Here is a 44464-nt window from a genome sequence, read left to right as displayed (position 1 = left end):
ACGACGGTCGTGGTCGCGACCGACGACGGCGAGTACGAGGCTGACTACGTCGTGCTCGCCACGGGCGCGAACCGCGACCTCGCCGAGGCGCTCGGCTGCGCGTTCGACGACGGAATCGTCGACGTGGACGTGACGATGGAGACGAGCGTCGAGGGCGCCTACGCCACGGGCGCGATGGTCCGCGCCGAGGAGTGGCAGGCCGTCATCTCCGCCGGCGACGGCGCGGCCGCCGCCCTCAACATCCTCTCGAACGAGAAGGGCGAACACTACCACGACTTCGACGTGCCCGCCGACGCCGAGTCCGTCTACGGCTCCCTCATCGACGAGGTCTAATCGGCGAACCCGGTCGGCCCGGCCGACTAGGTCTCCTCGCTACCTTCACTCCGTTTTTCTTCGACGGCACGACCACCGCGTAGCTGCGCGGCTACCGTCCCGTGACTCGTGAAAACGACCGCATCACGCCTCAGCTGAGTCGCTCGATGAACGAGTCGATGACTCGGATTTCGTCGTCGTTGATGGCGTGGCCCAGTCCCTCGTACAATCGACTCGTCGCGTCGGCCCCGAGCGTCGAGAAGACTCGGGCCGACGCCTCGACTCGGTCGGCTTCGACGCGGGTGTCGTCGCGGCCGCTCCCGAAGAAAACCGGCGTGCCGTCGAGGCAGGTGTCTGCGACATGACCGTTGTTGTCGCCGTCGTCACCGTCGCCGTCGTTGCCGCCATCACCGTCGGTCCGACTCGCGAGGTCGGGTCCGAGGAGGCCTCCCGAGAGGGCGACGAGACCGCCGTACCGGCGGGGGTTCCGAACCGCGAACTCGGCGGCGAGACACGCCCCCTGCGAGAACCCGAAGAAGACGACTCGTTCGGGCGGAATCCCGGCATCGGCGGCGATGTCGAGCGCGGCCGACACCCTTCCGAGCGCGGAGGAGAGCCACGGCTCGTTTCGCTCGGTGGGGCTGGTGGCCGGGGCCGGATACCACGAACTGCCGGCAGCCTGCGGCGCGAGGTACATCACGCCCCGGTGGAGGAACTCGTCGACGAGGGTGAGGACGTGCCGCGCCTTCGACCCGCGGCCGTGGAGCATGACGACCGCCGCGTCGGCGACCTGCGGGGGTGCTCCGGCCGTCGCAATCTCCTGGCCCTCGTGAGGGTCGGTCGCGGACCGGGGCGCTGTTGGGCGGGGGGACATCAGTTCGACCCGTCGGTTCCGTTGCCTTCGTCGGCTTCGACATCCGCGTCTCTTCCCTCATCTCCGCGGTTTCCCGGCAGGTCGAGCGGGCGCAGTTGGCTTTCTATCATCTCGCGGTCCTCCTCCAGCCACGGCGGGAGGTACAACGACTGGCCGAGCGCCTCCGGGTCGACGTCGAACGTGAGTCCGGGGCCGTCGGTCGCGAGTTCGAACAGGATACCGCCCGGTTCGCGGACGTACAGCGAGTGGAACACGTGTCTGTCTTTCACCCGCGACACGTCGTAGCCGCGCTCGCGGAACAGGTCGTGCCACTCGTACAACTGGGCCTCGTCCTCGACGCGGACCGCGACGTGGTGAATGCTCCCCGCACCCTCACGGCCGAACTCACCGTCTCTGTCGAGGAGGTCCACGACGGTCGCCCGGTCGCCCGGCACTCGGTAGCGGACGCGGTCGCTCTCCTGTGCGACGAGGTCGAACCCGAGCGTATCGAGCACGCTGGCTGTCACGAAGGGGTTCGTCGAGTGGAGCGTGACGCCGTGGATACCGTGAATCGCGCGCTCGGCGGGGACCGGACCGTCGGCCCACGGTTCGACCGACGACTCGCCGGTGACGAGTTCGAGGTCGGTGCCGTCGGGGTCGGAAAACCGGATGACCGTCTCGTCGAACCGCTCGAACGGGCCGTTGACTTCGACGCCGCGGCTGGCGAGGCGGTCGGCCCAGTAGTCGACGGCGTCCGGCGGAATCACCAGTGATGCGGTCCGAATCTGCGGCGTACCGGGGCGTCCGGGTTCCTCGGCGGGGTACGGGAAGAACGTCAGGGCCGTTCCGGGCGACCCGGTCTCGTCGCCGTAAAACAGGTGACGCGTGAACTTCTCGTTGAAGTTCACCGTCTGCTTGACGAGACGCAGGCCGAGCGTCGTCGCGTAGAAGTCGACGTTCGCCTGCGCGTCGCGGACGATTCCCGTGATGTGGTGGATTCCGGCGGTGTCTGTGAGCATCGAGTTGGGTGTGGTGTCTCGGTGGATGGGCGGGTAGGGGGTAGTGGGTGATGGTGGCGTGTTGGTGCGGCGGTGACGTTTCGGTGGGGACAATGCCGCGTCAGCGACCGATAGTTCCTGCCGGGTGACGGGCGCGTCGGGGTCTATCAGGAACGCGACCACAGTGGCGTCCTCCTCGGCGGTGAGCGTGACCCCGGCGTCGTCGACGAGCAGGCCGCTTTCGGTCTTCCCGAAGCGCGTCCCCGCGGCCTCGACCGCGCCGTCGAACACGTAGAAGTACGCGTCTCGCCCCTCGATGTCGGGGAGGTCTGCGCTCGACCCGGCGTCGAGGCGGAGGTCGAAGAGGTCCACTTCGTTGCGGACGAAAAGCGGCGCGTCGGAGCCCTCGGGGCCGAACAGGTGTCGCCACTCGCCCTCGACGGGGGCGTCGATGGGTTCGTGTTGGATGTTCGGCTCCAGCCCGAGGCTGTGAGGTCGGACGAACATCTGGAGCATCCGCAGCGGCGGGTCGTCCGCGCGGGTGAACTCCTCGTGCCAGAACGTCTCGCCCGCGTTCATCACCATCAGGTGGTCAGCGTCAGTGACGAGGTCGTTGCCGTCCTGGTCGCCGTGGCGCATCACGCCGGCGGGCACCCACGAGATGATTTCCTCGTCGCGGTGGGGGTGCATCGCGATGTGCGTGTCGGGGTCCATGAACGACTCGACGATGGTCGCGAGCGGGCCGTAGCCGTGGTCCGCGTGGTCCGGGAGGGCGCGTCCGGGGAAGTTGAAGTAGGTCCGGAACTTCCCCTGATTCTGGGAGACGTCGGTTCGCTCCGCCTTGTAGAGCTTCGTCTCGGAGCCGACTTTCATTACGTGCGCACCTACGCGTCGACTCTATATACCTTCTCGGCGACGTGACCGAAAGCAGGTGACGTCGGTGTCACCGGCGACGGGTCTCGGAACCACCGACGAGTGACGGTCGCGAGTGGCGGACGGCCACCGGCGTCGACAGTCTGGTTCCGGCTCGACCACCCGGTGGCAAACGTTTTGTTCCGACAGCCGACAGGATAGCTGAATGGAGACGAGTCGATGGACGCCGCGGCAAAGCTGGCTGTTCGTCGTACTGAGCGGCATCGTCGCGACGGGAGTGGTCTCCGTATTCGGCCCGGCCGACGCTGGCGTCCCCGCGTCGGTGGCCGTCGGGGGCGTGGTCAGTCTCATGTTCGCGGTCGGCTACGCGGTCTCCAACGAGCGGGTGAAACAGGTGCTCCTCGATTTGCTGTCACTTCTGCCCTGAGACCGCCCTCCTGAGCGGCCCTGAACGCCCCACGTCGTCACCACCCCTGTCGAAGCACGAAGGCGGCGTGCCCGAACACGGCCAGCAGGAAGGGAACCGAACCGGCGGGCCAGACGACGACCGTGCCGAGCGGAATCGCACCGAAAAAGAGCGCAGTCACGGCGAACCGAACCCACACCCAATCGGCCGATTTCGGCGTCGAATCCGCACGAATCGACACGTCGTGTCGTCGGAGCGTTTCGCGGAACCGGGATTCGACCCCGTCCGGAACGAGAAACATCGAGGGCTTGTTGACGACCGATTTCCCGTAGGACAGTCGGACTGCGGTCCGGTCCCTGAGGGTCACGAACCGAGCGGCTTCGACGTCCGCGAGCGACGTGGTCACGTCCTCGTCGCTCCGAAACAGCGAGGGGTCGCCCATGTGGTAGGTGCTTTCGAGCTCGCCGGCGTCCCCGTCGACCGTGACGCTCGTGCGGACGAACCGCTCCGAACTCTGGAGGACTGCCGTCAGTATCACCGCGCAGTACATACTGTACACGAACGGGCCGCTGTCACCGGCGAGCGCCCCGAAAATCAGTAACGCGAGGGGAGCAACGGCGAACACGCCCCACCACAACACGCGGCCGAAGTCGACGCCGTTGAACGCGATTCGCATCGGGAGACCCCGCAGTCCACTCACGTCCGCGGTCCACGCTATCTCGGGTTCGGTCTCGTTGGAATCGCTCACTCGTCATCGGATTGCGCGCGCTGGTTTAATTCTCGTGGTACTCTCCGGGTATCACTTCCGCGACCGTAGTTCGTCCGGCACTCTGCGCGGTTCCAATGATGTTTTACTGATGTATTTTGTATGATATTGTATTTTAGATGAGTTCTGAGAAACGTCGACTGACATCTCTACACACGCGAACAGGTTCTCATACTCCGTGGTATTTTAGGAAATAAGCCGTTTATCGGTTGAATATCGGCGGAGACCGTCTGGGCGGAACGCTCTCGACCGCGACGGAGAGTCTCTCGCTGTCATCGACGAGCGACACGGTTTTCGACAGACAACAGGCCCAGAAATTCAGTGAATAGGCGCTTCTATCCGAATTTCCCGTACCGGGCGCATATCCGAGTGGAGATAACTCCTCTCTAAAGATATTGCTTCATCGACACAATATTAATTTATCAGTTTATGTGCTTGTGCGTCGATGGTTCGACCGCAGTGACGACGCGGCGGTCTCCCGGCCGATTGCGGCACATTACAGATGTATCCATGTAATCTCACACATGTGTTCAGATCGATACTGGTGTTATCTCCGGTTTTGGTAGTAGACGTCCGGTCTCGGTTCCGAAAGTATCACTTCGCTCGTCGAACACACGGCGTGGTGGGCGCTCTGCGGGCCATTAACGCGGCCGGCCGAACACCGCGTTGAACCGAACAGGGACTATTTACGACCGATAAAGGGACGTCCGGGCGTGTCGAACCCCCGAAGTGTCGCCGCGCCGTCGAAACGCGGCCCCGAGGGGGAGCTGTTCGAAGCCGATTAGGGCTGGACCTGGTCGAGGGGGCGGATGAGAACTTCGTTGATATCGACGCGCGCGGGCTGGGTGACGACGAACGTGATCGTCCGCGCGATGTCCTCGGGCGCGAGCGCGTCCATCGTGCCGACGTAGTCTTTGACGTTCTTTTGGACCTCGTCGTCCGGGATGTGGTCGAGCAGTTCCGTGTCGACCGCGCCGGGTTCAATCGACGAGACGTGGATTCCGGCCTCGGCGACGTCGAGTCGGAGCGAGTCGCTGAACATCTTGACGCCCGCCTTCGCGGCGTTGTAGTGCGAACTGTTCGCCTGCAGGAACCGGCCGACGACCGACGAGAGGTTGACGATGTGGCCGCTTTCCTGTTCCATCATCGTCGGGACGACCGCGTGCGTGAGCGTGATGAGGCCGGTCAGGTTCACGTCGATGGTCGTCTGGAGCGTCTCGCGGTCCGCCTCGCCGATGTGCGCCAGCGGCATCAGACCGGCGTTGTTGACGAGGATGTCGATGCGACCGTACTCGTCGAGGGTCGCCTCGACGAGGTTGTCGATGTCGTCGTCGACCGTGACGTCTGTCGGGACGACGAGAGCGTCTCCGCCGTCGTCTTCGATGGTTGCGGCGAGCTCTTCGAGTTCGCCTTCGCGGCGGGCGGCGACGACGACGCTGGCACCGCGCGAGGCGAGGGATTTGGCGGTCGCGCTGCCGATACCCGACGAGGCGCCGGTGACGATTGCGACCTGCCCGTCCAGTTCCGAACCGAATTCTTCTGACATCACCTGTTAGTAGTCACCTTACTGGCTTCCCGGTTATGCTATCTGGAATGGGTGTTTAAGTAATCCCGTTCCCGAGCGCCTCGTCTCCCGGCGGTACCCGCGGTGGCGGTACGGTGACTCGGACCAGAAAACTCGGCTCCCGCGGTCGGTACGAACCGGGTTGCGGTCGCGTCTCGCAGAAAGGCTAAAACCGACCGCCTTGTGCCGTGCGGCGCTCGTCAGCGGAGCGTCACTGTTCGGCAGCGTCGAGATAGTCTCGGGTCCACAGGACGGCAGACACGCAGAGAAACGATAGCCCGTACACCGCGCTCACTGCGACCATCATCTGGAGCGGGTGCGTCCGCGGTAGTACCCCGGTCTCTCTGGGCGACCGGCTATCGAATCGTCCGGTCGAGGAACTGGCGGATTGCCTCCGGACCGGCGGGCGGTAGGTCCGCGAGAAGCGACTCCGGCGACTCGCCGGCCGCCGCGTGCGTCGCCTCGTACACGGACTGTGCGTGGGTTGGTTTCGCTTCGAGCAGGTCCATCGCCACGCGTTCGGACTCGATATCCTCGACGCTCTCCGCCCAAACGTGATTGAGGTCGTGTAGCTCGTATCTGACGGCGTTCACCCCGGCGTCGTCCAGCGCGTCGAAAAAGCGGCGACTCTGTTCGACGTCGACCACCTCGTCCTCGCGGCCGTGCATCAACAGCGTGGGCGGGGCCTCGTGCGTGACGTGAGTAACGGGACTGGCCTGTGCGTATCGCTCCGGCCGTTCGGACCGGGAACCGCCCATCAACAGCGGGATAATGCCTTCCACGTCGTCTTCGGGGAGCGCGAAGTCGGCGACGCCGTACCAGCTGACAACCGCCTGTACGGCCCCCGACTCCTCGGGGGCGACGGTCTTTTCGATTTCGTCGGCGAAGGCGTCGCCGAGGTCAGTGACGTCGTCGACGACGCCCGTGAGGAGCGCGAGGTGCCCCCCGGCCGACGACCCCCACGCGGCGACGCGCTCGGCGTCGTATCCGTACTCGTCGGCATGGGCCCGGAGCCACCGAATCCCGGCTTTCACGTCCGCGAAGTGGTCGGGGAAACTCCCTCTCGGCGTCGGATTTGCCGGGTCGTACATCCCTTCGAGGTTCGACCCGTCGGGGACCTCTTGGAGCCGGTAACTCACGCTGGCGATGGCGCAGTCCCACTCGGCGGCGTACCGCTCCGGTGTCGGGACGTTCGCGCGCGTCTCCGCTACCCACCCGCCGCCGTGGACGTAGACGACGAGCGGGGGGTCCTCGCGCTCCGGGACGTAGAGGTCGAGCTTCATCGCTCCCTCGGGGCGCTCCGCGTAGGTGACTCCCTCGTAGACGGTGACGTCGTTCATGTCTGTCACGAGTGAGGTCGAGCGGACTACAAAAAGGTGTGTACGCTCGATTCCCCTCGATCGAGGGTGGGGGTTGCCCCTTCAGGTCGCTGAGGACGAACCCGCGGACGTGGGACTGTTGCATCGAGACGAACGGCGCGACTGTCGGAATCAGCGCCAGATGCGCGGCGGCCATCATCGGCGCTCAGAGCGTGCTGACCTGTCTTTGTACCCCAGCGCGGCCGGGAAGTTGCCACTGTTTCGGAGTTCGGGTTCTGTTGCGTGTCTTATTTTCACACTGTTGAATTTGATTTGGCTCTAGTCTTGCGTTTTTGAATCTATAGCGGTGAGAAAGCTTGGAAAAATTTTCTGAGTGACATAAAATCGAAATCGATAGACTACTCCTATTTCACCACTGTTGTGCTTGAATAGAAGGAACGCGACACTGCCCTCCTCCGAAACTGTGGGTCTGCAGCCCCGCGAGATTTGATATAGCGAAGTACGATTTATCATTGAAAACCGATGATTGGCCGTTGTTTTACTAAACCTCATTGTCCAAGCGCGACAACGATGCACTAAATAAAGTCAGCTAATCAATATCTGTCGCCTACAAGCCGAAACCGAGACGCACAGAATCACCACGGGGCGAGTTCCGCTCTTTCCGCCGGTCGGTCCCCGATCAGATGCGCCAGTTCAGCGAGTACGAACTGTCGGTCATGGTCTCGTTCGTCTCGGTACCGTTCGTCATGGTCTCGTTCGTTCCGGTGCTGTTCGTCGTCTCGTTCGTGGAACTCGAAGCCGACCTCGTCTGTTCGGCCGGTGTGCCCGTACCGGCCGTGACGGTTCCGCTCGTCAGTTCACTCAGCGGGGCCTGAATGGCATAGCTCGGCGTCTCGACCTGAATCGTGCTCTGCGCGTCGACCTGCACGAACTTCAGTTCGAGCGTGTACGTGCCGTCGGATTCGATTTCGGTCGCTTCGACCTGATCGGTCTGCGGATGGAACGCCCATGCCGTCTCGCCGGCGTCGAGTCGGTTGGTCTCGCCTTCGATGGTCCGAACCGTGTAGTCCCGGTTCGTATCGGACCCCGCAAGCGGGTAGTTGCGGTCGAGCCACGACTGGAAGCCTTCGTCGATGGCGTACACGTTCTCGAAGCCGGTCGAGAGCAGCATCGCCGCTCGGAGCGACGACAGGTGGTGCGGACAGTGGCAGTAGGTCACCACGCGGTCCGCCTCGTTCCAGTCGCTCGTGGGGTCGAGCGCACGCCCGTCCGGTGCAGGGCTGAGAACGGACCCGAAGATGTGAGAGACCTCGTATCCGGTCTCGCTGCGGGCGTCGACGAACCGCGCCTCCCCGCGCGCGTACCAGTAGTACGCGTCTTCGATGGGAACGAGCGGGACCTCGACGGTCACGCCTTGAACCTCTCGGGTGAGCGTGTCGTAAGCGCTCGTGTCGATAGACCGCTCTTCCGGCACGGTGTCGAACTCCGGCGGGTAACCGTCCGAGGGCTTGGAGTCGGTCGGCAAGTCGTCGCCCTCGCGTGGCCCACGCATCTGGTTTTCCGGCGCGGCCGTGGTCGTCTGCGTCGTCTGCGTGGAGGCGGAGGTGGTCGTCCGGGTTGTGGTCGTCGTCTCGTCCGAAGACCCGCTCGAACAGCCCGCGAGTCCGGCAATCGTCGCTGCACCGGTCAACTGAAGGAACCGTCTGCGGCTCGACTGTCGTTCTGTCATCACCAGCCACTACTAATCATCAGATGTTTATTATATACAGAATAAGGATCGAGCGTCCTCGATATCTCTGGTGAGCAGTTCGGAGGCTGCGGACCTATCGGACCACTAAATCACCGCTCACGCGGTCTGTTTGAGAAACCGTTGCTCCCAGCGGCGGCGTTTTTCGACCGCGTCGCGGCCCTTGTCAGTCAGCGAGTACTCGTTGGTCCGTCCGTTCTTGCTCCCCTTGTTGACGAGGTCTTTGTCGACGAGCTCGTTCAGGTTCGTGTACACGCGACCCGTGAGCAGGTCACGCCCCTGTGTCTCTTCGAGTTCGGTCTTTATCGTCTGTCCAGACGAGTCGCTCATTCCTCGCACAACGAACAGTAAATCGCGTTGAATCGCGGTTAATTCGTGTACGCACATAGGAGATGCCACGAGCGCACCCTATATGAACTTCGGAGATAGTTGTGACCCTAAAGAGACCCTAGAACGGGTGAAACGGTCGTTTCCCGGATTACACCCATCACAGCGGACGTCGACCGTCCGAATAAACACATCATAAGCCGAACCCGGTTCGGCCTCCCGAATCGCGGTATCGCGCGGTTTCGGGCGACTGCGCCAGCACGCCGCGACTGCCGACCGCCGGACGCCGCGCGATGACGGCCCTCCTCGGCCGCGGCCAGCCGGGAGCCAACTCGCCGTCGAGCGGTTTCTTACTCATCCCATAGTAAGGAACCCCGCAGCCTACTTGCGGAGTATGTTTGGAACGAGCGGCGTTCGAGGCCCCGTCGGCGAAGGCGTTACGGCGGAACTGACGCTCAGTATCGGCCGTGCCCTCGGTAGCGAGGTCTCCGGGCGCGTCGTCGTCGGCCGCGACGCGCGCGAAAGCGGGGCGATGCTCGAACACGCATTCGTCGCCGGACTCATGGAGTGCGGAGCCGACGTAATCCGACTCGGAACCCAATCGACGCCGTCTATCGCGCGCGCCGTCGAGTGGTTCGACGCCGACGCCGGCGCCGTCATCACCGCGTCGCACAACCCGCCGACCGACAACGGCGTGAAGCTCTGGGCCGCGTCCGGCCGGGCGTTCGGTGCGGACCGGCGCGCCGCCATCGAGCGACGCATCGAAAACGAGGACTACCAGTTCGCCGCGTGGGACGGCGTGGGGTCCGAACACCACCGGAGCGTGGAGGACCGCCACCGCGACGCGCTCACATCGAGCGTCGACCTCGCGGACACCTGCTCCGTCGTCGTCGACATCGGAAACGGGACGGGACGGCTCACGGCGGACGCGCTCTCCGACCTCGGGTGTACGGTCTCGACGCTCAACGGCCAGCGCGACGGCCGGTTCCCCGCCCGTCCGAGCGAACCGACCGACGAGACGCTTCGGGGGCTCCAAGCCCACGTCGCCGCGACCGACGCGAGCCTCGGTATCGCCCACGACGGGGACGCGGACCGGATGATGGCCGTCGACGGCGACGGGAACTTCGTCGACGGCGACACGCTTCTCGCCCTGTTCGGGCGCGAGGCCGCGTCCGAGGGCGACCGAATCGCGGTTCCGGTGAACACGAGTCTCGCCGTCGACGACGCGGTTGCGACCGTCGGCGCGGACGCGGTTCGAACGCGCGTTGGAGACGTGTTCGTCGCCGAGAAGTGCGCCGAACCCGGCGTCGTCTTCGGCGGCGAGCCCTCCGGCGCGTGGATTTGGGCCGACGAGACGCCGTGTCCAGACGGCCCGCTCGCGGCGTGTAAGCTCGTGGAGTTCGTCTCGCGGCGCGGCCCGCTGGCAGACCTCGTAGACGGTGTCGACAGCTACCCGCTTCGCCGCGAGAGCGTCGAGACGACCGACAAAACGGGCGTCCTCGACCGCGTCGAGAGCGCTGTCCGCGAGGAGTACGACGACGTCGACATCGACGACCGCGACGGCCTTCGCGTCGAGACCGACGAAGGGTGGTTCCTCATCCGGGCGAGCGGAACGCAACCGCTCGTTCGGGTCACCGCCGAGGCGCGAACCGAAACGGCGACCGACCGACTGTTCGACGAGGCGCTGACCCTCGTCGAGTCCTGCGCCGACACCGTCCCCGCTTGAATCGGGGGTTCGGCCCTTGTAGGGGCTGGGCTCCGCGCAGCCGTTCGAAAAGAAACAACTTTGACAGTTCTGGGAGAAGGAGAGCCGTGCCCTCCCCAACCACGACGCGGCGACGACTCCTCGCGACCGGCGGAACACTGCTCACAGCGGCGCTTGGCGGTTGTTCACAGGCCCTCTCGGATTCGGAGACCGGCTCGCGGCAACTCGTCTTTTCGTTGTTCCCGTTCGATGGCTCGCTTCGAGAGCGGTACGTCGTGGACCTGGCCGAGACGCGACCTCCGTGGGACGAAGACGCGTTTAACACCACACTCAACGGCACGGAGTACACGACGCAGTCTCGTAGGCCGTTCCCCGCTCGGGGAGACGATACCCCGACCTACGCGCGGCGGAACGGGACGTACTACCACCTCGATGCGCTCGTCGTCGGTGAGGAGACTGTCACCCACCCGGTTCTCCGGTTGTTCGAAGTCGGCCGCACTGACAAGCTCGAACACGTCCCGGACCACGTCGCACATTCGTCGCTCCCCGAGGTCGACCAACAGGCGGTACAGGTCGCGTTCTTCGCCGCGCGAGCACGAGGCAACACCGGTGGCGTCCCGAACGGACTGGTCCAACGCGACGGCTACGTTTACCGGGACGACGACGCAGCGGGGGCGAGCGACCTCATCGGCGAACGCGGCGCGTCTCACGTCGAATATCGGGACATTATCTACGAAGTCGAACTCACCCGAGAGACGTTTCACGAAGCGGTCTATCGGGCCGACGTCGACCCCGTCGCCGAGTCTGCGGCCGAAATCGAGACGATTCTGCAGGCGGCGGTCCTCGACGCGCGGGTGGCGCGAGAGGAACTCTCGCAGGCGGAGCGCGAGGTTCTCCGGCAAGCGACGGCCGAGCCGTACCGTGAGTCACACCCGTACTCGACCGCCTTCGAATCGCTCCTGAAGAAGCTCGGTCACTGGGTGTATCTCGATGGCAACGTCGAGAAAGACGCTGACGTCGACCCAGACCTCGAACGTCGGTTCCTCCGGTACGATGACCGCTACTTCAGCCTACTTCAGTTACACACTCAAGTTCACCACCGAATGATGCGACCGGAGAGCCCGCTCTCACGGCCGAACACACAGTGAGTGGCGGCGCAGGGCGTTCAGTCAATCCCTCCGAGTAGTGCGCGCTTGAACTTCTGGGGGCGCATTCGCCTCGCGAACTGGTAACATACCGTAACGCGGCGAGGTTCGATACGGTCAGTTTTTGCGATGGTATAAAAAAGCTGAATATGTGAAGGCTGTGACTTTCTCGAATCCATGACGTTCAGTGAAATGAACATAAATGGATACTCAATTCACCCGCCGTAACTTTCTCACCGCCTCCGGCGGACTCGCGCTACTTGGAAGGCGCTACTCGGGACTGCCGATGACGCGGCCGCGGCGTTCTCGCCGGGCGTCGTCGGGACCGCACCGTACCTCCGCGACAGACTCTACCCGACGATGGGCACCGACGAGGACAACCCCACCCTCGTCGTCTACGTGAACTTCCTGTCGGACTCCTCGCAGTACTTCGTCCAGCACAACCTCGAAGACATCGTCCGCGAGTACGTCCTGACGGGCGACCTCAATCTCGAACTCAGATTCCTCTCGTACCGCCCCGACGACCTCGACGCGTATCTCGTCGGCGACGACGAGGGCGAAGCCCGCGCCGCCCGCGCGGCTCACGGCGTCTGGGACGTCGAACCCGAGAACTTCTGGCAGTTCTTCGAGTTCATGTTCTGGAACTTCACCACTAAGACGTACACCCACGCTCGCCTGGAGTCCTACATGGACCTCGCCGGCGTCCGCAACATCACCAAAATCGCCAACCGAGCCTACGAGGACCGCTACGATAGCCTCGTTCGGTCGGCCACCGACGAGGCCGTCCGCTACGGCATCCCCAGCGTGCCCCGCGTCCGACTCCTCCGCGACCACAAATACGGCAACTACGGCGACATCCTCGGCTGGGTTCAGACTCGCCTCGACCGCGTCAACGAGGGGACCGTGTCCACTCACTCGCTGCTGCCCGGGACGAAGTACGAGACGCCCGTCTACGTCATCGACTCCGGCAAGCCCGGCCCGACCGCGTTCGTCGTCGGCGGCGTCCACGGCGAGGAACCGCAGGGCTACCACGCCGCCGACCAACTCAGACACCTTCGCCCGACCGGCGGCAAACTCGTCGTCGTCCCCTACGCGAACGTGCCCGCAATCAGCATCGGCGCGCGGTACACCGAAGACGGCGACCTGAACCGCCAGTTCCCTACGGGGGCGAACCCCACGTCCCGGCTCGCGCGGGCGCTCTGGGACGAACTCCAGTCGCACGACCCCGACGTGGTCGTCGACCTCCACAGCTCCAGCGGCATCTACAAGTACGACGGGAAAGTCGGGCAGGCCGTCTTCCCGACCCGCGCGACCCCGATGAACGCGGTGAACGCCTGCGACTACGTCAACGAGCAGTACATCGACCTCTCGGAGTACCCGTCGCACTACGACTTCGACTGCGGCAACTCCCTCGACGGGTCTCGGCCGCTCTTTATCCACAAGGCGTACGGCGACCTGCACCTCCCCGGCTACCTCGTCGAGACGACCCGTAAGGGGACGACCCTCGAAGACGCCGTGACGTGGGAAGTCGCCGTCGCCCGCGACCTGCTGTGGCAACACGGCGTCTATCACGGGTGAGCACTACGCCGCACCTAATGGCGTTGAACTCGCCGAAAAACGCCGACAACGACCCCTTATCTCGCGTATAATAAGGCCCGTCGTTCGACTACGGCGGGGTATGCAAGCTATCCTACTCGCGGCCGGGCGAGGCACACGCATGCGACCGCTGTCGAACGAAGTTCCCAAACCGATGCTGACCGTGGCCGGACAGCCGATCGTCGGTCACACCGCGGAGGCGGCGGTGGAGGCCGGTGCCGACGAACTCGTCATGGTCGTCGGCTACGGCCAAGAGGCGGTGCGCGAGCACTTCGGCTCGTCGTACCGCGGCGTCCCGGTCTCCTACGTCGAACAGGACGAACAGCAGGGGACCGCGGACGCGGTCCGCGCCGCCGAAGAATACATCGACGGCGCGTTCGCCGTCCTCTACGGCGACAACCTCTACGACCCCGACGGCATCGACAGCCTGTTCGACGCGGCCCCGAGCATCGCGTCGATTCGCGTTCCGAACCCCGGCAACTACGGCGTGTTGAACGTCGCAGACGGCGCGGTGGCGGAAATCGTCGAGAAGCCCGATGCCCCCCGAAACGACCTCGTCAACGCCGGTGCGTACGTGTTCCCCGCGGAGGCCCGCGACATGTTGGACGTGCCGCTGAGCGAGCGCGGCGAGCGCGAACTCACCGACGTCCTCGACCGAGTCATCGACGAGTTCAACGTCTCGCCGGTGACGCTCGACCGCTGGATGGACGTGGGCCGGCCGTGGGAACTCCTCGAAGCGAACGAGTGGAAACTCAAGACGTTCGACCGCCGCATCGACGGCGACGTGAGCGACGACGCCACCGTGCAGGGCGACGTGGTCGTCGAAGCGGGCGCGACCGTCAGAGACGGCTCCGTCGTCGAGGGGCCCGCCTACATCTCGGCGGGAGCGACGGTTGGGCCGAACGCGTACGTCCGCGGTTGCACGTTCGTCGGCCCCGGCGTTCACGTCGGCCACGCCGTCGAGATCAAAAACAGCGTGCTCCTCGCGGAGACGAACGTCGGCCACCTGTCGTACGTCGGCGACAGCGTCGTCGGCCGCCGCGTCAACTTCGGCGCGGGGACGAACGTCGCCAACCTCCGGCACGACGACGAAGACGTCTCCGTGACGGTCAAGGGCGACCGCGTCTCGACCGGCCGCCGAAAGTTCGGCGTGGTCGTCGGCGACGACGTGAAGACCGGAATCAACACGGCGCTCAACGCCGGTGTGACGCTCTCTGAAGGCGCTCAGACGGCTCCCGGAGAGACCGTGACGACCGACCGGTAACGCGGCGACAGCGACGAGGCGACCTCCTTCTCGCACCGGTTGCGACGTCTCGGTACAGTCCGAATCTCCCCGCACCGTCGCACGCTCTTGTCAGTCGTCGTCGGTGTCGAGGTGAGTCAGTACCGACAGCAGTCCGTGGCGGCGGAGAACGAGCGAGACGACATCGCGAGCACGAGCCGTCGGTCAGTCGGGGAGAAGAAGCGGAGACTCAGGAGTCGGTCAGCATCCGAACCGGCGGACACAACACGTCGTTGGGGGTGAGGATGCTGTCGTCGTCCGCGGCGTTCATCCACGTCGTGATGTCGTTGATTCGCAGCTTGACTCTGACCGGAAGCTCGTGGATGCTCGGGTAGCCGGGGAAGAGCTTGCGGTCGAGTTCGTTCCGGTCGTACTGCGCCTCCATGTCGGGCCACGGCGAACTGAACGGGGAGACGCCCGGCACTTTCCGCCGGAGGAACTTCTCGATTTGGTTCTTCCGGAACGAGTCGTGCGGTCTGTCCGGCGGGCGGTGGCGGAAGATGTCGGGGTTGAGTTTCCGCATCGCCGCCATCATCGTGTTCGTGTTGCGCTTTTCCGGCGGCGTCTTCAGGTGCCAGTCGATGAGTTCGGCGTCGGCGGCGACGAACGACTCGATGTAGTTGTCGGACAGCTCGAAGTGGAACGGGACCGACGGCTGGTTTTGGATGCCGATGAGTTCGATACTGTCGTAGACGTTGTCGTAGCGGTCCGACCACTTGTCGAGCTGCTCGTCGACGACGTCGTCGATGAACTCCATGCTCGTGTCGAACTCGTCGTAACACTCGGGGAAGACGTGATCGCACGCCGGGTGGTAGCCGAACTTCGACGACAGCACCTCGGCGGGGTCCGGGTCGGGGTCCAGCCCCTGCAACGGGAACCGATTACCGAACACGTCGACGACGTTCTGGGGGAGGAAGTGCCCGCGGAGGAACGTGTCGAAGAGCAGTCCGTGAAAGACGGTGTCGACGTCCATCTTTTCGTCACAGCCCGCGTGGTGGATGTGGACGGATTCGCGCGTTCCGAGGGAGTACTCGATGACGTCCTCGTCGACGTTGATGTAGTCGTCGTCGGGGACGAGGGTTTCGTGGTCAGCGCCGTACTGGTGGGCGATGTCTCGGGCGACTTCGACCTCCGGGTGGTCGGGCTCACCGAGCGTGTAACAGACGTCGATATCCGGATGCTGGGCCACGATCGCCCGCGAGTCGTAGCCGCCGCTCAAGAGGACCCCCTGCCTGCCCGGGAAGTTCGTCCGGCGGGCTATCGCCCGTTCGAGGCGCGCCGCGAGTTCGTCGACGTAGTCGAACTCGTCGGGGTCGGCGGGGTCGTAGACGAACCGAGAGAGCGACCCCGACTCGTCGGCGGTGAAGTAGCCGTCGAACGGGATGCAACTGAGTCGGCTGTACACCGTCCGGTCGTCGACGACGACGCCCATGTGGATGTATTCGAGGAGACCGCGGGTGTCGACTTCCAGATCGCGGGCCGCCGAGAGGACGCGTTGCGGGTTCGTACCGAACACCCGCCCGTCGGGCGTGTCGGTGTAGAAGCACTGCCACGTTCGGGCGGGGTCCGAGGCGACGATCGCGTCGCCGTCGAGTTCGACGAACACGAGGAACGACCCGTTGAGTTCGCCGAACGCGTCGGGTCCGACCTCGGCGTACCGCTCGAAGGCGTGCTCGGCCGCCGGGGCCGAAACGTCATCGGGCGAAAACGCCTCGCCCCAGACGATACAGCTCCCTCGCTCGTCTCGATACGTCGACGAGCGTCCCGGAAAGCCGAGCGCGGGGTCGCGGATGGCGACGGTTGCGCGCTCACCGTCGGCGACCCAGTCGAAGCTCGAACGAGACGCGAGCTCGTCGAAGGCTCCGTCGTCGTCGAGGACGCCAAACAGTTCTTTGTTCATTGTGGGTGGCTGGTTTCCGTGGGATTACTCGACCGTGACACTCTTGGCGAGGTTTCGAGGCTTGTCTATCTCGCGGTCCAACTCGGTCGCACAGTAGTACGAGAGGAGCTGTAACTGGACGTTCGCGAGGAGATTCGTACAGACGGGATGCCTGTCGGGGACGTAGAGGTGCTCGTCCGCGGCGTCCATTATCTGGTGGTCCGACGGGCAGATGGCGACGATGGGCGCACCGCGGGTCTTCGCCTCCTTAGCGTTTGTCACCGTCTTGTCGCTGCCGTCGGTACAGACCGCGAAGACGGGAGTTCGGTCGGTGACGAGCGCCAGCGGGCCGTGTTTGAGTTCGCCGGAGGCGAACCCCTCAGCGTGCTCGTAGGTGATCTCCTTGAACTTGAGCGCGCCCTCCTTGGCGACCGAACAGCCGAGTCCGCGGCCGATGAAAAAGTACGCGTTCATGTCGAGGTACTCGCGGGCGAGTCGCTTTGCGTCGCTCGTCTGGAGCACCCGTTCGACGGCGTCGGGGAGGTCGGCCATGTCGGAGACGAGTCGGTCGAGGTTGTCCGCGGGGACGCCGGAATCGACGATATCCGAGAGGTGCTGGCTGAGGAGCGTGAGGACCGCGGCCTGCGACGAGAACGTCTTCGTGGCCGCGACGCCGATTTCGGGGCCGGCGCGGATGTAGACCGGCTCGTCCGCCTCGCGGGCGGCGGTCGACTGCACGACGTTCGTCACCGCGAGCGTCTCGACGCCCTCCTCGTTGACCTGTCGGAGCGCGCTGAGCGTGTCGGCCGTCTCGCCGCTCTGAGTGACCGCGATGAACAGCGTGTTGTCAGTCAGCGACCCCGTGGTCAGGTCGTACTCGCTCGCGCGAATCGCGCGCGCCGGAACGTCACAGCGGTTCAGGAGGCTCGCACCGAACAGCGCGGCGTGGTACGAGGTGCCGCATCCGACGAGCTGGACGGAGTCGACCTCCGAGAGGTCGGTCTCGATGTCGAGGTCGATTTCGCCCGACGCCGGGTCGAGACGCCCTTCGAGCGTCTTCTGGAGCGAGGTCGGCTGCGTGTGAATCTCCTTGAGCATGAAGTGGTCGAACTGCCCCTTGCCGGTCTCGTCGGGGTTCCAGTCGACCGTCTCGACTTCGCGCCGCACCGTCACGTCGTCCTCGTCGGTGATGTCGACGCCGTCGGCGCGGACCTCGACCGTGTCGCCGTCTTCGAGGTAGACGACGTTCTTCGTGTGGTCGAGGAACGCGGGCACGTCGCTCGCGAGGAAGTAGCTGTCCTCGTCGACGCCGAGGACGAGCGGCGACCCCTGTCGCGCGGCGTAGATGGAGTCGTTGCCGTCGATGACGACCGCGATGGCGTAGCTCCCTTCGAGCGTGTCGACCGCGTGCTGGAACGCCGCAAGCGGCTCGTTTCCGCGGTCGAGGTAGTAGCTGACGAGGTTCGGAATGACCTCGGTGTCGGTGTCGCTCGTGAACTCGTAGCCCTTCTCTTCGAGGGTGTCCTTGAGCGCCGCGTAGTTCTCGATGATGCCGTTGTGGACCGCGGCGACCTGGTTCGTCCGGTTCGTGTGCGGGTGCGCGTTCTCGTCGGTCGGCGGCCCGTGGGTGCTCCATCGCGTGTGTCCGATACCGAGCGTCGCGCTCGATTCGACCCCGTCGATGGTCTCTTTGAGGTCCGAAACCTGACCCGAGCACTTCCACACGTCCAGTCCCGAGCCGTTTTTCACCGCGATACCGGCGGAGTCGTAGCCGCGGTACTCCAGTTTTTCGAGCCCGGTGACGAGCGGGCTGATGGCCCGCCGTTCACCGACGTGAGCGATGATTCCGCACATGTTAGCGGTCCTCCGCGTGTCGGAACACACGCGCCGTGCCGGTCGTCGTTGGCTGCGGACGGTTCAGAGCGGACGAGGTGGCGGCGTTCGGCTCCACCCGGTGTTGTTTGCTGTGTGTCATGGGTTGCGAGGTCGACAGCGAGTTGAGCTGCCCCTGGAACCATGATACGAAGAAGCGGCCATTACTATAGACGCGCTAAGGGACGGCTCCGATTTCGAAACCGACACAAACGCACCGTTGTCGTTCGGTTTTTTCGAAACGACGCGGTGACGGGCGAACGGCGGATTAGGCACCGAACAGTCCGCGGGACGGGCGGTGCCACGCTTTACACGGCCGATAATAATGCCGGTCACGTCCCGGGTGTACTGTATGGTTGACCGAGAGACAGACAGGCGAAGCATTCTCAAACTATCCGGCGTCGCGGCCATCGCCTCGCTGAGCGGTTGTGCGAGTTTCGCTCGGCAGGCGAACACCGGCGGGGAAACCACGACGGCGAGCCAATCGGGGGGACAGACGACCACGGCGCGGCCCGAGACGCAGACGGCGGAGGGCAACGAAACCGACGCGGACTCGTCAGACGAGATGGGTCCCTTGACGGTCTCCGACCCGTCGTTCGACCTTCCGACCGAGTCCCTCCCGTCGTTGCAGACCGACAACCGGTACCCGACTGTCGGGACGGCCGACACGACGGTGACGGTGTACGGGAACTGGAAGTGCCCGTACACCCAGGAGTTCGTCCAGCAGCAGTTCGGCACGCTCATCGAAGACTACGTCGCGACCGGCGACCTCTCCGTCGAGTTCCGGAACGTGGCGTACATGGACGGCGACCCGTACCTCGGGCCGGACGCACCGCGCGCGAGCGAGGCCGGACTCGCCGTCTGGAACATCGACCCCGAGTCGTTCTGGACGTACTTCGCGTACGTCTTCGCCAACCAGCCGCAGGAGCGCTACGACTGGGCGACCACCGACAACCTCGTCCGAATCGCCGAGGAGGCGGACGTGAACGGCGTCGACCAGATTCAGCGGGCGATTCGGTCGCGCGCGTACGCCCAGAGCGTCCAACTGTCCGCCGACAGCGCGGCCGAACTCGACATCACGACCGTCCCGCGGGTCGTCTCCGACGACGAGGTGACCGCGCCGACGGTCGACTTCGAAGCCACGAGAGAACAGCTGGAACGGGCCGCCGGCGGTTCGACGTTCGGTGAAACGACGACCGAGAGCGACGATTCGTTCGGCGGGAACTCGACGGAAAACGACACGTCGTTCGGAGAATCCACGACCGAAAGCGACACCGCCTTCGGGTCGTCGTCCGGCGGAAACGAGAGTGGCACGGCGAACAACAGTTCGACGACGTTCGGAAGCGACGAGACGACCGAATCGGACAGCGACGACGCGTTCTAGTTCTCCGCGACGCTGTCTGGGTGGTACTCTTCGGTTGTGGACCGTCTGCACCGGCCGACTGCGGTGAGAGGTGCAGTTCACACCGCCACACGAGTCATTCGTCCAACATTTATTGTCCGTGCGACAACAGCATCGCTGTGGCCGAGTTCAAACACGTCTCAATCGGTGTTCTCGTCGGCATACTCGCAGGCGGCAGTTACTACGCGGACGGTCAGTGGGACCCGCAACTGCTGTTCTGCCTTATCCTCACGTGGGGAGTCGCCGGTTGGCTACTGGTGCGAAATCGCCGTGCGCTCAGTAATATGCCAGCCCTCCACCAGATTCTGTTTGTCGGGTTGGTGTCTTTCGTACCCCTGTACAGCATTCACCCCGAACTACCGCTGGGAAGCCTTCGGACCGTTCTCGTACTACACGCGATGGGGCTCACCGCTGCCGGCATCGGATTCGGCGCCGAGATAGGCGCGTCGCCTCGCAGAGAACAGCGTACGACGGCGACCAACCCACTCGACGAGTAGGCATCACCGGCCCGTCACGGAACCATGACTAACCTCAACTACGACGAAGCGGCGGTCGCTCGTGAAGAGGCAAACTACCAGACTGCGACTGCTCGGGCACGTCGGGCGTTTGTCCGCGAGCAGTTGAACCTGAAGTCCGGAGAATCGGTCCTCTCTATCGGCTGCGGCCCCGGGTTCGAACCGTCGGAACTCGCATCACAGACGAACGCATCCCGCGTTCTCGGAGTCGACTCCAACCCGACGATGCTCGCTGTTTCCCGGGATCGGTGTCCAGACGCTGTCTCACTCCTGCGCGGTGACGCGACGTCCATCCCGGTCGCAGACGGGTCCGTCGAGACGGCCGTGTCGGTACAGGTCTACGAGTACATCGACGATATCGATGCCGCCCTCTCCGAACTCCATCGCGTTCTCGATTCCGATGGGAGAGCGGTGATTTATGCAACCGACTGGGAATCGCTCGTCTGGCGCGTCCGGAACAGCGCGCGTTCGAACCGTGTCCTCTCCGCGTGGAACGAACACTGCTCACACCCACACTTGGGGCCAACCTCGAACCGAAACTCCGAGCCGCCTCGTTCGACGTGACGGATATCGTTCCCTATACGCTCCTGCTTACGGAACTCGGACAGGATTCGTTTGCATACTATCTGTTGGCGTCTATCCGAGAGTTTGTCACACCTCGGCTCGGAGCGGAAGTCGCGCGTCAGTGGGCCGAAGACGTCCGAACTCGTGACCGGAGGAGTGAGTCGTTTTTCTCTCTCACGCAGTTCTGTTATCTCGTCGAGCCGGTGGACGAGTGACGCAACAGACGGGTCGGTCCGTAAGTCGCCTGCATCGACCACACAACGCAAAAAACAACGACCGCGGCAGAGCGGTCAGTTAGCGCCCGGGAGCGAACAGATGGTGACTTCGCCGTTCGCGTAGACGTAGTTGGTCGTCGGCGGACAGACCTCGGTCTTCGACGGGTCGAGGTTCGTGGCCGTGTCCTGTTCGTTCGGGAAGTACGAGGCGCTCTGTGACTGGTACTCCCGGTAGGCCGTTATCCCCTGTGGCACCGGTCTGCCGTCTTCCACCGGTAAGGGTTCGGCCGGATACGCGTCGGTCCGCTCCCACACCGTCCCGTACGGCAGGTCGGTGTAGAGTTCACCGCCCTGTTGGGACGAGCGGGCCGAGCCGTACGTGTCGATGGCGGCGAGTTCCTGTTCGGTGTACGAGAGCCGCTCGTGTTGGTTCGGGAACACCGGGCTGTCCATCGCGCCGTCGTTCGACATTATCATCACGTTCGGGTAGACGAGCACGAACAAAAGCAGGATGACGCCGACCACCTTGAAGGTGGTCCGGTTGGCGAGGTGTCGGAACCCGAGGACGCCGATGATGGCGAGGAGGGCGTAGAGGTACGCGAACCAGCGACCGGGGACGAAACTCTCGATGCCGACGAGCGGCAGTCCGAGCACGACGAACAGCATCGCCACGATAGCGCCGACGAACGTGTACGTCGTCTGCGTCGCCCGCGAGCGGTTGAGCACGGTGAGACAGCCGATGAGACCCGCGAAGACGAGCAGGAGGAACCCGGCTTCGGTGACGTACGTCGAGAGCTGCGAGAGGAACGTCTGTCCGGCCGAACCGGCCGCACCGGACGCGCCGGCCGACCCGCCGCTTCCACCCACGCCTTGGAGGAAGCCGGCGTTGAACAGGTTCACGATGAGGTAGTTGATGACCGTTTCGAGGAAGGTGTCGCCCTGGTACGGCGTCAGCGACCAGGTGAACACGATGAGCCGAGGTTGAACCCGACGAGCCCCGCGAGGTTCACGGGGTTGGACCCGCCGCTGGAAAACGAAAGCGGGTCCGGGTCCTCGGTGAAGAAGTCGAACCGGAGCAGCACCTGCGCGGCGAACCCCGCGAAGAGGACCACCAACATGATGAACGACGACACTTGGTGGGTGAGGATGACGGCGGTGCTGAACAGGACGAGGAGACCGAAGTCGCGCCACCGCTCGCTCGCGTGCGTGATCCGCACGAGGCAGTACAGACACGCGAGGAAAAACAGCAGCCCGAGGCTCGTCGGGATGAGGTGGATGCCCCAGCGGATGACCTGGTCGCCCATCGCGTACAGCGCGCCGGCGGTGAGCGCCCAGCGAAGCGGCACGAGGAGTCGAGCCGTCCCGTAGACCAAAAGCGGCACGAGCGGCATCACGACGCCGACCGAGAGGTACAGCGCGTTCCGAAGCGACAGGCCGAGGAGGTGCGTCGACGCCGCCGTGAGGAGGTGGAAAAGCGGCGACGCGTAGTACTTGACCTCGCTGATTGCCGACAGCGAGTCGGCTTGCAGGATCATCTGGACGAACGTCGTGTGCGACCAGATGTCGATGCCGATGTACCCCGGCGCAGTGTAGAGCGCGGCGAACCGAACGACGAACGAGTACACGATAATCTCCGCGAGGAAGACGCTCGGACGCAGTTCGCTGTCCGGCGCGAGCAGTATCTGCCCGAGCAGTAGCGTGCCGACGACGCCGCCGAGGTCCATGAAGAGGACGCTCCGTTCGCCTTGAATGACCGCGAGCACGACCATCCCCGCGAGGCCGAGGAAGACGCCGGCCGAGATGAGCCGCACGAGCGACGGCGCGAGCGTCGGGAGCCCCTCCGTGGTTCCCCTCCCGCGGGCGGCCGCGAGATAGAGGAGGCAACCGACGCCGAGGATAATCGGGAGCGTCACGATGAAGATCTGCGACGAGAGGAATCGCAGCGGGAACAACGCGAGCGCGAGCACGACTCCGAGACCCGCTGCGAGCACGTCGAGTTCGGCTCGTCGCAATCGGCCGTATATTGATGAGAGCATCGTTATGTATGAGCTGAGAGTTGAGTTTCGAACTGGGTCCGTCAGATCGTGGTCGGGTCTTTATCGGGGCCGTAAAACACGTCTTGCCAGTCGCGGGTCACGTGCGTTCCCCACTCGATGTCGAGTTCGGGGAGCTCCTGTCCCATCGCGTACTGCACGCTGAGCGCGGGGATGTTGGCACCCGCACCGACCGAAGCGGTGACGGACGGGGAGAGTCGCGGATGGATATCGACGAGTTTCGGCCTGCCGGCGGCGGTGTATTTGAACCGGAACGTGACGTTGTACTCCAACCCGAAGACCGAACAGAGCTCGCGGGTGTCTTGCAGGAGTTCCGGGTTCTCTTCGACGGTTCCGACGAACGAGGCGTCGTCGCAGGCCTCGTTGTGAGACCGGGAGACGAGAATCGGCGTCTCGTCGTCGCGGACGAGCGCGTCCACGGTGTACTCCTCGCCGGGGAGGAACTCCATCACGACGAGTTCGGGGAACTGGACCGTCTCTTGGAGGACGGGCAGCACGTCGCCCAACGTCGTGACGGTGCTGTTCGGTTTCTGGTTCAACAGCGCGTTGAACCGGTCCATGTCCGGGTCGAGGACGCGAAAGCAGCGCATGTCGGTGCTCACGGGGGGTTTGAAACAGACGCGGCGGTTGGGGTAGCCGAGCGCGTGCACCGCGTCGAGGAACTCGTCGTACGTGGAGACGCGGTAGAACTCGGGTGCCACCGGGTGGGCCTGCTTGACGAGTTCGTCGTACAGTCGCCCTTTGTCTCTGGCAACCGACAGCGCCTGCGGCGAGAGGACCATCACTTCGATACCCTCGCTCTCGAAGACGGGCTTCGCTTCGGAGAGGGGGCCGACCTCCGCCGCGTTGAGTGGGAGGATTACGTCGGCGTCTTCGCGGCGAGCGACCGCCAGCAGGTCGGAGACGAACGCGTCGGTGTCGGCAGCGGGAACCGTCTCCGCCGTGTCGACGAGGGTGAAGCCGTAGGCGTCCGGGTCCGTGTCGACGCCGACGATGTGCGCGTCGAACGCGTCGGCCCGGCGAATCGCCTTGATGATACCCGAAGCGCCGACGGCACCGGCGCCGGTCACCAGCACGGTCACATCACCGTCTCGGCTTGACGGTCGGACTGTATCCAGCAGTGTCATCGAGACGAGACAGACACCAAGGGCCCCTTATTATATAGCAGATAAAAGGCGTGAAGCGCCGAAAATCGACGTGTCGCTCGGAGTCGACTCGGCCGGCGAACGGGCGTGAAACGCGCGTTCGAAAAACTATTTCTCGGTCGCCAGCACCCGCTCGACGATGACGTCCGTCGCGTCGACGTTCTCTTCGAGAAGTCGCCGTCGGCGCGCCTCCCAATCGGCGTCGGTCGACCGGAGGATGTCGACCGCCTGATTCGCGGCGCGTTCGTTCCGCCGCTCGCCGTGGTAGCCGAACAGCAGGTCGAAGGAGGCGAGGTCGCGCATGAGTCCGGGATTCGCGCTGTGGACGTAGACGGTCGGCGTCCCGAGCACGGCGCTTTCCGAGGCCATCGTCCCGCTCTCGCCGACGAAGAGGTCGGCGTACGCGAGCACGTGGTGGATGAGATGCGGGTCGATGGTGATGGCGTAGTCCGCCAACGCGGGCGGGAGGGAATCGCCCTCCGCGGAGATGAGGACGGTCGCGCCCGCGTCTTCGAGGCGGCTGACGAGGCCGGTGAGTCCGTCGAGACCCTCGTCGCCGACGTCGTGTGCCGCGCCCCAACTGACCAGACGGACGACCGCGTACGTGTCGTCGGCGTCGACCGGGAGGCCGTCGAGCGCCGCCGGGTCGGGGTCGAACCGGTCGGGATGGAGGTACGCCAGTTCGTGGTAACTCGGGTATCGGTAGTGGTTCGACCCGGCGTCGTCGCGGTAGCATTTCGGCGTCGCCACCTCGTCGGCGAAGGGGAACGTCAGCGCGTTCGAGAGCGTCGCGTGCTCCGTGTCGGTGAAGACGACGCAGTCGGCACCGACGAGCGTCGCGACGTGTGCGGCCTCGAACCCCCCGATGGAGGCGACGACGTCGGGGTCGATATCCCTCGCGGCGCGGAAGAGCCGATACTCGATGCCGAGCGTCGACAGCGCGACGCCGACCAGCGAGTCGCCGCGAGAGCCGACGACCTCGTAGTCGATTTCGTACTCGTCGAGGAGGTCCAAGGCGACGTCCTTGTCGAGGGCGCGGACGTACACCTCGTGGCCGCGGGCCTCGAACTCGTCGATGGCGTGTTTGAAGAAGTGGACGTGCGCGGGGTGCTGAATCGTGATGAGGATGTCCATCGTCGGTGTCTCAGAGCTGCGCGTAGTGGAAGCCGCGCTCGTCGGCCTCGTCGGCGTCGAACACGTCGGCCACGTCTATCATGACCGGGTCGGAGCCGAGCGCGGCGGCCATCTCGCCGAGGTCGTAGTCGGTGAACTCCTCGTGACCGGTCGCCACGACGACGCCGTCGTACGCCTCGAAGTCGACCGACTCGACCACGTCGATGCCGAAGACCTCCCGCGACTCGTCGGGGTCGGCGTGGGGGTCGTAGCCCACGCAGTCGACGTGGAACTCGTCGAGTTTCTCTATCATCGTGCTCACGTCCGAGCTCCGGATGTCGCCGACGCCCGGCTTGTAGGCGAGTCCGAGGACGAGCAGCCGCGTGTCCTGGAGGACGCGGCCCGACTCGTTGATGGTCTTGACCGCCTTGCGGGCGGCGTGAACCGGGACGTACTCGTTGATTTCGCGCGCCTGCAACACGAGCTTCGGCGAGAAGCCCTCGCGCTTGGAGCGGTAGGTGAGGTAGAACGGGTCGACGGGGATGCAGTGGCCGCCGACGAAGCCCGGGGAGTAGCCGTCGTGGAAGTTCCACTTCGTCCCCGCGGCTTCGAGGACGTCCTTCGTCGTCAGGCCCATGTGGTCGCACGCGATGGCCAGCTCGTTGACGAGCGCGATGTTCATGTCGCGCTGGACGTTCTCGATGACCTTCGACGCCTCCGCCGTCTCGATGTCGGGCGCGCGGTGGATACCGGCGTCGACGATGCTCCCGTAGAGGTCGGCGAGGCGCTCGCGGACGTCCTCGGAGTTGGCTCCGACCACTTTGACCACGTCCTTGACGCTCCGCCCGGTGTCGCCGGGCGACGCGCGCTCGGGCGAGTAGCCGACGAACACGTCTTCGCCGACGGTGAAACCGGACTCGGCTTCGAGCGCGGGCACGAGGACGGACTCGGTCGCGCCGGGGTAGACGGTGGATTCGAGGACGACGGTCGTCCTCGGGGAGACGTGCCGGCCGATGGTCTCGGCCGCCGACTCGACGAACCGGAGGTCGGGGTTCTCCATGCTGTCGACCGGCGTGGGGACCGTCACAACGACGAAGTCCGCGTCCGAGATGTGCGTCGGGTCCGTCGTGAACAGCACGTCGGAGGCGGCGACGCCCTCGTCGGTCACGTCCCCGGTCGGGTCCGTCCCCGCCGAGAGCGTCGAGACCTTGTCGGGGTCGACGTCGTAGCCGATGACCGACTTCCCGGCGCGGTCGAACTCGATGGCCAACGGCAGGCCGACGTAGCCGAGGCCGACGACGCAGACGGTGTCAGTCATGGAGTCCGATTCCCTCGTAATCGACGCGTTCGTCGTCTCGATACTCCGTGGCGGCCTGCCGACCGTCAACGAAGACGACCGGGCGGTCGTCGTCAGAGAAGGCGGGCACGTCGAGATGTTCGAACGACTCGTGGGCCGTCACGAGCACGATGGCGTCCGGGGACAGGTCGTCGTTCGTGACGCCGCGGATGATAGTCGCACCCGCGGCCTCGAAGACGTCGGTGTCGTCGAGGATGGGGTCGGTGGCGACCACGTCGGCACCGGCGGCGTCGAGGTGTTCAATGACGGGGAGCGCCGGCGTCTTTCGAATCTCCTTGACGCCCGCTCGGTACGTGAGGCCGAGGACGAGAACGGTCGCGTCTTCGGGGGCGACGCCCCGTGCGTCCAGTCGGTCGAGCGCCGTCTGCGCGGTGACGTGCGGCATCTCGTCGTTGACGGCGCGAGCGGTCTCCATGAGCGGCGACGCCGTCTCGAACTCGTTGATGAGGAACTGCGGGTAGTACGGGATACAGTGGCCGCCGACGCCCGCGCCGGGCGTGTGAATCTCGCAGAACGGTTGGGTGTTGGCCACGTCGATTGCCTCGGTCACGTCGACTTCGAACTCGTCGGCGTGGGTCGCCAGTTCGTTGGCGAGCGCGATGTTCACGTCGCGGTAGACGCCCTCGAACACCTTGACCGCCTCCGCGGTCGTCGTGTCCGAGACGGTGATGACCTCGTTCGACGATATCTGGTCGTAGATGAGCGACGCGGCGCGGGCGCTCTCGTCGTCGGCCCCGCCGACGACCTTCGGGTAGGCCCCGCGGATGTCCTTCAGCGCCCGTCCCGAGGAGGTCCGCTCCGGGCAGAACGCGAGCCCGAACTCGCCGAGCGAGAGGCCGCTTTCGGATTCGAGAAGCGGGAGGAGCGCGTCTCGGCAGGAGCGCGGCGGGAGCGTCGACTCGAAGACGACGAGGTCGCCCTCGTCGAGACCCCGCCCGATGTCGCCCGCGACGGCCTCGATGACCGAGAGGTCCGGGCGACCCCCGTCGTCGACGAGCGTCGGGACGATGACCACGTGCACGCTCGCCTCGGCCGCGACTTCCCGCGGTTCCGTGTTCGCGACGAGCGCGCCGTCCTCGACGAGTCGCTCGACCAGTTCGTCGAGCCCGGGTTCGCCGACGATGTGGTTCCGCCCGGCGTTTATCTCGCGGACGACCTCGGTGTCGATGTCCGCGCCGGTGACGTTTCCGGTGGTCTCGGCGTAGACGGACGCGAGGGGTAGTCCCATCTTGCCGAGACCGTAGACGCCGACGGGCACGTCGCCGGAGGTGAACGCGTCTCTCTGTTCGTCTTCGGGACGGTCGGAACCGTAGATGGTCGTGACTGAAGATTGTGTGCTCATATCGAGTTCGCTCCCTGTAGCTTCGCCGGGAGTTGGCGGTGTTCGGCGGGCGTTCCGACCGCGAGCGTCTCTGCGGGGACGTCCTCGGTGACGGTCGCGCCGGCGGCGACGAACGCGTTCTCGCCGACGGTCACGTCGGGGAGGATAGTCGCGTTCCCGCCGACCGAGACCCCGTCTTCGAGCGTCGGGCCGGTCATCTCGACGTCCTGCCGGACGGGGTACGGGTCGTTGGTGAGCACCGCGCCCGGTCCGACGAACACGTCGTCGCCGATGTGCGTGTGGGTCGGAACGTAGACGCGGGTCTGGAGGCTCACGTTGGACCCGATGGTGGAGGTGCCGTCGATGACGGTGTTGGTCCCGACGACGACGTTGTCGCCGATTCGGGTGTCCTCTCGGACGAGCGCGTCGTGGCCGGTGACGAAGCCGTCGCCGATAGTCACGTCGCTGTAGACGATGGTCCCCGAGCGGATTCGGGCGTCGTCGCCGACGATCGTCTGCCGGGAGTCCTCGCCGGCGGAGTACCCGAGGGTGACGTCGTCGTCTATCTCGCAGTTGGTGCCCGTGACGTACAAGTTCATGCCTGTTCCGAATCGACAGCCGTCTCGTCCTCTTCGGGGAGCGACCCGCCGCTTTCCGACCGGAGGGTGGTTACGAGCACGAACAGTGCGACGAGCGCCGCGAGGAGTTTGGTTTTGGTGCGCATTGTTGGTCACGCCGCGGGCCGTCGTGGCCCGCGATTCGAAACGGAGGTCACGCGAAGCGGCCATTATTATCGGGACGGTAAGCCCGTAGACGGCCGCAGACGGGCGAACGCGAGTCGGTCCCACCGTGCGAACCCTCACCAATCGAAGCCGCGATTCCTCGATTTTTCGGAGCATCACCCCGGAACGCTGCCGTCGGCGCGTTCGGTCATTCGCCCTTATCAGACCGCTAAGCCGCTCTTTCGCCCAATTTCGAGCGTGAACGGTCGCGGCCATTTTTCAACACGGACGGTCAAGGCGCGGGTGATGAAGTCGTCTACCCGTCACTGGACGCTCGACTTACTCCTCGTCGTCGCGGGCGCGATCGCCGCGCTCGCGGCGGTCATGCTCGGTCTCTCCGGGTCGGTCGTCCGGAGCCTGTTCGTCGTGCCGCTCATCGTTCTGTACCCGGGGTACGCGGTCCTCGCCGCCGTGTTCCCGGAACGGCGGTCGGACGTCGAGTCCGACACCATGAGCGACGAGTCGGCGCTCACCCGACCGACGCGACACACCGCCGGACTGCTCTACTCCGTTCGGCTGGCCCTCTCGTCGGCGTTGAGCCTCGCGCTCGTCGCCGCGGTCGCGCTCGTCGCCAACGTCGCCGGGCGGGGGTTCGACGCGACCCTCGTCGCGCTCGGCGTGTTCGGCGTGACGATACTGTTCACCGCCGTCGCCGTCGTCCGGCGCATGCTCCTCCCCTCGGACGCGCGGGCCGGTGCCCCGCCGCTGAGTACCGTTCTCGGGAGCGTGGCGTCGACCACCGGAGCGGTCACGTCCCCGCTTTCGTCCGAGTCGCGGAGTTCGCCAGTCTCGCTCGCCGTCAACCTCCTCGTCGTCGTGAGCGTCGTCGCGTTCCTCAGCAGCGTCGGGTTCGCGATGGTCGAGACGCAGACGCCCGAGTCGGACTTCACCGAGGCGTACCTCGTGACCCAGAACGAATCGGGGTACGCGGCCAGCGGCTACCCCCAGCAACTCAGTCGCGGAGAGCAGGTCCCGGTGACGCTGGCGCTGGAGAACCACGAGCACGAATCGACGACGTACACGGTCGTCACGAAGCTCCAACGGCTCGACAGAACGGCGAACGGGACGCGGGTGACCGAGGAACGCGAACTCGACCGAACGCGGCAGTCGGTCGAGGACAACCAGACCGCCTACGTCCAACAGGACGTGCGGCCGACGATGTCCGGTGAATCGCTGCGACTCGTCTACCACGTCTACAGAGGCGACGCCCCCGACGATGCGAACCGCGAGAACGCGTATCGGACCGTCCAACTGGTCGTTTCGGTCGGTGGTGGTGAAGACGCCACTGCGCAACTCAGCCGGCCCGATTCGACCGGAGGGGCGAGCGCCTGATGTGGCCGTGGGAGCATCTCGTCTTCGGCTACGTGCTGTTTTCCCTCGTGAACCGCGCCGCGTGGGACCCGCCGATCAGCGACGAGGCCGGCGTGGCCGTCGCGCTGATGACGCAGGTCCCGGACCTCGTCGACAAGCCGCTTTCGTGGTCGTTCGGCGTCGTCACGACGGGGTACGGCCCGGCGCACTCGGTCCTCGTCGGCGCACCGCTCGTCGCGCTGCTCGCGGGGGCGCTGTGGACGCGGAACAGGGCGAAACTCGCGCTCGCCGCGGTCGTCGGCTACGGGTCGCACCTCGTCGGCGACCTGCTCGCCCTCCGGGCGAACGGGCCGAACGCCGGGCGGTTGCTCTGGCCGCTCGCGCCGCGGGAACCCTACTCGAACGACCTCGGCTTCGTCCAGCGGTTCTCGGAGTACTTCCAGACGTTCCTCTATCAGGTGATGCGCCCCGAGAATACGGAGCTCGTCGTCGGCTACGTGGCCGTCTTCGGAGCGGTCGTCCTGCTGTGGGTGCTCGACGGGACGCCGGGGGTTCGGTGGGTTCGCCGCGCCGCCGACCGAGAACTCTGAGCGGGCCGCTCCGTCACTGGTCCAGCCCGCAGAGAATTTTAGAAACAACACCATAATTTAATTGATTGTCTGACATTCACCCATAGAACAGACATTCAGTTTGAATAATATGAAAAACGTTGAAAATACTCAATAGACAGAAGCAGAGACACTCTCGCGATGCGGAATCAAAGCGCAGAAGAGCGCAAAAGGACGGTATCTCGAAGGAACGTATTGAAGGGAATCGGCGGGGCGGCCGCGGCCGTCTCGTTCGCCGGGACGGCGTCGGCCGACGACGATTGGTACAACGTCGTCGACGAGGGAGCGGACCCGACGGGCCAGGAGTCTATCAATCCGATTTTGGACGATATTCGGTGCGACGACGGGACGGTGCTGTATTTCCCGGAGGGCGAGTATCTCATGGACGACGTCTTCCGGCACGTCGGTTTTCGGGGGTTCGAACTGCGGGGGGATAACGCGACTATCGTCCCGGCCGCCGACTACGACGGCAAGTGGCTGTTCAAGTTAGGAACGTTCGACCAACCGGGCGAGGACCTCGTCGTCGAGGGATTCGAGTTCGACTTCACGGCGGACAACACCGGCCTTCGCGTCGTCCAAGCGCAGGTCAGAGACGACCTTCTCGCGCGGAACCTCTCCGTCGTCGGGCAGCACGACAGCGGGAAGTACGGTCCGTTCGCGTTCGACGTCACCGACTCGTCGGGTATCGGGACCGTCCAGAACATCAGGATTCCCGACGGCGGCGAGTTCTCGGACAACACCCCGGGCGACATCGACGTGGGGCCGACGGGTATCATCGTCTCGCCGTACCACAACGGGAAGCTCTGGGTGCGCGACTGCGAGGTCTGTGCGTGGCCAGACAACGGTCTGTACTGTTCGACCGAGGGCGGCCGCGTCGTCGTCGACGGCGGCGTGTTCAAGAACAGCAACATCGCCAACATTCGGCTCTCGGGCGATTACAGCTCGATTCACGGCGCGACCGTCATCGTCGACGAGCGCCGGGACAACGACACGAACCAGCGGGGCATCCGACTCGACGGCGGCGCGTACAACTGGATAGACGACACCGTCGTCCGAATCGACGAGCCGAACGGACGGGCCATCAGCGTCCAGAACGACGTCGAATGGGCGCGGATTCAGAACTCCAGCGTCATCGTCAACGGGAGCGTGCCGACGAAGGCCGTCACCGTCTCGTCGGGCGCGGGGAAAGTCGACATCCTCAACACCGACATCGAGTTCAACACCAGCGGCCACGCGCTCGTCGTCAACGGGCCGAGCGGCGCCGACGCCGACCCGGTGTACGTCCTCAAGTCGAACGTCGGGGGCTCCGGCGACGGGTCGACCGGCCGACACGCGGTTCGACTCGAACGGGGCAACTGCACGCTCGACCGCTTCGACGTCGAACAGACCGGCGGGGACTACCGCCGCGCGGTCAAGGTGCTCGGCGACGGTAGCACGTTCATCTGGGGCGACTACGACACGGGTCACATCCCGCTCGTCAACGACGCCGACGGAACGACGTTCCACGGTATCACCTCGCAGTCACACGACGGCTACGAGGGGATGAAGGTCATCGACGGGTCGAGCGGCGTCGAAGTCACCGAGTCTGCGATTCACAACGGCGTCTGGGAGTACGGCGACGTCGACGTCACGTACGACGGGAACTGGTTCTGAGCCGCGCCGGTCGGCACCCGCGTCGACTCCGCGACGCTCCGCACCCGGCCGGGTTACTGCGACAGCGTCGCTTCGATGAGTCGGGAGATGGCTCGGCGAATCCGCTGTGAGACGCCCGACTTGGAGATGCCGAGGATGGTCGCCAACTCGCCCTGCGAGGACCGCCGCGGCACCTCGAAATAGCCGTTCTCGTGGGCGACGAGGAGCGCCTTGCGCTGTCCCGGGAGGAGCGCCGTCTCGGAGCCGACGTCGGTGTCGCGGGCGACGTGGAGGCGCTTGACGCGAAACGAGATATCGTTGTCGTGGTAGTGTTCTTGCACCCGGTGAAGCGTCGAGTGAGCGGGGAGGTGCATCTGGATGTACCACTTGCTGTTTTCGTGACGGACGGAGATGACCCGGACGCCCATCTCCGTCGAGGACGGGGGAATCAGTTGGACGCCGCTGCCGAAGAGGACGCGAAACCGGCGGTCGGAGCCGACGGAACCGAGGAAGTCCGCCTCTATCACGGTCGGGTCGACGACGAGAGACGCCGCGACCGAATCGACGGCACCCCGTTCGACGATGACGAACGCGCAGTCCCAGCCGAGCCCCTCGGTCGGTTGGAATTCGAGTTCGACCGGCCCCTGATGTCCCGCGACGAACGACGAGAGAATCAGTCTCGGGTCGTCGAGAGTAATCTCCAGATAGATCGGTCGAGCGTCGTCTCCACTACGGTCCTCGTGCATCGCCTGTTGTTCGACAATCGGTACGGGTTATTATGCAGGTGGTAAGCGCCCGTGGCCGCGTCTCGGCGGCTCCGCTCCCGTACCTGTCGGCGGGCTGTCGAACAACTACGATGCCCATAATAACGACGCCGAGACGCCCACGGTTCGATAGGACTCCAATGTACAAAGACAACTCAATCGCCGTCGTCGTGCCGGCCTACAACGAAGAGGGCTACGTCGGGGAGGTAATCGACACGCTCCCCTCGTTCGTCGACGTGGCCTACGTCGTCGACGACGGGTCGACAGACGGGACGTGGGACGAAATCGTGACGCACGCCGACGCGTTCAACGAGGACCACACCCCCGAAGCGTCGGCGTACGACGACGTGGTCGTCCCGATTCAACACGACGAGAACCGCGGGGTCGGCGGCGCGCTCAAGACCGGCTACCTCCGCGCGCTCGAAGACGAAGTCGACATCACGGCCGTCCTCGGCGGCGACGGGCAGATGAACCCCAACGAGCTGGCGAAGTATCTCGACCCCATCGCGGAGGGCGACGCGGACTACGCGAAGGGCAACCGATTCATGGAGCAGGCGGACCTCGACGCCATGCCGGGGTACCGCCTCGTCGGCAACTCCATCCTGTCGTACCTGACGAAGTTCGCCAGCGGCTACTGGAAGACGATGGACCCGCAGAACGGCTACACCGCGATTTCCCACGAGGCGTTGAAGCAGGCCGACATCGAGAACATGTACGAGTACTACGGCTACTGCAACGACCTGCTCGTCAAACTCAACGCCGAGAACCTCCGCGTCGCGGACATCGCCTGCTCCGCGGAGTACCTCTACGACGACGACTGGAAGAGCCACATCGACTACGGCGAGTACGTCCCGCGCGTCTCGGGCATGCTCCTCCGGAACTACTTCTGGCGGCTGAAAAACAAGTACATGCTCCGCGATTTCCACCCGCTCGCGGCGTTCTACTACCTTGGAACCGCTATCGCGGGCGTCGCAGCCATCGGTCTCATCGGCTCGGGGCTGGCGCGAAACGGCGACGGCGACGACGACGGCGACGCGCCCGGCCTCGGGAGCTGGGCGATCGGTCTCCTCTTCGGCATCACGTTTCTGCTGTTCGGCACGGTCCTCGACCACAACGACAACGAAGCGCTCGAAATTCGGGTCGACGACGACACCTACGACACCGAGATTCCGAGCGAATAAGCGGGTCGACGCGGGAACCAGAGGCCGACGAGATTCGCGGAACGAACTTAAAGGCTGGACATGTGAAGCCGAGGACGTTCGGTAAGATACAACGTTCTCGGTTGTATGAGATTCACGAAATTTGACGATACCGACGCGAATGACTCCCGTGGTCCGAAGTTCACGCGGCGCTCGTATCTCCTCGGAGCCGTCGGAACCCTCGCGGCCGGAAGCTACCTGTCACACCCCGTCAACAGCGTCGAGGCGAACGCGATGAGCGTCGACGTCCCGCAGGCGTATCTCGACCGGTTCTCGAACGTCGTCAACGTCGTCGACGCGGGGGCCGACCCGAAGGGCACAGAGCCCATCGACGACGTGCTCTCGCGGAACGTGGCGGACGACACGCTCCTCGTCTTCCCGTCGGGGCGGTACCTGATGAACAGGCAACTCCGGAAGACGTCGTTCGACAACCTCGGGTTCTACGGGCCGGACGCGACGCTCACCCACGGCCGAATCGACGCCATCGACAACAACGTCGTCACCGAAGGGGAGTTCACCGGTGCGGCCCGGTTCTTCCGTCTCGGCGTCATCTACGCCCCCGGGAAGGACCTGCTCTTCGAGGGGTTCACGTTCGACTTCACCGCCCCGCAGACCGGGATTCGGGCGGTCGAGGCCTACGTCACCGACGGCCTCGAAGTCCGCGACATCACCGTCGCGGGCGAACACGACACCGGCACCTTCGGGCCGGCGCTGTTCAGCGTGACTACGGCCAACGGAACCGGCACCGTCGAGCGGTTCAGCGCCCCCGACGGCGCGGCCTTCACCGAAGACACCATCGGCGACATCAACCTCGGACCCACCGGGATGCTCATCGACCCGAACAGCGCGGGGACGCTCCGCATCGTCGACTGCGAACTCGGTCGGTTCCCGGACAACGGACTCTACGTCTCGGGCGCGAAGGGCGTCGTCCACGTCGAGGGCGGGACGTACAAGAACAGCACCGTCTCCTCGATTCGGCTCAAGGGGTACGGCAGCAGCGTCCGCGACGCGACGGTCGTCATCGACGACCTCGTCCCCGGCATCAGCCAGCGCGGAATCCGCCTCGACGACGGGGCCGACCTCCGCATCGAGAACACGAGGATCGAAGTCACCGGCTCCGCGGAGAACGCGATTCGCGTCCTCGACAACGCACAGACCGCGGTCATCGAGAACTGTAGCATCGTCCTCTACGACGACGAGGGCTGTGCGCGCGGCATTCAGGTGACTCCCGGCGCGGGCCGCGTCGAGGTCCTCGACACGACAATCGACATCCAGGGGTCGAACTTCGCGATCTACCTGCAGGGCGAAAACGCCCCGGAGGACCCGATGACGCTCGTCAAGAACGTCACCATCACCGGTTCGGCACCGGGCGACGGCCAGCGCGAGGCGATTCGCGTCGAGCGCGCGAACGCCCGGTTCGAGAACCTGACCGTCCACCAACCCGGCGAGAGCTACCGGCGCTGCGCCGAGATTCTCGCGGACGACGCCCTGTTCGTCGGCGGGACCTACGAGTCGACGCACCACCCCTTCATCAACAAGGGCAACCGGACGCGCTTCGACGAGATCACCGCGCGGTCCCTCGGCGGCCGACAGGCCCTGAAGGCTGTACTCTCAGGGGACCGACGTGGTCGTGACGGACTCGGTGCTCCACGGCGGCTACATCGACGGTGGCGCGGAGGCTTCGTCGTCGACAACACCGAGCTGCCGCCCGTCTGAGACGAGCGGGGGCTTACCGACCCGATAATCATGGGGTCGGTACGAAACGGAGGGTAACGCATGGACCACGACCGACTGGCCGACAAGGACCTCCTCGTCGTCTCACACGGCTACAAACACTTCGTCAAGTCGCAGGTCGACGTACTCGCGGCGTACTTCAACTCCGTCACCGTCTGCGTCAGGTACAACTGGTTCGCCGACGCGGCGTCTCGCCTCCCCGTGAGCGGCGGCGAAGGGTTCGGAAAAGACGCGAAAATCGCCCAGACAACGTCCCCGAGAACGTTCGCGTCGTCGAGACCCCGCTTTTCTATCTCCCGGTCGACGTCCAGCGCGAACACCTCCTCGGACAGCAACACGTCCGGAAAGTCAAGAAGAAACTGGCCGACCACCCCGTCTCGTTCGACCTGATTCACTGCCACATGACGTGGACCTCGGGCTACGTGGGCGCGCGCCTGAAAGAGGAACTCGGAATCCCGTACGTCCTCACCGTCCACGCCAACCGCAACTGGTTCGAAACACAGCTCGACTCCGACAACGACCGACTGAAGCGGGCGTGGGCCGACGCCGACCGACTCGTCCGCGTCAACCGCCGCGACCGCTCGAAACTGGAACCGTACAACGACGACGTGGTCCACGTGCCGAACGGTTACAACACGGACGTGTTCGAGCGTCTGTCCACCGCCGCGGCCCGCGAGCGACTCGGCATCGAAGACGACACGCCCGTCGTCTTTGCACTCGGGACGCTGAAACCCCGGAAGGGCTTCCAACACCTGATGCGGGCGACGACGCGGGTCCACGAGACCGAACCCGACGCGCGGCTCGTCATCGGCGGACAGGGCGGCATGCGCGACGAACTCGAATCGCTCGCCGAGGAACTCGGCATCGACGACCGGACCGACCTGCTCGGCTACGTGGAATCGGAGACGCTCAACGACTGGATGAACGCGGCCGACGTGTTCGTCCTGCCGAGTTACAGCGAGAGTTTCGGCGTCGTCCAACTGGAGGCGATGGCCTGTGGAACGCCCGTCGTCGCCACGAAAAACGGCGGGAGCGAGGAAGTCGTCACGAGCGACGACTACGGCCTCCTCGTCGAGGGACCGGAGTCGCACGACGAACTCGCCGACGCCGTCGTCGACGCGCTCCACAAGCAGTGGGACGCGGACGCGATTCAGTCGTACGCGAACGAGTTCACGTGGGAGAACGTCTGCGAGGAAATCGCCGACCTCTACGTCGAGGTCCTCGACGAAACGACGGAATCCGAGCGACAGCCCGCCACGACCGCGTAGTGAGTTCTCCGGCGCGACACGAGCGCCGCGCTATCTCGTTTCTGATCGGCAGACGGTCCACATAGCACGCGGTCCCGACAGTCGGCGTCAAAAAAGCGAGACGACTCGTCAGAGCGCGCTTCGACCGGCGAGCGCCGCGACTCCCACGGCCAAGACCGAGTGGAACCACGTCGACCCGCCGAGCGGCGACGGAGCCGAAGCGAACCACTGGGTCACCGGAATCGGTTGAGCCATCAGGAGCGTCGACCCGCCGTCGGTCGTATTCGACGTCGTCGTCTCCGTCGAGGTGTCTGTCGAAGTCGTCGTGTCGGTCGTCGAATCCGCGGTCGCGGTGTCCGTGGAGGTTGTCGTCGTCTCTGTGGATGTCGTCGTTTCGGTCGTTGTCGTCTCTGTGGTCGTGGTGTCAGTCGCCGTGGTCGTTGTTTCAGTCGTTGTCGTCTCCGCGGTCGTGGTGTCCGTCGATGTCGTCGTCGTGTCTGTCGGTGTCTCGGTAGTCGTCGTCGCGGTATCCGTCGGCGTGTCAGTCGCCGTGGTTGTGGTGTTGTCCGTCGGCGTATCAGTCGTCGCGGTGGACGTCGTGTTGTTCGATGGCGTGTCTGTCGTCGTCGTCGTGTTGTCCGTCGGCGTATCCGTCGTCGTGGTCGTGGTGTTGTTCGATGGCGTGTCCGTCGCCGTCGTCGCGGTGGATGTGGTGTTCGGCGTGTCCGTCGACGTCGCGGTGGTCGTCTGGTCGTCGTCACCGCCGCCGCCCCAGAACCACCCGCCGTCGTCGTCCGAATCGGTCGTCGTCGTCGTTGTCTCCGACGGCGGGCTGGTCGTGTTCGTCGCCGTCGGCGTGCCGTTTGTCGGCGTCTCCGTCTCGGTCGACGAAGTCGTTGGGTCGGGCGTGTCAGTCGTTGTGACCGGCGCATCGGTCGTCGGCATCGGCGTGTCGGTCACGGGAGTCGTGTTGTTCACTTGCGGCACCGGCGAGTCGCCGTCGACCGAGGGAGCGATGCCGACGCTGGGGACGCCGACGGCGAGGGCGACGCCGGAGACCGAAAGCAGGATTCCGGCGACGAGGAGGACGCGCTGAAGCGTGTTCTTGTGCCGGTCGGTCCACGATTCGTTGCCCCACGAGGGACCGCCGGCGTTGATGCCGCCGCGGCGGCCCTGTATCGCGGTGGCGCGGGGACCGACGGGGGCGGGGAGCGAACTCAGCAGGTCCAGCGCCTCGTCGGCGTCCACGGCCCCGACCATGAACGCCACGGTCACGAAGACGAGGAGGCCGACGACCGGAACGACCACCAACGCGAGGAGGCTGCTCTCGATGGTCATCGAGAGCAGGAAGATGGGCACCCCGGAGATGAACCCCGTCGCGAGCACGCGCACGATGCGGGCGTCGGAGAACGGCTTGAATCCGAGGTAGCGCGCGCTCGCGAGGTTGAACACCGGGAGCGAGGCGTACCCCGTCGTCGTCGCCACGGCGGCCCCGAGGATGCCGTACCGCGGGATGAGGACGACGTTCAGGACGATGTTCAACGTCGCCGCGGCCCCGGTCGCCGCGATGAGCGGCTTCATGTCGGCCTTTGCGTGGCTGATGGCGAGGATGGGCCGGACGACCGCGAAGCCGATTGTTCCCGGGAGGAGGATGAGAAGCGGCGTGACGACCGGCATCGACCCGGAACCGAGGTAGAGCGGGACGAAGTCCCTCGCGAGCGCCGCCAATCCGAGCGACAGGAGGATGATGACGAGCATTCCGTAACGGGTGACGCGGGAGGCGATCTCGTTTATCTGGTCGATTCGCTCGTCCGCCCAGAGGTCCGAGACGGACTGCACGAGCATCGACTGAATCGAGCGGGGGATGACCCAGAGGAACTGGCTGATGACCAGCGCGGACTTGTAGTAGCCGACGCGCGTCTCGGTGACGAACGACGCGAGCATCAGCACGTCGACGTGGTACATCGACGTGAGAAACAGCATGTAGACCACCGAGAGATGGTTGAAGCTGAACAGCTCTTTGGTCGGAAAGCCCCGCGGCGTCGTGGTGAAGACGCCGCGAAGCGAGATGTTCTTGCGGACCCACCACAGCGCGAGCAGCGCGACGAGGCTGTTGACGACGATGAGACCGACCATCAGCCCCCCGATTTCGTACCCGAGATAGGCGATGCCGATGAGCGCGAGTCGGGTTCCGACCTTGTTGAGCACGCGAAGCGGTTCCGAGAGGTGCTCCTGTTTGAGACCCATCAGGGACCGGCGGGCGTACTCGCGGAACTGCGTGGCGATGGTGAGGCCGGCGAGGCCGTAGAAGCCGACGACGTACTCGGGACCGAGGAACCGCGTGACGATACCGAACCGCGCGACGGCGGCGAACGCCAGCGCGGTCAGCACCGCGAGAACCGTCCCGAGACGGAAGTAGTACCCGAACACGTGGGTCTGCCAGTCCGAAATCGAGCGGTCTTCGGCGAGGAACTTCCGGGCACCGCTGTTGATGCCGGAACTCATCAAAATCGTCGAGATGCCGAAGACGGCGGTGAGCGTGCCGTAGCGACCGTACAGTTCGAATCCGAGCGTCGTGATGAGAAGCGGCGTGAGGACCACCGAGGACAGCACGATGAAGATGCGCCCCCCGAAGATAGAGAGGAACGCGGTGACCATGTTCCGTTTCATTCACACCACCCGCCCGCGTCGCTCTCGCGGAGTCCGCCCGCGGGGGCGACGCGCGGAGACGAACGTCGTATCGGTCGCTGACCGCTTGCTGTTCGGTGATTCGTGTACATAAATAAACGAGCGCGGAAGCTTAGTCGGCGGACTCTATCTCGATAGAGACCGAGTCGCCGTTCTTGAGGTAGTAGTCGGTCGGGTCGACGGACTCGCCGTTCACGGTGACGCTCACGGTCCCGTTTTCACCGTCGTACGGGTAGGTCGTTCCGTTGTAGGTGACGCTCTCGTCGGTCATGTTGATGCCGTCGAGCGTCGACATGCCGTAGGCGAGCGTGACGTGCGCGGAGTGCGCGTGCCACGGGTTCGAGTGACCGCCCTCGAAGTGGAAGTGGTCGTTGTGACCCGCCTGCTGGTACTTGTCGCGGCTGAAGTCGACGGACTCGCCGTCGACGGAGAAGTCGATAGTGCCGTGGACGTGGAGCTGTTCCGGCGGGATGTACTCGCCGGGAGCGGTGACGTTCGAGTCGTCGGTCACGACCAGCACCCACACCTTGTCGTCCGATTCGAGCGTGTACTCCTCGGGGTCGACCTCGTGGCTATCGACGCGGTAGATGAGTTTCGTCCCGTCTTCGGACTCCTCGTAGGTCTCGCCGTCGTAGGTCAGCGACGACTCGGTGGCGTCGACGTCCGCCGCGTCGAGCGCCTCCACGAGCGTCGTGCTCTCGTTCGTGTGCCACGAGTCGACGTCGCTCATGTGAATCGGCGCGTCCTCGTCGAGGTCCTCTGTGAGGCTCACGCGCTCGCCGCCGACCATGACGGCCATCTGCCCGGTGTACGCCGCGTCGACGGTCGACTCGTCGCTGGCGTTCGTCGGCGAGTCGTGGCTGTGTGAGTCGGAGTCTGCGTCGGAGGCGGAATCCGACGACTCGTTCGTCTCGTTCGCGGACGTCGTCTCCGCGGCCGTCGCGTCGTCCGTAGACGTCGTTTCGTTCGCGGCCCCCTCGACGTCGGACGCGGTCATCTCCGTCGTGTCCGCGGTGTCAGTCGCCGCTGTCGTGCCTCCCGCGTCGCCGCCCGCGAACGACGAACAGCCGGCCGTCGTCATCAAGAGCGCGACGAGGAGGGCGATACTCGCACGTTTCAGTGTCTTGGATGGAATCTCCATCTCGAACTCGAACGAGACATCACAGTCACCCACCGTTATTATCGACTACGTAGCGGCGGCTTATCAGCCCGATAATTAGTATGGCCGGGAGCGGCCCTACACGTATCGTGATACGCCTAGACACCCGCGGAGGTTGGTCGGATGGACAGTGACGTGCTCGTCACGCTCGGACTGGCTCTCGTGTGTCTGTTCGTCGTCGCTTCGGCGGCCGGGTCCCTCGAATCGGCGGTCGATTCCTCCCCGAGCGAGGCGATTGACCTCGACTACGCATCGCTCCCGCTCGACAGAGGCGACGCCAGCGACATCAAACGCGAATACCAGACGCTGACGGACGGCCCGAGTCAGCAGGAACGCAGCAGTCAGCAGTCGTCACAGTCGGACCAGTCCAGTTCCACCGGTCCCGACGACAGCGACAGCGACTCCGCGTCGGAGCGTTCGAACGCGCAGCGCGACCAGTCGGACGGGCCGGGAGAGACCCCGGACGAGACGAACCCGCTGGAGCGCCTCATCGACGCCCTGCTCGCGCTCCTCTCGCGCCTCGTCGAACTGCTCGTCGCACTGGCCGGCGTCGTCGCCCTCGCAGTCGTCGTCCGATACCGGCGACGCCTCGCCGAACGCCTGCGCCCGCTCGTCGCTCGGTTCGGGAGCGACGACTCCGGAACGGGGCCGACCGCCGGCGACGACAACCGTGCCGCCGACCTGCCGCCCGCCCCGGAAAACGAGGTCACCGAAGCGTGGTACGAGATGGTCGAACGCCTTCGACTCGACGACCGTCAGTTGCTCACGCCCCGAGAGCGAGCGGCGGTCGCCCGCGAAAACGGGGCCGACGCGAACACGGTGTGGTCGCTCACGGAACTGTTCGAGGAGGTCAGATACGGCGGCGCGCCGGTGACCGAAGACCGACGCCGTCGGGCGCGGGAGTACCTCGAACGCCTCGACTCGTCCGGGGGGAGGGACCAGTCGTGAACCGCCGACGGATACTGTTCGGTCTCCTCGGTCTCGGGTGTCTCGCCGTCGGAACGGTCGCGCGGGGAATCGGCCCCCGAACGACGGCGCTCGTCTCCGAACTGGGCGGTGACTACGTCCTCGTGGCCGCGCTCTCCGGCATCGCGCTGCTCGCGGCGCTCCCGGTCGTCGTCTCCGGCCGCGAGAGCGAACTGCAGCAGGTGGAAACGCCGGACCCGGAAGTCCCCGTTCGGGCCCCGCCCGCGGGTCGCGACTTCGACGAGACGGTTCGTGGATGGGAGTATCGAACGCCCGTCTTCGGGGACAGCACCCGAAAGCGCGTGAAAACGCGGCTCCGGACGGCGGCCGTCGAGGCGGTGATGCGCGAGCGGAACTGCGGTCGAAGCCGCGCGCGGCGACTCGTTCGACGCGGCGAGTGGACCGACGACGCCGAGGCGGCGTCGTTCCTCGGGAGTCCGAACCGGTCGACGCTCGTCACCGCGCTCAGCGCGCTTCCGCGACGGCGGACGCCCGCTGAGTTCCGCGCCCGGCGGGCCGCCGAGGCCGTCTACGCGGTCGATGGAGGTGCGGACCGATGACGACGCCGCAGGAGACGAACCGCTGGCGCGGCGTCGTCGCCGTCTCGCTCGTCGTCGCGGCCGGCGGGCTCCTGGCGCAGCGACAGGAGCTCCTCTTTCTGTCGACGGTCGGCATCGTCTTCGCGGCGTACCACCGGGTCGTCCCGACGCCCACGCCGGACCTGACTCTCGAACGCCGCGTCGACACCAGTTCACCGGCGGAAGGCGACGAGGTCGAAATCGAGGTCGCGGTGACGAACGAGGGCGACGCGACGCTGTACGACTGTCGAATCGTCGACGGCGTCCCCCCGGCGCTCTCCGTCACGGACGGCCCGGCGAGGAGCGGGATGGTGCTTCGACCCGGCGACACGCGGACGTTCTCGTACGCCGTCGAAGCCGAACACGGGCGGCACGCGTTCGACGACGCCACCGCGGTCGTTCGGGACGCCAGCGGCGACAGGGAGGTCGAAGTCGACGTTCGGGCCGCGGACGAGACGGAACTCGACTGCACGGCGGAGATTACGGAACCGCCGCTCCGGTCGCAGACCCTCGACACCGTCGGCGGCGTCACCGCGAACGGGATGGGGTCGGGCATCGAGTTCCAGCAGACGCGGTCGTACCGCCGGGGCGACCCGGTCAGTCAGATCGACTGGAAGCGGTACGCCTCCTCCGGCGAGTTGACGACCATCGACTTCAGGGAAGAGCAGGCGGCGTCGATCCTCGTCCTCGTCGACGCGCGAGCGGTCGCCTACAGGGGGCCGCCCGGGGAGACCCACGCCGTCGACGCGGGGGTGTCCGCCGCGGCGCAGTTGACGGCCTCCCTGCTGAAAGGCCGGAACCGCGTCGGTCTCGCCGCGCTCGCGGCCGAAGACTGCTTCCAACTGCCGGGCGCGGGTCGGGAACACCGACTCCGGTTGCGGAAGCTGCTTTCGAGGCACTCGGCGTTCTCCGCGAAGCCGACCGACGCCGACCAGTCGGTCGACGCGCAGGTCGAGTCGTACCTCGGTCGGCTCGGCGAGCAGACGCAGTTGCTCTTCGTCTCGCCCGTCTGTGACGACCTCGCCGTCGAGGTCGCGCGTCGGTTCGACAGCCACGGCCACCCGGTCACGGTCGTCTCGCCGGACGTGACGGCGGACGAGACGGCCGGCGAGCGACTGGCGGTCGCCGAGCGACGCAACCGACTGCGGGCGCTCCGTCAGGTCGGTATCCCCGCCATCGAATGGTCGCTCGACGACCCGCTCGCGCTCGCAATCGACGCGCAACGGGGGGTTCGAATATGAGCGGAGCGGGAGCGGTCACCAGACGGCCGGCGCGACTCAGCGCGGCGCTGTCGCTGTTCGCCGCCGCGCTCTCTGTATCCGTCGTGGTCTCCGGCGCGTCCGCGGGGACGTTCGCGGCCGTGGCCGGACTCGTCATCACGAGCGAGGGCGCACACCGCTTCAGAACGGAACGGCGACTGCTCGGCGTGCTCGGCCTGCTCGTCGGGGTCCTCGTCGCCGTCGGCG

General features: G+C 65.3%; 39 protein-coding genes and 2 pseudogenes. 19 read left to right on the top strand and 22 right to left on the bottom strand.

The features are described 5' to 3' along the window. A partial coding sequence (locus ATB1_RS19300; protein ID WP_042666575.1) for an FAD-dependent oxidoreductase occupies positions 1–333 on the top strand: 333 nt, incomplete at its 5' end. Positions 334–463: 130 nt separating this feature from the next. Here the strand turns inward: ATB1_RS19300 and ATB1_RS19295 are convergent. The 3 genes and pseudogenes from ATB1_RS19295 to ATB1_RS21235 form a co-directional block, all read right to left on the bottom strand. Next, positions 464–1186: an alpha/beta hydrolase gene (locus tag ATB1_RS19295; protein ID WP_042666574.1), complete on the bottom strand. Its 723-nt coding sequence runs from the start codon at positions 1184–1186 to the stop codon at positions 464–466. Then, positions 1186–2184: a ring-cleaving dioxygenase gene (locus ATB1_RS19290; protein WP_042666585.1), complete on the bottom strand. Its 999-nt coding sequence runs from the start codon at positions 2182–2184 to the stop codon at positions 1186–1188. Before ATB1_RS19290 ends, ATB1_RS19295 begins: the two co-directional genes overlap by 1 nt. A gap of 100 nt (positions 2185–2284) precedes the next feature. Continuing rightward, positions 2285–3036, bottom strand: a pseudogene (locus ATB1_RS21235) (pirin family protein). A gap of 205 nt (positions 3037–3241) precedes the next feature. Between ATB1_RS21235 and ATB1_RS19285 the strand changes: the two are divergent. Next, positions 3242–3463 (top strand): hypothetical protein, encoded by a 222-nt coding sequence (locus ATB1_RS19285; RefSeq protein ID WP_042666572.1) that lies wholly within the window; start codon positions 3242–3244, stop codon positions 3461–3463. Positions 3464–3500: 37 nt separating this feature from the next. Here the strand turns inward: ATB1_RS19285 and ATB1_RS19280 are convergent, their stop codons facing one another. The 6 genes from ATB1_RS19280 to ATB1_RS22180 form a co-directional block, all read right to left on the bottom strand. Further along, positions 3501–4190: a hypothetical protein gene (locus ATB1_RS19280; RefSeq protein WP_042666570.1), complete on the bottom strand. Its 690-nt coding sequence runs from the start codon at positions 4188–4190 to the stop codon at positions 3501–3503. A 799-nt stretch (positions 4191–4989) separates the two neighbouring features. After that, positions 4990–5754 (bottom strand): SDR family oxidoreductase, encoded by a 765-nt coding sequence (locus ATB1_RS19275; RefSeq protein WP_042666569.1) that lies wholly within the window; start codon positions 5752–5754, stop codon positions 4990–4992. Between the two features lie 374 nt (positions 5755–6128). Then, the gene (locus ATB1_RS19270) at positions 6129–7112 is read right to left on the bottom strand and encodes an alpha/beta hydrolase (RefSeq protein ID WP_042666568.1); all 984 of its coding nucleotides are present in this window, start codon (positions 7110–7112) and stop codon (positions 6129–6131) included. 658 nt (positions 7113–7770) lie between these two features. Further along, on the bottom strand, positions 7771–8820 hold the full coding sequence (locus tag ATB1_RS19265) for a rhodanese-like domain-containing protein (protein WP_042666566.1): 1050 nt from the start codon (positions 8818–8820) through the stop codon (positions 7771–7773). Between the two features lie 117 nt (positions 8821–8937). Beyond that, positions 8938–9168, bottom strand: a complete 231-nt coding sequence (locus tag ATB1_RS19260) for a PadR family transcriptional regulator (protein WP_082256491.1) — start codon at positions 9166–9168, stop codon at positions 8938–8940. A 190-nt stretch (positions 9169–9358) separates the two neighbouring features. Continuing rightward, positions 9359–9523, bottom strand: a complete 165-nt coding sequence (locus tag ATB1_RS22180; RefSeq protein ID WP_157837776.1) for a hypothetical protein — start codon at positions 9521–9523, stop codon at positions 9359–9361. Between the two features lie 36 nt (positions 9524–9559). Between ATB1_RS22180 and glmM the strand changes: the two genes are divergently transcribed. From glmM to glmU, 4 genes are all read left to right on the top strand, one after another. Continuing rightward, positions 9560–10891, top strand: a complete 1332-nt coding sequence (glmM, locus tag ATB1_RS19255) for a phosphoglucosamine mutase (protein ID WP_042666563.1) — start codon at positions 9560–9562, stop codon at positions 10889–10891. 86 nt (positions 10892–10977) lie between these two features. After that, positions 10978–12018: a hypothetical protein gene (locus tag ATB1_RS19250; protein ID WP_241768381.1), complete on the top strand. Its 1041-nt coding sequence runs from the start codon at positions 10978–10980 to the stop codon at positions 12016–12018. Positions 12019–12375: 357 nt separating this feature from the next. Beyond that, positions 12376–13593, top strand: coding sequence for a succinylglutamate desuccinylase/aspartoacylase family protein (locus ATB1_RS20075; RefSeq protein WP_052368192.1), 1218 nt, complete (start codon positions 12376–12378; stop codon positions 13591–13593). Positions 13594–13693: 100 nt separating this feature from the next. Next, the gene (gene glmU / locus ATB1_RS19240; RefSeq protein WP_042666561.1) at positions 13694–14875 is read left to right on the top strand and encodes a bifunctional sugar-1-phosphate nucleotidylyltransferase/acetyltransferase; all 1182 of its coding nucleotides are present in this window, start codon (positions 13694–13696) and stop codon (positions 14873–14875) included. Positions 14876–15083: 208 nt separating this feature from the next. Here glmU and ATB1_RS19235 read toward each other — a convergent pair whose 3' ends face one another. Together ATB1_RS19235 and glmS are read right to left on the bottom strand one after the other, a co-directional pair. Continuing rightward, complete coding sequence (locus ATB1_RS19235) at positions 15084–16793, bottom strand: asparagine synthase-related protein (RefSeq protein WP_042666559.1); 1710 nt, start codon at positions 16791–16793, stop codon at positions 15084–15086. Positions 16794–16817: 24 nt separating this feature from the next. Next, positions 16818–18626, bottom strand: a complete 1809-nt coding sequence (gene glmS, locus ATB1_RS19230) for a glutamine--fructose-6-phosphate transaminase (isomerizing) (protein ID WP_042666557.1) — start codon at positions 18624–18626, stop codon at positions 16818–16820. A 370-nt stretch (positions 18627–18996) separates the two neighbouring features. On the opposite strand from glmS, the gene ATB1_RS19225 reads away from it, so the two are divergent. The 3 genes from ATB1_RS19225 (at position 18997) to ATB1_RS19215 (ending at position 21125) form a co-directional block, all read left to right on the top strand. Further along, positions 18997–20028 carry a thioredoxin domain-containing protein gene (locus ATB1_RS19225; protein WP_052368190.1) on the top strand — a complete coding sequence of 344 codons (1032 nt, stop codon included), beginning with the start codon at positions 18997–18999 and terminating at the stop codon, positions 20026–20028. Positions 20029–20165: 137 nt separating this feature from the next. Continuing rightward, a complete protein-coding gene (locus ATB1_RS19220) occupies positions 20166–20543 on the top strand; it encodes a hypothetical protein (RefSeq protein WP_042666555.1) in 378 nt (125 codons plus the stop codon). A 24-nt stretch (positions 20544–20567) separates the two neighbouring features. Further along, positions 20568–21125: a methyltransferase domain-containing protein gene (locus ATB1_RS19215; RefSeq protein ID WP_052368179.1), complete on the top strand. Its 558-nt coding sequence runs from the start codon at positions 20568–20570 to the stop codon at positions 21123–21125. Between the two features lie 290 nt (positions 21126–21415). Here the strand turns inward: ATB1_RS19215 and ATB1_RS23685 are convergent, their stop codons facing one another. The 8 genes from ATB1_RS23685 to ATB1_RS24010 form a co-directional block, all read right to left on the bottom strand. After that, entirely contained in the window at positions 21416–22309 is an 894-nt protein-coding gene (locus ATB1_RS23685; RefSeq protein ID WP_241768380.1) for a hypothetical protein, read from the bottom strand. Further along, a complete protein-coding gene (locus tag ATB1_RS23680) occupies positions 22291–23376 on the bottom strand; it encodes a glycosyltransferase family 39 protein (RefSeq protein WP_241768379.1) in 1086 nt (361 codons plus the stop codon). Before ATB1_RS23680 ends, ATB1_RS23685 begins: the two co-directional genes overlap by 19 nt. 41 nt (positions 23377–23417) lie before the next feature. Continuing rightward, positions 23418–24470, bottom strand: coding sequence for an ATP-grasp domain-containing protein (locus tag ATB1_RS19205; RefSeq protein ID WP_241768378.1), 1053 nt, complete (start codon positions 24468–24470; stop codon positions 23418–23420). Positions 24471–24647: 177 nt separating this feature from the next. After that, the gene (locus tag ATB1_RS19200; RefSeq protein ID WP_042666551.1) at positions 24648–25673 is read right to left on the bottom strand and encodes a DUF354 domain-containing protein; all 1026 of its coding nucleotides are present in this window, start codon (positions 25671–25673) and stop codon (positions 24648–24650) included. A 10-nt stretch (positions 25674–25683) separates the two neighbouring features. Next, positions 25684–26970: a nucleotide sugar dehydrogenase gene (locus ATB1_RS19195; RefSeq protein ID WP_042666550.1), complete on the bottom strand. Its 1287-nt coding sequence runs from the start codon at positions 26968–26970 to the stop codon at positions 25684–25686. Further along, on the bottom strand, positions 26963–28351 hold the full coding sequence (locus ATB1_RS19190; RefSeq protein WP_042666548.1) for a nucleotide sugar dehydrogenase: 1389 nt from the start codon (positions 28349–28351) through the stop codon (positions 26963–26965). The genes ATB1_RS19195 and ATB1_RS19190 overlap by 8 nt, the downstream gene beginning before the upstream one ends. Then, the gene (locus tag ATB1_RS19185; RefSeq protein WP_042666546.1) at positions 28348–28929 is read right to left on the bottom strand and encodes an acyltransferase; all 582 of its coding nucleotides are present in this window, start codon (positions 28927–28929) and stop codon (positions 28348–28350) included. The genes ATB1_RS19190 and ATB1_RS19185 overlap by 4 nt, the downstream gene beginning before the upstream one ends. Further along, positions 28926–29054 carry a hypothetical protein gene (locus ATB1_RS24010; protein WP_277813250.1) on the bottom strand — a complete coding sequence of 43 codons (129 nt, stop codon included), beginning with the start codon at positions 29052–29054 and terminating at the stop codon, positions 28926–28928. Before ATB1_RS24010 ends, ATB1_RS19185 begins: the two co-directional genes overlap by 4 nt. Before the next feature lie 304 nt (positions 29055–29358). On the opposite strand from ATB1_RS24010, the gene ATB1_RS19180 reads away from it, so the two are divergent. The 3 genes from ATB1_RS19180 to ATB1_RS19170 all read left to right on the top strand — a co-directional run bounded on the left by ATB1_RS19180 (position 29359) and on the right by ATB1_RS19170 (position 32684). Then, positions 29359–30444, top strand: coding sequence for a DUF1616 domain-containing protein (locus ATB1_RS19180; protein WP_042666544.1), 1086 nt, complete (start codon positions 29359–29361; stop codon positions 30442–30444). After that, positions 30444–31013 carry a metal-dependent hydrolase gene (locus ATB1_RS19175; protein ID WP_042666542.1) on the top strand — a complete coding sequence of 190 codons (570 nt, stop codon included), beginning with the start codon at positions 30444–30446 and terminating at the stop codon, positions 31011–31013. Before ATB1_RS19180 ends, ATB1_RS19175 begins: the two co-directional genes overlap by 1 nt. A gap of 213 nt (positions 31014–31226) precedes the next feature. Further along, positions 31227–32684, top strand: a complete 1458-nt coding sequence (locus ATB1_RS19170; protein ID WP_241768377.1) for a hypothetical protein — start codon at positions 31227–31229, stop codon at positions 32682–32684. Between the two features lie 53 nt (positions 32685–32737). Here ATB1_RS19170 and ATB1_RS19165 read toward each other — a convergent pair whose 3' ends face one another. Continuing rightward, complete coding sequence (locus ATB1_RS19165; protein ID WP_082256490.1) at positions 32738–33409, bottom strand: helix-turn-helix domain-containing protein; 672 nt, start codon at positions 33407–33409, stop codon at positions 32738–32740. Positions 33410–33567: 158 nt separating this feature from the next. Between ATB1_RS19165 and ATB1_RS19160 the strand changes: the two genes are divergently transcribed. From ATB1_RS19160 to ATB1_RS19150, 3 genes are all read left to right on the top strand, one after another. Continuing rightward, on the top strand, positions 33568–34608 hold the full coding sequence (locus ATB1_RS19160) for a glycosyltransferase family 2 protein (RefSeq protein ID WP_042666538.1): 1041 nt from the start codon (positions 33568–33570) through the stop codon (positions 34606–34608). 105 nt (positions 34609–34713) lie between these two features. Beyond that, positions 34714–36342, top strand: coding sequence for a right-handed parallel beta-helix repeat-containing protein (locus tag ATB1_RS19155; protein ID WP_241768376.1), 1629 nt, complete (start codon positions 34714–34716; stop codon positions 36340–36342). Further along, positions 36294–37628, top strand: a complete 1335-nt coding sequence (locus ATB1_RS19150) for a glycosyltransferase (RefSeq protein WP_241768375.1) — start codon at positions 36294–36296, stop codon at positions 37626–37628. The genes ATB1_RS19155 and ATB1_RS19150 overlap by 49 nt, the downstream gene beginning before the upstream one ends. Positions 37629–37736: 108 nt before the next feature. Here ATB1_RS19150 and ATB1_RS19145 read toward each other — a convergent pair whose 3' ends face one another. Together ATB1_RS19145 and ATB1_RS19140 are read right to left on the bottom strand one after the other, a co-directional pair. Next, entirely contained in the window at positions 37737–40277 is a 2541-nt protein-coding gene (locus ATB1_RS19145) for a polysaccharide biosynthesis C-terminal domain-containing protein (protein WP_042666535.1), read from the bottom strand. A 130-nt stretch (positions 40278–40407) separates the two neighbouring features. Then, positions 40408–41469 (bottom strand): hypothetical protein, encoded by a 1062-nt coding sequence (locus ATB1_RS19140; protein WP_241768374.1) that lies wholly within the window; start codon positions 41467–41469, stop codon positions 40408–40410. Positions 41470–41577: 108 nt separating this feature from the next. Between ATB1_RS19140 and ATB1_RS19135 the strand changes: the two genes are divergently transcribed. The 4 genes and pseudogenes from ATB1_RS19135 to ATB1_RS19120 all read left to right on the top strand — a co-directional run. Continuing rightward, on the top strand, positions 41578–42402 hold the full coding sequence (locus ATB1_RS19135) for a DUF4129 domain-containing protein (RefSeq protein ID WP_042666534.1): 825 nt from the start codon (positions 41578–41580) through the stop codon (positions 42400–42402). Next, the gene (locus ATB1_RS19130; protein ID WP_042666532.1) at positions 42399–42980 is read left to right on the top strand and encodes a hypothetical protein; all 582 of its coding nucleotides are present in this window, start codon (positions 42399–42401) and stop codon (positions 42978–42980) included. Before ATB1_RS19135 ends, ATB1_RS19130 begins: the two co-directional genes overlap by 4 nt. Then, positions 42977–44239 (top strand): DUF58 domain-containing protein, encoded by a 1263-nt coding sequence (locus tag ATB1_RS19125; RefSeq protein ID WP_042666530.1) that lies wholly within the window; start codon positions 42977–42979, stop codon positions 44237–44239. The genes ATB1_RS19130 and ATB1_RS19125 overlap by 4 nt, the downstream gene beginning before the upstream one ends. Continuing rightward, a pseudogene (locus ATB1_RS19120) lies at positions 44236–44464 on the top strand (hypothetical protein); the annotation flags it as partial. The gene ATB1_RS19125 and the pseudogene ATB1_RS19120, both read left to right, overlap by 4 nt.

It is taken from the genome of Haloferax sp. ATB1, from assembly GCF_000730175.1.
The sequence above is the reverse complement of the archived record's forward strand: the minus strand, read 5'-3'. Positions and strand labels throughout refer to the sequence as shown.

What these genes read in the sequence shown, in the direction of transcription:
- ATB1_RS19295 (WP_042666574.1), bottom strand. Translation starts at nt 1,186, where the DNA reads ATGTCCCCCCGCCCAACAGCGCCCCGGTCCGCGACCGACCCTCACGAG.
- ATB1_RS19290 (WP_042666585.1), bottom strand. Translation starts at nt 2,184, where the DNA reads ATGCTCACAGACACCGCCGGAATCCACCACATCACGGGAATCGTCCGC.
- ATB1_RS19285 (WP_042666572.1), top strand. Translation starts at nt 3,242, where the DNA reads ATGGAGACGAGTCGATGGACGCCGCGGCAAAGCTGGCTGTTCGTCGTA.
- ATB1_RS19275 (WP_042666569.1), bottom strand. Translation starts at nt 5,754, where the DNA reads ATGTCAGAAGAATTCGGTTCGGAACTGGACGGGCAGGTCGCAATCGTC.
- ATB1_RS19270 (WP_042666568.1), bottom strand. Translation starts at nt 7,112, where the DNA reads ATGAACGACGTCACCGTCTACGAGGGAGTCACCTACGCGGAGCGCCCC.
- ATB1_RS19265 (WP_042666566.1), bottom strand. Translation starts at nt 8,820, where the DNA reads ATGACAGAACGACAGTCGAGCCGCAGACGGTTCCTTCAGTTGACCGGT.
- ATB1_RS19260 (WP_082256491.1), bottom strand. Translation starts at nt 9,168, where the DNA reads ATGAGCGACTCGTCTGGACAGACGATAAAGACCGAACTCGAAGAGACA.
- ATB1_RS22180 (WP_157837776.1), bottom strand. Translation starts at nt 9,523, where the DNA reads ATGAGTAAGAAACCGCTCGACGGCGAGTTGGCTCCCGGCTGGCCGCGG.
- glmM (WP_042666563.1), top strand. Translation starts at nt 9,560, where the DNA reads ATGTTTGGAACGAGCGGCGTTCGAGGCCCCGTCGGCGAAGGCGTTACG.
- ATB1_RS20075 (WP_052368192.1), top strand. Translation starts at nt 12,376, where the DNA reads ATGGGCACCGACGAGGACAACCCCACCCTCGTCGTCTACGTGAACTTC.
- glmU (WP_042666561.1), top strand. Translation starts at nt 13,694, where the DNA reads ATGCAAGCTATCCTACTCGCGGCCGGGCGAGGCACACGCATGCGACCG.
- ATB1_RS19235 (WP_042666559.1), bottom strand. Translation starts at nt 16,793, where the DNA reads ATGAACAAAGAACTGTTTGGCGTCCTCGACGACGACGGAGCCTTCGAC.
- glmS (WP_042666557.1), bottom strand. Translation starts at nt 18,626, where the DNA reads ATGTGCGGAATCATCGCTCACGTCGGTGAACGGCGGGCCATCAGCCCG.
- ATB1_RS19225 (WP_052368190.1), top strand. Translation starts at nt 18,997, where the DNA reads ATGGTTGACCGAGAGACAGACAGGCGAAGCATTCTCAAACTATCCGGC.
- ATB1_RS19215 (WP_052368179.1), top strand. Translation starts at nt 20,568, where the DNA reads ATGACTAACCTCAACTACGACGAAGCGGCGGTCGCTCGTGAAGAGGCA.
- ATB1_RS23680 (WP_241768379.1), bottom strand. Translation starts at nt 23,376, where the DNA reads ATGCTCTCATCAATATACGGCCGATTGCGACGAGCCGAACTCGACGTG.
- ATB1_RS19200 (WP_042666551.1), bottom strand. Translation starts at nt 25,673, where the DNA reads ATGGACATCCTCATCACGATTCAGCACCCCGCGCACGTCCACTTCTTC.
- ATB1_RS19195 (WP_042666550.1), bottom strand. Translation starts at nt 26,970, where the DNA reads ATGACTGACACCGTCTGCGTCGTCGGCCTCGGCTACGTCGGCCTGCCG.
- ATB1_RS19190 (WP_042666548.1), bottom strand. Translation starts at nt 28,351, where the DNA reads ATGAGCACACAATCTTCAGTCACGACCATCTACGGTTCCGACCGTCCC.
- ATB1_RS19185 (WP_042666546.1), bottom strand. Translation starts at nt 28,929, where the DNA reads ATGAACTTGTACGTCACGGGCACCAACTGCGAGATAGACGACGACGTC.
- ATB1_RS24010 (WP_277813250.1), bottom strand. Translation starts at nt 29,054, where the DNA reads ATGCGCACCAAAACCAAACTCCTCGCGGCGCTCGTCGCACTGTTCGTG.
- ATB1_RS19180 (WP_042666544.1), top strand. Translation starts at nt 29,359, where the DNA reads ATGAAGTCGTCTACCCGTCACTGGACGCTCGACTTACTCCTCGTCGTC.
- ATB1_RS19175 (WP_042666542.1), top strand. Translation starts at nt 30,444, where the DNA reads ATGTGGCCGTGGGAGCATCTCGTCTTCGGCTACGTGCTGTTTTCCCTC.
- ATB1_RS19165 (WP_082256490.1), bottom strand. Translation starts at nt 33,409, where the DNA reads ATGCACGAGGACCGTAGTGGAGACGACGCTCGACCGATCTATCTGGAG.
- ATB1_RS19160 (WP_042666538.1), top strand. Translation starts at nt 33,568, where the DNA reads ATGTACAAAGACAACTCAATCGCCGTCGTCGTGCCGGCCTACAACGAA.
- ATB1_RS19155 (WP_241768376.1), top strand. Translation starts at nt 34,714, where the DNA reads ATGAGATTCACGAAATTTGACGATACCGACGCGAATGACTCCCGTGGT.
- ATB1_RS19145 (WP_042666535.1), bottom strand. Translation starts at nt 40,277, where the DNA reads ATGAAACGGAACATGGTCACCGCGTTCCTCTCTATCTTCGGGGGGCGC.
- ATB1_RS19135 (WP_042666534.1), top strand. Translation starts at nt 41,578, where the DNA reads ATGGACAGTGACGTGCTCGTCACGCTCGGACTGGCTCTCGTGTGTCTG.
- ATB1_RS19125 (WP_042666530.1), top strand. Translation starts at nt 42,977, where the DNA reads ATGACGACGCCGCAGGAGACGAACCGCTGGCGCGGCGTCGTCGCCGTC.